Source organism: Mannheimia sp. USDA-ARS-USMARC-1261, from assembly GCF_000521605.1.
GTDB classification, from domain to species: domain Bacteria; phylum Pseudomonadota; class Gammaproteobacteria; order Enterobacterales; family Pasteurellaceae; genus Mannheimia; species Mannheimia indoligenes.
In genome coordinates, this window is sequence record NZ_CP006942.1 from 865,072 (window position 1) to 922,045 (window position 56,974).

The following is a 56,974-nucleotide window of genomic DNA, read 5'->3' on the forward strand; positions in this document are numbered from 1 at the left end:
CACAACCAACCGAAGCTGCCTTTTCTGCCGCTGTTTGTCTTGGCATAGATAATTCGCCAGTAAATACGATGACTTCTCCATATAGCGGGCCGTCTGGATTACCCTGACGTTTAATTTTAGGCAAAATATTTCCATTTTCATCATATTCTAGATGAAGTGGCTTTTTAATCCGATCTAACCAATAATCTAAATCTTCATTACTTTCAGATAAGGCTCTATTTAGAATATGACCAGCCACAATAGCATCATCTAAGGCATTATGATGATGTTTTTGCTCTATTTTCAAGAAATTTGATACGTTTGCCAATCCATAACCTTTTTCGGCAAATTTATCACTCCAACATCTCCTAGCTACTCGCATTATATCTAACCATTGATTAGGTAAGGTTGGTAAAATACGCATCATTGCAGCTTTATCAAAAGCCCCATAAGAGCAAATAGTATTATTACTGAAAAATTCCTTGATGATAGGAATCACCTCACTAAGAAGTGGGGCATCTTCAACATCTTGTGGTGTGATACCGTGAACACAAACATTTATTGGATCAAAATAATCTTGTGGGTTTACCAAAGTTTCCCATTTTGTCACTATCCGTCCATTCTCAAAGAAAACAATACCTACCTGACAAATTGACAATAGATCAGGATTAGCGGTTTCAATGTCTATAACAATAAACTTATTCATACCCAACCCCATTATTGGCAAGATTTTATATAGCTATCAGCCTCTTGTTCAGATAACGCAGGAAATACGCCATCGTAATGTGAGAGCTTAATTTCTTTGCTAGAAATATCAAACAAGTAGAAATTTCTAAACTTACCAGCCTGAGTCGCCCCGATAAAAATTTCGGTACGCTCGCCTAATTCGTTGATCAACATTCGGTCTGGTCTGAAATCATTCAACTTATCAAGCAAGCATTGCTTGGATTGTTGTGCGTTCCCGAGAATTGGATAGCTTTTTGATTCCAGGGAACGCATTTCAGTCGTGCTGGCACCACAACCTACAACGCTAAGAGTAATAATCGAAGAAAAGATAATTTTTTTCATACAATCCACCTACTGATTTTGGGAAATTTGTTCCGTTATATCTCAAAGCTCTCTTCTTGTGCAACTTTATTTAGCACAAAAAACAATCAATTAAATTTCCTTTCAAATATACATTATTTTAATAATCAAGTGTTTACAAGTGGTAAGTAAATTTCACTTTAAATTAATTTAAAGTTATACTTGTAATATTAAAGCAAATCTTGTATTATGCCTGCATCAACTAAGAACCTTTATCTAAGAAAGGTAACGCTCTTTAACAATTTAGTGCTTGCGCGGACGATATTAACAACCTCGAGCAGTGATTAAATTTCATTTAATAACTCGGCAAGGTTGGTTAGACCCTGACATACAAATTTGAACGACTTGCCAAAAAGAGGTGGCAAGGTTTAGGCAACACACTCGCAAGGTGTGGAGAGCTGAAAAGGCAACACTGGTATCAGTCCTAAGCAATCACGCTTATCTCAAGTTTGAGTAAGTACGGATACAAGCAGCACCCGACGGAATGGCGAAAGCCGGGCGGGCGACGGCGTGGGCAGACACGCATTTATTCCAAAGTGCATTTGAGAAAGTGTGTTTTGGAATACCCACAACTAGACGCAAGTCGCTCCATTTGCCCACCGTAAAACGTGGGCTTTTTTCAACAAAAGGACAATCCTATGAACAAAATTAAACAACTTGCCCCAATCGCCTTGATAATTTTGGTATTAGGCATTATCGGGCAAATGGACTATGACGACCACATACAAATGGAACGTTACAAATGTGAGCGTAATCAAGGAATTTGGATAACCGAAAATAGCGGTAAAACTCAATATTGCAAGTGATGATATATGAGAAAACGAAAACGCTTTTTATCTCCTTGGCAATGTGAAAGTGCCGACGACTATTACGAGCAATTTGAAGATGTTGGGTGTAATAGTGAAGATGATTTTGAAGAACCTGATGATTTTGACGAAAGCGAAGATCAGGATTGTGAATATTGGCAGAATGTAATGAGGAACCATTAATTATGTTAGAACTTATCTTAAAAACCGAAAGTAAGGTGCTTACTACTAACCTAAAAAACTTTGAGGAACAAGCTAATCAATATCTTGCAACGCTCACATCAACCTTTGAAACCGATGACGATTTCGCAAAAGCAAAGGAAGAAGTCAAAGAATTAAAGGAAATTGAGGACAAAATCCGAAATGCCATTAAGCAAACGCAAAACGGCGAAATTGCGGAATTAATAGCAACTGCTGAAAGCATTGCAGAGCGTTTCCGCCAAGAGAGATTAGAGCGAGATAAACTGGTAAAAGCGAAAGAAACGGAAATCAAAAAACAGATTGCGGATAAAGCGATTGAGAAAATTGCAGAAACTCGCAACAAGCTTGTGAAATTAAGCGATATTTCTCTCGCTCTCGAAATAACAATGCCAAAACACAGCATTGCTAAACGTATTGAAGAAGCTCAAAAGAACAAGCGAACTATTGACAGTTTAACCAAAGCAGTAAATGCAGAGGAAGCATCAATTATTAGCGAAATGTCTGCGGAAATTGGACGTTTAACAGAGCGATTGGATCAGATCAACGCAAAATCAGCCTATCTTTTCCCCGATGCCGTGAAGTTAATTGCTGCACAAGATGACCTTGCACCAATTATCCAGCAGCGTATTGCGGAAGAAGAACAGCGAGAGGCAGAAATCAAAGCCAAGGCAGAACAAGAGGCAAAAGCAAAAGCCGAAGCTGAGAAAATTCAAGCAGAATCAAAAGCTATTGCAGATGAAATGGACACCAAACAAGCGGTCGAAAATTCACAAAATTTTGCAAAAACGGAAACAACAGAACCGCTAGAAGATTTTGTGATAACCGTTCGACTAAATCAAAGCACCCAAAGTAATGCAGTTATTATCGCTCGTGAACTGAAAGCGAAACTTGGGGATTGTGTATCACTTAACAAAGCCAAATAAGGAAACATTATGACTACCGCACTACAAACATTGACTAATAAACTTGCTGAACGCTTTGAAATGGGCGATGGTTCAGGATTAGTGGAGACACTTAAATCTTCTGCTTTTGCAGGGGCAACCGTAAGCGATGCCCAAATGGTCGCATTATTGGTTATTGCCAATCAATACCAGTTAAATCCTTGGACAAAAGAAATTTATGCATTCCCGGGTGGAAATGGAGGATTAACACCTATTGTCGGCGTTGATGGTTGGGTTCGTATCATTAACCGTGAGCCTCAATATGATGGTATGGAATTTCATTTTACCGATGACTATTCCGCCTGTACTTGTACTATCTACCGTAAAGATAGAAGTAAACCGATTGTGGTAACGGAATTTATGGGGGAATGTAAAAAGAACTCTCCAGCTTGGAACTCTCACCCAAAAAGAATGTTACGCCATAAAGCAATGATCCAATGTGCGAGATTAGCATTTGGCTTTACGGGCATTTACGACCAAGATGAAGCAGAACGAATTGTAGAAAATGAAAAACAACCAATCAATGTAACACCTAAAAATACGATTGATACTACAGCTGTAGAACTTGCCACCGATGAACAAATCCAGCGTATTACCGAATTAGCAGAAATTACGAATACACCAATCGAAAAAATCTTGGCCATCACTGGTAAACAAAGCCTAAATGAAATCCCTAAATCAGGGGTGGAAAAAGTCTTGAATAAGCTGAATGTTACGCTTAATAAGCAAGAGGCAGAGCGAGAGCAATCTCAGCAAAGTGAGAGCTTAGGTCAGGAAATCCCACTATGATAGATGGCCTAATTACACTTGATTGTGAACAAGGCACGGAGGAATGGCTAACTGCACGGCTAGGCATTCCGACTGCTACGGGCATTTCGAGTATCGTTACACCTAATGGAAAAAAATCATCAGCTTACAATGCTTACTTAGCAGAGCTTGTCGCAGAAAGCATTGAGGGGTTAGGCGAAACATTCAAATCGGACAGTATGGAGCGAGGAAATCGACTCGAGTCACAAGCAAGAATGGCTTATGAGTTTGAAACTAGCAATGATGTTATTCAAGTTGGTGGAGTTTATCTCAACTCAGATAAAGATTTAATGATAAGCCCAGACGGATTAATGCCGAAATTGAAAAAAGGCTTAGAAATTAAATGCCCGAAGATGAAAACCCATATTAAATACTTGCTAGAAGGCGGCGTACCGACGGAATATATTATTCAAGTTCAAGCCGCTTTATGGGTAACAGGTTACGAAACGTGGGATTTTGTCAGCTACTGTCCCGAATATGAAAAGCAAACTTTGTATATCTACACAGCAAAACGAGATCCCGTACTGATGAAAGCTTTTGATACTTATATCCCACAGTTTATTAAAACGCTGAAAGCGTTAAAGAATTAACCACCGCCCCGAAAGGGGCTTTTTAATAGGTAAAAAATATGAGAAAAATTATTCAAATTTCCGAAAGCTTTGTTGATGGCTATTCCATTGGAGATTATTTCAACATTTCAGCGTTGTGTGATGACGGTTCGCTTTGGTATTTAAACGATTTTAAAAATGGATGGCAGCGTTATCCTGATATACCTCAAGACGACGTTATCCCAGCGCTAAAACCATCGCACACGCATACAGAAGGAATTTAACTATGACAACCCAAAAGAAATACGAACTCCTCCAAGACGACACAATCAACCACTACGGCAGAACACTTTACCGCATCAAAGCCCTAATCTCCTTTGGCTTGGTAGTAGCAGGTGAACTCGGCGGGTACATCGAAAAAGAGAGCAACTTAGATCAGTCCGACAATGCTTGGGTGTACGGCAATGCTCGGGTGTCCGGCGATGCTCGGGTGTCCGGCGATGCTCGGGTGTCCGGCGATGCTCGGGTGTCCGGCGATGCTCGGGTGTCCGGCGATGCCCAGGTGTACGACAATGCTTGGGTGTACGGCGATGCTCGGGTGTACGGCGATGCTCAGGTGTACGGCGATGCTCAGGTGTACGGCGATGCTCAGGTGTCCGACAATGCTCAGGTGTACGGCGATGCTCAGGTGTACGGCGATGCTCAGGTGTACGACAATGCTTGGGTGTACGACAATGCTTGGGTGTACGACAATGCTTGGGTGTACGGCAATGCTCGGGTGTCCGGCGATGCTCAGGTGTACGGCGATGCTCAGGTGTACGGCGATGCTCGGGTGTCCGGCGATGCTCAGGTGTACGGCGATGCTCAGGTGTACGGCGATGCTCAGGTGTCCGGCGATGCCCAGGTGTACGGCGATGCTCGGGTGCGATCTTGTGGTGTAATTTCCAGGCGCAAAATGATTTTCTGGGCGAGCAATGTTGGCACAGAGAACGGTACATTAACCGTTTACAATGGAAAAGACGGGCTGATTGTCACTCGAGGCTGTTTTACTGGCACGGTTGATGGGTTTTTAGCGAAATCTGCCGAAGTTCACGACGAGAAAACCAAGCGGGAATATCAACTGCTAATTGAAGTAGCGAAAAGCAGAATTTTAGGCACAGCGACTGAATAGGTCGCTTTTTTATTGGAGAATAACAATGAGGTTAAACCCATTTTACTACTTACGCCGTTATAAAGAGTTGGAAGCAAAATTAAAGGCATATAATATTTTTAACGAAAGCCTACTCGAACGCAATCGAGAGTTAGATCAAGATTTATCTAGCACTAGGACTGAATTAGATAAGGCTAGAGCAAAAATCAGCTACCTTACTGCCGAATTTGAAGAACTTCAGGCTGATTTCTTGATTTTGACGAACACTAAAAAGCTCTCTAGAAAAGAGGGTATAGAGTTGAGAAATCATAAACATCATAGTCATAAGTAAAGGTAGAAGGGGAAATGAAATCATTTAATTTAGAAAAGCATTAGCTGGAGAACCAGTAGTAACACGGAAAGGTGAAAAAGTATTTATTTTGAGTAATTTAAATAACTTAGAGGATAAAGGATTTAATCCAGATTATCCCTTAGTTGGAATTATTCAGAATAGATTAGATGTATTTTGTTGGACTTTAGAAGGACGTATTTCATTACAAAATGATGAAGCTTTGGGAGATATTGTTGGAATGTGGGAAGAACCACGCCCAAGAGTGCAATTAGATTTACCTTGCCCGCTAAAAAAATGGAGGCGTAATTGCTATACCATCACTAATGATTTATCTATAGAAAAAACAGTACATACTGAAAGACCTTTTGATGAAGATTTGCATTTTTATTTTGCAACTGAAAAAGATGCTCAAGAATGGCTAAATGCAATGCGAAATAGCAGGAGATAGTATGTTTGGAAAAATACGTCGTTCCCCTGCTTTATGGCTTGGAATGGTTGGTTTGAACGCTTGCTCATATATCAAAAACACAGATAGTGTGCTTATTATGCTCTCAACAATTGTTATTTTGGAGAAAGAAAATGAATGAAGGCAAATATTTTTCGGTTGATGTATCAAATGATATACATATCCTAAATCTGCACGAAACCTTAGAGCAAGCAAAACAAAGCTGTTTAAATGGTGCTACTGAAGCCTATGAGTTTGCGGATGATATGGATGATCACGAAAGCTATGAAGCCTATGATTTACCCTATGCAGTTTATGGTGTTGTTTTAGGTAGAGCAAAATCAGATATCCGTCCACTAACCGACGAAGAAAGAGAATCAGAGTTATTTGGGGAAGTTGAACAAGTTATTGAACCACCAACACTTGTAGAAAATAACGGCTGGATTTCGGTTAAAGAACAAATGCCAAAAGAGTTTGATACTGTTTTAGTTTTTAACGGCAGCGTATTTATTGCTGAATTAAACGGCAACGGATTTATTACCGAATATGGAACTATTGATTTTGATGATGTTCGATATGTCACCCACTGGCAACCACTCCCCGAACCACCAAAGGAGTAATTAAATGACCGACACCGAACGCTTAAATTTTATCGCCGAACGAAAACTAGATGTCCGCTATTCTGATTTGGTGGACGGATTTATTATTGCTAGCTATACCAAACCGCACGAGCAGTATTTTCATTGGGCGAGAAATGCAAGAAATGAGGGGATTTAATAATGATTGAAAGATGCCTCCCTGAGGAAATGAGAAAAAATCTTGAAATGGTTCATCAATTTGAAAGAATCGGACTTGATTTTGTACCTATCCCTGTGAAATCAACAGAACATAAACAAGAGCTTATGAAGTTATTTAGGTTAAATCTAGACGAGATAATGGAGATTGCCAATGCAACAACTAATTAAAAACATCGAACAATGGGCAGAAAACCGCAATTTAATCAACGGCTCAACCCCACAAAAGCAAATGCTGAAACTAATGGAAGAGTTCGGCGAACTCTGCGGTGGTATTGCCCGCAATAACCCCGAAATGATTAAAGATGCGATTGGGGATTGTTTTGTGGTGTTGGTGATTTTACGCAAGCAATGCAAACTAGACGAGGAGCTTGTTTATGATATTCATTGTGATAATTTCCAAGATTACATCACTTCTGTGATTTCCTCATTAGCTCAAATCAATGAGTCTCTTGGCTGGGATAATATTACAGTCGAATGCGAAATATCTGCTGTTGTTGGATGGTTGGATTATATTGCAGAATATTACAACTTAAATTTCCAAGACTGCATCGCCCACGCCTACGACCAAATCAAAGACCGCAAAGGCAAAATGATTGATGGCGTATTTGTGAAAGAGGAAGATTTATAGAACCTACGCAACAAAAACCGAAACATTTTGTAGAAAAGCACCAAGCCACTCTATAAGCGTTTCGGTTTCTTCTTCGTTGGCGTTGATTATGTTCAGGTTTTCATCAACCTTAGACAAAATACAGTCAATGCCACAGCCGCTAATAAATGATGAGTTTTGACTGATCAGCCATTGTTTGAAAAGCTCTTTCATAGTTCCCTCCGTTTTCTTATGAGGTTACTACGAAAGCGTCTTGCTGTCAGATTGGATAGTTATTTTTTCGATGCAGATCGCAAAAATAGATATTGGTATTTAACAAGCTTACTCAATTTTAAGGTGGCTAAATTTATACAACCAACCGCTTGTTCCGCAAGCGGTTATCTTTTGGAGAGAAAAATGATAGTTTGGGCTTTGTTCGATAGCGGTAATGGGTGCTACACTCAAGCTGCAATGCAATGCAATGCAATGCAATGCAATGCAATGTAATGTAATAGAAATATACCCAATAGGCATAGATATTGAATCGAAAAATGACCACTTTATTAGCTTAAATTTGGCTGATTATAGCAGAATGTTTGGTGATACCACTCTATTTGATACTCTCGACAAATTACCTAAGCCAGACTTAATTATTGCTAGTCCACCGTGCGAAAGTTGGTCTGTAGCTAGTGCAATGTGGGGTGGTAATGCGAGTTGGAAACAAGAAACAGGAGCTATAAATCGGTCATTGTCTAAATTTACGATTCGTGGCCGAGCTGATTATGATTTGCCTCACGTACAGTTTAAGTATGATCGTTCGTTTTTAAATAGGATAAACGGCGAATTATGTATTTATAACACAATCGAAATTATCAAGCGTTATCAGCCAAGGGTATTTGTGATTGAAAATCCAGCAAGTAGTAAAATTTGGCATTATATAAGCGACATCCTGAATTTTACCATCCAATATGATAACCTCACTTATTACAGTAATTATGGTTATCCAATCCAGAAACCAACAAGATTTAAAAGCAATATTAATCTTAACTTAAGGGTAGAAAGGAAGAAGGCTGATAAACAATGGGGAGATTTCGCCAAGAATTATAATGAGCGGTCAAACATACCTATAGACTTGATTTTAAATATCTACCAAAGTGTAGAAAAGGCAATTAAAGAAAAACATACAATCCCTCTAAATGAGGGATTTTTTATTGGAGAATAATGTGGAAACATTAAGCATAAAACAGGTAGCAAATATCCTTAATGTATCCTATTGGACTGTTTTTAACAATCGCCATAGATGGGGATTTTACCAAATGGATGGCTCCCGATTATGGCGAGTTGATAAATCAAATCTTGATTTGTTGAAAAAACGATCTAATAATGACCGTGGGCTTGCTCTATCGGTCGGAGAGGAAAAATTATGCCGATCAGAAAAAGAGGTGACGTCTATTACATTGACCTCTACACCCCTAGTGGAGAAAGAATTAGACGCACTATTAAAACAACTGTAAAAAAAGAAGCTCAGCAATACCACGATAAATTAAAAGCTCAGTTGTGGCAAATTGATAAGCTAGATCAAAAACCTGATTATCTCTTTGAAAACGCATTGGTGTTATTTCTAAAAGATGCGGAAGGAAAAGAGGATACAGCAACCAAAAAACGGCACGCAATTTATTATCGAAATATTTTTGCTGGTCGAATATTAAGTTCTTTAACAAGCGATGAAATACTGGGGGCGATTCCAGAAAAGCATATGTTAAAAGACACGCCATTGACAAATTCTACTAAGAATAAATATAGAACGTCTATAATGCGAATTTTAAAATTAGCTTATCAGGCGGGATATATTGATAAAATGCCGTTTATCCCCAAAAAGAAAGAGCCACCGATTCGGGTTCGTTGGATTACCAAAGAACAAGCCAAGCAGTTTATTGATAATATTAGTACTGATTGGATGAAAACTATCTGCTCTTTTGCTTTATTAACAGGAGCAAGGCGAACAGAAATACTTTCTATGACTTGGGATAAAATAGATTTTATCCGTAAAGTAGCGATTGTTTCAAATGATATTGCCAAATCGGAAAAAGCGAGATCGCTTTTACTTAATGATGATGCACTTGAATTACTACAAAAGCAGAGAGGGAAAAATCCTAAATATGTGTTTGTAGGAAGTAAAGGGCAGGCATTACAAGATATCAACCGCAAAATATTTAACAAAGCGACTGAAAAATGTTTATTGGTTGATTTCCATTTCCATGATTTAAGGCATACTTGGGCCAGTTGGCACGTTCAGGCCGGCACACCATTATTTACCTTAAAAGAATTGGGTGGCTGGGAAACATTAGAGATGGTAAAGAGATATGCCCATCTTAATGCAGACCATTTACTCAACCACGCTAACTCAGTTAAATTCTAGTCACAAATTAGTCACAAAGCATTTTTGACATAGAAAATTAATAACTGATATTTAAATGTAACTATTTGAAATATAAGGATAAATAATGGCACGCCCTAAAGGATTCGAACCTTTGACCCACGCCTTAGAAGGGCGTTGCTCTATCCAGCTGAGCTAAGGGCGCAGAGATTTATAAGAAAGAAGTGGTCGGCGAGATAGGATTTGAACCTACGACCCACTGGTCCCAAACCAGTTGCGCTACCAAGCTGCGCTACTCGCCGACAAATGATGGAATGATTATAAGATTCTTTATTTAACAGTCAATCTTTTTTTGTTAAAGTTTGTTTAAGTGATTGAACTTTATCCGCTATTTAAAATTAGCTTATCAAAAAGTAAATTTTTTGAGAGAATAGCAAACGTTTTCGCCAATTAATGTTTCGGGAGATAAAAATGACTGCACAGATTATTTCGGGGAGTGAAATTGCCTCAAAAATTAAAAAAGGAATTCGTGAAAAAATCGCTCAATATGTTCAGCAAGGTAAACGTAAACCGGGGCTTGCAGTCATTTTAGTCGGGGCTGATCCTGCCTCGCAAGTTTATGTCGGGAGCAAGCGTAAAAGTTGTGGGGAAATTGGAATTGAATCGAAATCTTACGATTTATCAGCAGAAACAACAGAAGCAGAATTACTTTCACTTATCGAAGAGCTTAATCAAGATGAGTGCGTGGACGGCATTTTGGTTCAATTACCTTTGCCAAAGCAGATTGATTCAACCAAAGTCATTGAAGCAATCGCACCGCATAAAGATGTAGACGGCTTCCACCCTTATAATGTAGGGCGTTTAGCTCAGCGTATTCCGACCTTACGTTCTTGCACCCCTTACGGCGTGATGAAATTACTTGAAACTACGGGCGTGGATTTACACGGTCAGCACGCTGTGATTGTTGGGGCATCAAATATTGTAGGTCGCCCAATGGCACTAGAATTGTTGCTTGCCGGTTGTACAGTTACAGTTACGCATCGCTTTACTAAAGATTTAGAAAGCCACGTTCGCCAAGCTGATATTCTCGTTGTTGCGGTAGGTAAGCCTGAATTTATTTCAGGTGATTGGATTAAAGAAGGGGCGGTTGTGATTGATGTGGGCATTAATCGTGTGGCAGACGGCAAATTAAAAGGTGATGTGGAATATAGCATTGCCTCGCAAAAAGCGAGCTTTGTTACTCCAGTACCGGGCGGCGTTGGTCCAATGACAGTGGCGATGCTAATGCAAAATACTCTACAGGCTTACGAAAACCATTTACAAGCGGTCTAAAAACCGACATTTTTTGCAAATCCTCAATCTTCTTTCGGATTGGGGATTTTTCTTTGTGAATTTCTAGGCTTTTGAGCCAGAAAAGGCTAAAATAGCCCACATTTTTGAATAGCAGACTGATTTTTATATGAAATTTATTATCAAACTTTTCCCTGAAATTATGATTAAAAGCGATTCGGTGCGTAAACGCTTTATCAAAATTTTAACTTCTAATATCCGCAATGTGCTATTAAAGGAAACGGAAAATGTATCCGTAGTGCGTAATTGGGATTTTATTGAAGTACGAGCCAAAGTGGCGGAAGAAGCCCCTATCGTCTTAGATTTATTAAAACGCACGCCCGGCATTCACCATATTTTAGAGGTAGAAGAAAGCCCTTTCACCGATATGCACGATATTTTTGAGCAAACTTATACGGCAGTAAAAGATGAGTTAGAAGGCAAAACCTTCAGCGTGCGTGTTCGCCGTAAAGGCAAGCACGATTTCCGCTCGCTGGATGTGGAACGCTATGTTGGCGGTGGTTTAAATCAACGCATTGAAAGTGCCAAAGTGAAATTAAAAGATCCAGATGTAACGGTGCGGATTGATATTGAATACGATAAAATGTTGTTGATCAAAGCTCGCCACGAGGGTTTGGGCGGCTATCCAATCGGCACTCAAGAAGATGTACTTTCGTTAATCTCTGGCGGTTTTGATTCGGGCGTATCGAGCTATATGTTAATTCGTCGTGGTTCTCGAGTGCATTACTGTTTCTTCAATTTAGGTGGTGCGGCACACGAAATCGGTGTAAAACAGATGGCTTACCACATTTGGAGTCGTTACAGCACTTCTCACAAAGTTCGCTTTGTGGCGATTAACTTTGAAAATGTGGTTGGCGAGATTTTAGAAAAAATCGATAACGGTCAAATGGGCGTGGTGTTAAAGCGTATGATGGTTCGAGCGGCAAGCAAAATTGCCGAGCGTTTCGATATTCAAGCGATTGTAACCGGCGAGGCGCTGGGACAGGTTTCGAGCCAAACTCTTACGAATTTACGTTTGATTGATAAAGCGTCTGATACTTTAGTTTTACGTCCGCTTATCACACACGACAAAGAACAGATCATTGCAATGGCGAAAGAGATCGGGACGGACGACATCGCTAAATCAATGCCGGAATTTTGTGGTGTGATTTCTAAAAATCCAACGGTAAAAGCGATTGAAAGCAAAATCATCGAGGAAGAAGGTAACTTCAACTTTGAGATCCTTGAGCAAGCGGTGCAAAATGCGAGCTATTTAGATATCCGAGATATTGCCGAGCAAACTGAGAAAGAAGTAGTATCGGTAGAAACAACCACAGAATTAAGCGAAAATGATGTGATTTTAGATATCCGTAGCCCTGAAGAAGTGGATGAAAAACCGTTTAGCCTAGAAGGGGTGGAAGTCAAAGAACTCCCGTTCTACAAACTCTCTAGCCAATTTGCGAGCCTCGACCAAAGCAAAAATTACCTACTTTACTGCCAGCGTGGTGTGATGAGTAAACTGCAAGCACTTTACTTAAAAGAAAACGGCTATAACAACGTTAAAGTCTTTCGTGTGAAATAACATAAGCGGTCAGATTTATCTGATTTTTTGCAAAAAATGAGAGAAATTGAACCGCTTGTAAAAAGTAAAAAATAGGGCTAAATGATTTTTCATTTAGCCCTTAAAATATCAAGAAAAATTAATGTTCGTGTTTTTCTTTCAGTTTAATTAATTGTCCTTCTAATTTTTTCTTCACATCGAAAATAGCATTATATAAATCTTCGTGTTCTGATTTTGCAACCAAGTCGCCTAAAGGTGTACCGATTGTAGCTTCTACTTGGAAGGTATTCGGCTGCTTGATCAACATAAAATGTGGATTTATCAGCTGGGTATGATATTTTTCTAACTTAGCTAAACGCTCCTGAATATGAGTACGGATTGCAGGGGTAATGTCCATTTGTTTGCTTGAAATATTTAGTGACATAACATTTTCCTCTTGTTTAGTTAAGGCTTTTTGCCGTTGATATCTTGTAATCAAAATATGCGGTTCACTCCAAAAATTCAAGTGAAAAATGGAATAAATTTCTAAAAATTTGATCTACTTAACATTTTTAACTATTTTTGGCTATAATATCTCTAATAAATAGACAACTGAGATTTGATGATGAGCGAGAAAAAACAGCTACCTCCGTTTCAAAAACAATTTTTACATCCAAAATATTGGGGATTATGGCTTGGATTAGGTATTTTTAAATTAATCCTCTGCTTGCCTTATCCTATTTTAGTTAAAATCGGTTTAGGTTTAGGGAATTTATTTACCAAGTTAGGCTTTGGAAAACGCCGTATGAGAATTGCCCGCCGTAATTTAGAACTCTGTTTCCCCCATTATTCTGCCGAGCAAGTTGAAGAATTAGTGCAAGAAAATATGAAGTCGGTGGGAATGGCGATTATCGAAACTGGTATGGCGTGGTTCTGGTCTGATGCTCGCATTCTGAAATGGTCAAAAGTGGAAGGAGGGGAATATTTAAAGCAACGTGCCGGTAACAATCAAGGTATATTGTTAGTTGGCGTACATTTCTTAACCTTAGAACTTGGTGCAAGGATTATTGGCTTGCATCATCAAGGTATTGGTGTTTATCGCCCAAATGATAATCCATTATTAGATTGGATACAGTTTCGAGGTAGAATCCGTTCTAATAAAGCAATGCTTGATCGCAAAGATGTTCGAGGGATGATTAGAGCATTGAAAAATGGCGAGATGATTTGGTATGCACCAGATCACGATTATGGTAGAAGAAATAGTGTTTTTGTGCCTTTTTTTGCAGTAGAAGATACTTGTACAACGGCAGGCAGCTATATGCTGATTCGTTCTGCACTTAATGCGGTGGTCATTCCGTTCAGTCCAATGCGTAATGAAGATTATTCGGGTTATACAATTAAAATTAGTCCTCCGGTTGATTTCAGCCAGAGTCAAAATGAAGTGGATACTGCCATCTTAATGAATAAAGTGGTAGAGCGTGAAATTATGAATGCACCAACGCAATATATGTGGTTACATCGCCGTTTTAAAACGCGACCAAATGAAGATGATAAGAGCCTTTATGATTAATTTTAAATAATTGAAAAAAGTGCTTGCATATTTAAGCTGAATTTTGCAATCTAGCAGAAGTATATTTATCATAATAAAAAATGCAGGAGATGATTATGGCAACCCCTTTATTTCACGGCAGCATTGTTGCTTTAGTAACCCCAATGACTCACGGTGAAGTGGATTTCCAAGATTTAAAAAAATTAGTGGAATATCACATTCAAGCCGGTTCTCACGGCATTGTTTCGGTGGGCACAACAGGTGAGTCTACAACTTTAAGCATTGATGAAAATGTCAAAGTAATTCAAAAGACCGTTGAATTTGCAGATGGTCGCATTCCTGTTATTGCAGGTACAGGCTCAAATGCTACCAGTGAAGCAATTACAATGACCAAACTATTAGCAAACAGCGGCGTAGCCGGTTGTTTGAGCGTTGTGCCTTATTACAATAAGCCAACCCAAGAAGGAATGTATTTACACTATAAAGCGATTGCTGAGAGTACAGATCTTCCACAAATCCTTTACAATGTGCCGGGTCGCACAGGGAGTGATTTAAAACCTGAAACCATCGGTCGCTTGGCAAAAATTGAAAACATCGTAGCCGTAAAAGAAGCCACCGGAGATTTAAGTCGTTTACCGTTAATCAAACAATTAGCCGGCGATGATTTTATTTTCTTAAGTGGTGATGATGCAACAGGCTTTGAATCAATGAAGCAAGGTGGTCAAGGTGTGATTTCCGTAACAAATAATGTTGCTGCGGCAGATATGGCAAAAATGTGTGAGTTAGCTTTAGCAGGTAAATTTGATGAAGCAGAAGAAATCAATAACCGCTTAATGGCTTTGCACCGTGATTTATTCGTAGAATCTAACCCGATTCCGGTAAAATGGGCTACTTATAAATTAGGTTTAATTAGCGAGCCAAACTTACGCTTACCATTAACTACCTTATCTGAATCAGCACAACCTACAGTATTAAAAGCGTTACAACAAGCGGGCTTAATTTAATTATTTTTTGCAAATATATTAAAACCAGTTAATTTGATTAACTGGTTTTTTTATTTTGATAAATAGTATATTCTAAAATATAAAAACACCAACTTCCTTGATTTAGATAAATTTTTATCCTGCTTGCTTAATTATTCTCCATATAAAAAACTATTTTTTCTGCTTTTGATAGTTATATCAAAAAATGAATAAAAAGCCATTGTTTTCCCTATTTATAGAGCTAGTATAGCCCTGTTTTTTAACTTTATAAAAGGAGATTATATTATGGCTACGCCATCTCAACGTTTTTCTCTCACTTGGGTACTTAATTTATTTGGTACTGCGGTGGGAGCAGGTGTTCTATTTTTGCCTATCAATGCAGGTATGGGAGGGTTTTACCCATTAGTTGTAATGACATTATTAGTTGGTCCTATGACTTATTTAGCACATCGTGGCTTAACTCGTTTTGTGCTTTCTTCAAAACATAAAGGAAGTGATATTACTGCCGTTGTGCGAGAGCATTTTGGTGAACAAGCAGGTAAATTGATTACACTGCTTTATTTTTTTGCTATTTTTCCAATTTTACTGATTTATGGTGTTGGAATTACAAATACCGTTAGTTCTTTTATGGAAAATCAGCTCCACATAATGCCACCGTCTAGAGCAGTATTATCCTTTATTTTAATTGCTGCTATGATTGGGGTTATGCTACTTAACGAAGAAGTAATGCTAAAAATTACAACTTGGTTAGTATATCCTTTAGTGCTAATTTTATTGGGTTTATCTATTTATCTTATTCCACAATGGAATACTGCGGCGTTACAACAAATGCCAACCACCAGCGAGTTCTTAACTACACTTTGGCTAACCATTCCGGTTTTAGTGTTTGCCTTCAACCATTCACCAGCGATTTCCTCATTTGCACTCTCTCAACAAAAACATTACCAAGATGAGCATAAAACAGAAACTGAAGCAGCTAAAGTGCTACGCTCTACAGCATTTATCTTAGTATTATTTGTAATGTTTTTTGTGTTTAGCTGTGTACTTACGCTAACACCAGCAGAATTAGCCGAAGCAAAAGTACAAAATATCTCGATTTTGTCTTACTTAGCAAATAAATTCGATAATCCGATTATTTCCTATTTCGGACCATTAGTGGCATTTTTAGCGATTGGTAGTTCATTCTTTGGGCATTATTTAGGAGCTCGCGAGGGATTAGAAGGTTTGGTGAATCAAATGCGTGAAGCACCGATTGAACCGAACAAATTCCGAAAAATTACTGCTGTTACGTTTTTAGTCATTTTATGGATTGTAGCAACTATTAACCCAAGTATCTTAGGTTTTATTGAGAGCTTAGGTGGTCCAATTATTGCGATGATTTTATTCATTATGCCGGTGTATGCAGTTTACAAAGTGCCAGCCCTTGCTCGCTTTAAAAATGAATTTGGACAAATTTTTGTATTTGTTATGGGCTGTATTGCAATTTCAGCTATTGTGTACGGATTACTCTAATCCGAGTAAAATACACTTTTGATTTTATTGTGGATGCGTATTTATGATTAGCGTATTTGATATGTTTAAAGTGGGAATTGGACCTTCCAGTTCCCACACTGTTGGACCAATGAAAGCGGCAAAAGAATTTGTTGATGAATTACAAAGTCGCAAATTTTTGGCAAAAATTGACCGCTTGAAGGTTGATGTTTATGGTTCGCTATCCTTAACAGGGCGTGGACATAATACCGATATCGCCATTATTATGGGGCTAATGGGTTATTTGCCACATAATGTGGATATTGAGCGTATTGATAACACCATTGAAAGTTTAAAACAAAATAAGCAACTGGTGGTTGCAGAAAGCAGTGATGAACCTAAGCAGATTCAATTTGATTTTTTTGAGGATATGCCATTTCATAATGATTTCTTACCGCTACACGAAAATGGCGTGAAGTTCACGGCTTTAAGTGGCGAAGAAATCTTATTTGAAAATACCTATTACTCAATTGGTGGCGGATTTATTGTTGATGAGGCAAATTTTGAAAAGGTCAAGGAGAGTGATGTCTCTGTGCCTTTTCCTTATCGTAATGCGGCTGATTTGCTACGTCATTGTAAAGAGAATGGATTACCTATTTCCTCACTTGTGTGGAAAAATGAGTTAGCATTACGCTCAAAAGAAGAAATTTCTGATTATCTCGCAATGATTTGGCAGACAATGGAAGCCTGTATTGAACGGGGTGTACATACAGAAGGATTGTTACCCGGTCCACTTAAAGTAGCTCGCCGAGCTTGTTCATTACGTAGGATGTTAGAGGCTAACAGTAAGTTTAATACAGATCCTATGCAAATTATCGACTGGGTCAATATGTTTGCCCTTGCCGTTAATGAGGAAAATGCAGCAGGCGGACGAGTGGTAACTGCCCCAACTAATGGTGCTTGTGGAATTGTGCCTGCTGTATTAGCTTATTATCAGAAATTTATCGCCCAACTTAACCAAGAAACAATTGAGCGTTATTTACTCACAACCAGTGTGATAGGTTCTCTTTACAAAATGAATGCATCGATTTCTGGGGCAGAAGTAGGTTGTCAAGGCGAGGTGGGGGTAGCTTGTTCAATGGCAGCAGCAGGGCTTACTGAAATTATGGGCGGTAGTGCAGAACAAGTTTGTATGGCGGCAGAAATTGCGATGGAACATAATCTCGGTTTAACTTGTGATCCTGTTGGTGGACAAGTACAAGTACCTTGTATTGAGCGAAATGCGATAGCTTCGGTCAAAGCGATTAATGCAAGTCGAATGGCATTACGCCGAACCTCTTCACCACAAGTGAGTTTAGATAAAGTGATCGAAACGATGTATGAAACAGGTCGGGATATGAACGCAAAATACCGTGAAACTTCAACGGGCGGTCTAGCGATTAAAGTCTTACCCTGTGATTAAATAAGCAAAGGCTATCTTTTAACAAGATAGCCTTTTAGTTTAACTAAATATTAATGACGGAAATGTCTCATTCCTGTTAATACCATCGCCATACCGTGTTCGTTTGCAGCATCAATCACCTCTTGATCACGCATTGAACCGCCCGGGTGGATTACACAAGTAATACCGACTTTTGCCGCTGCATCAATACCATCACGGAATGGGAAGAAAGCATCAGATGCCATCACGCAACCAGCCACTTGTAAGCCTTCATCTTCTGCTTTAATGCCCGCAATTTTCGCCGAATAGACACGGCTCATTTGCCCTGCACCGATGCCGATAGTCTGACCATCTTTCGCATACACAATCGCATTGGATTTCACATATTTCGCCACTTTCCAGCAGAACAGTAAATCTTTTAATTCTGCTTCTGTTGGTTTGCGTTCAGATACCACTTGTAAATCTTCGATTGAAACTGAACCTTGATCCGCATCTTGTACCAATAAGCCACCGTTCACACGTTTGTAATCTAAACGTTTTTCTGCTTGGCTGAATTCACCGCACTCTAACACACGCACATTTTTCTTCTTCGCCAACGCTTTTTTTGCCGCTTCGGAAATTATTGGGGCGATAATCACTTCCACAAATTGGCGATCTGCAATAGTTTGTGCTGTTTCACCGTCTAATTCACGGTTAAAGGCAATAATACCGCCGAAAGCAGAAGTTGGGTCGGTTTGGTAAGCACGGTTATAGGCTTCTAAAATATCTTTGCCTAACGCTACACCGCAAGGGTTGGCGTGTTTCACAATCACGCAAGCCGGTTCAGCAAATTCTTTTACGCACTCTAATGCTGCATCGGTATCGGCGATGTTGTTGTAAGAAAGGGCTTTGCCTTGTAACTGTTTAGCTGTGGACACGGAGGCTTCTTTCACTTCATTTTCTACGTAGAAAGCCGCATTTTGGTGCGCATTTTCACCGTAACGCATTGTTTGTTTACGCACAAAATTCAGGTTTAATGTGCGTGGGAATTGACCGCAAACTTGGGTTAAATCCTCTTCCTCAGCTCCTTGGTAAGGCGGTACTTTTTGCCCGAAGTAGTTGGCGATCATTGAATCGTATTGTGCAGTATGCTCAAAGGCTTTGATTGCTAAGTTGAAACGGGTTTCTAAGGTTAAACTGTTTTGGTTTTGATCCATTTCGGCAAGGATTGCATCAAAATCGTTATTATTCACCACGATCGCTACATCTTTATGGTTTTTCGCCGCAGAACGCACCATTGTTGGACCGCCGATGTCGATATTTTCCACCGCATCTTCCAAAGTACAATTCGGTTTTGCCACCGTTGCCGCAAACGGATACAGATTTACCACCACCATATCAATACGTTCAATGCCGTGTTGGTTCATAATTTCATTATCAGTACCACGGCGACCTAAAATCCCACCGTGTACTTTCGGGTGAAGGGTTTTTACACGACCGTCCATCATTTCAGGGAAGCCTGTGTAGTCAGATACTTCCGTTACAGCTAAGCCGGCTTCTGCTAATAATTTTGCCGTACCACCTGTAGAAAGTAATTTTACACCACGAGCGGCAAGCCCTTGTGCAAATTCGACAATGCCTTTTTTATCAGACACACTTAATAACGCTTGTTGAATCGCCATTTTTTCTAAGTTCCTTAAAATGAGTGTTAAAATGTGAAATAAACGGCGGATATTATAAAGCAATCGTTTGCTTTTTTCATCTGCAAGCGGTCGAATTTGCATAATTTTTGGGATAGTGGACAAAATTGAGTCTGATTTCCCAATGAACTAGCCATAGTGGACATTTTTGAGTCTGCTATGGCTTTATTTTCAACTCTTTTGGCAAACAAAATCCTTTATAAACATCATCTTATGTTCATCAGTTAGTCCTTGATGTGGCACTAATTTGACTTTCATTTGTCTAAAAAATGACTCCACCAAGTTGGTTGTATGTGCAATGTTTAACTCGGGATACGCTTGGTAGGTAAATAGATAGTTTATGATACGTTTTAAACTCCAATAAGCACTCCGTAATCGCTTATGTTTAAATCGTTTTGGGTTGGTTGCAGAACGTTCATTGAAATAACCTTTATGTTTATTTAACCATACAGATAGGGCTAGAGTAAGTGTTTCTTGTGTTTGAAATTTAAGTGAGTAATAAAGCGATAGTAGCTCTTTTCCTGCCTCTGATTTTGGTGATTTTGTTAAATAAAAAATACCTCGCCCGATTTGATGGAAGTGGCACATTTGGATAGGAATATTGGGGTAAGCATTTAATAATCCTCTTCTTCCATCACAGGTAATTGATTGAATGTTAATTCCTTTTTCAATTAACGCTGAGATAGCTTCAAAATAATATTGATTTTTCTCCGCAGAAATAAAGCGAAAATAAATCGGCTTTAAAGATAAGGAATCCATTAGGATAAGTACAGCAAAACGTTGTTTAAAGTGAGTGGTATCCATCACGATATTTACTGTTTGAGGAAGAGATTTTTGCTCGGCTTTTGTCGCTTTTTCGAGATGCCTTCTAATCGTCCGTTCAGAACATTGGTATTCAAAAGCAAGTTGTTGAATCGTTTGTTTTTGAGAACTGTACTTAAACCAAATTTCTTCGGAATTAAGTCGCTTAGATGCGACAAAGTTACGGTTACAATCAAGGCATTTATAGCGTTGGATACCGTTAATTTTACCGTATTTTTTGAGATTAAAAGATGAGCAGAAAATGCAATTTTTTAGGCATTTTTATAAAAAGTAGGTTAAAGCCTTATATTACAAGGTTTTAACCTAATTTACAGACTCAATTTTGTCCACTATACCTAATTTTTTGCAAAAACAACCGCTTGTATCCACAGTTAAACTGCGTAAAATAAAGCCTAAACAACAGGGGGATTTATGATTAAACACAATCTTGATAATTTTGAATTTGCGTATATTGATGAAAGCGGAGTAAAAGCCGGCACATTGCGTTACCGCTACATCAAAGAAAATGTGATTGATGCCTACACCACAAGGGTTGATGAAGTCTTTCAAGGCAAGGGAATTGCCGGTGAGCTTTATAATGCCTTAATAGCTTTTGCCCAAGAAAAAGCATTAAAAATCAAGCCAAGCTGCAGCTATATTGATGTCAAAATGCAACGAAGCCATCGAGATTTAATTTCTTAATGAAGATACAAGCGGTCGTAAAATATGAAAAATTTACGACCGCTTGTATTTACCCCCAATGGAAGGTGATCTTTAGCCCGATACTATCCGCAAAAGATTGAATTGATTTACGGCGTTGAGCCGTTGATGAATGTGTATAGAGATAAATACCGTCTTCAAGTTTTGTTGTATATGCCATACCATTTGGTCGGTAGCAAGGCTCTGAACCAACACAATGTGTTAAGGTCGGTTTTCCGTTTCTGATGTAGTTTTCGACCAGCTCTCGATAATGAGAATTTAATAGATGCTTGAAGAAGTTTTTTTGATTATCTCTAAAATTTCTCCCCGAAATTTTAGTACCATCGGTAAGTTCAATCCAACAATGTGGGGTTTCTTCTGATAATAGCTCCTCATTGTTCAATTCACTCTCAAAAATATTGATATGAGCTACTTCTTCCATAATCTCTTGTACAATATCAAATACATTTTTTGCTTTGATTTTACTGGTTTTGTCAATATAAGAGGTGTTGCCGATAGTGCCATTTTCAAGAATTAAATCGGTATTCTTAAATTCATTGATGAGTATTTTTTCAAGATAATCAGTTTGTGATTTATCTAAATGTCCATCTTCTCGACCAAAGAAAATAATTTTATTCCACCAAGTTTTGGTATCATCTTTAATATGCTTGGCGATACGATCATAAATCTTACCTGAAGCTTGTCCGATATATCGTTTATTTTCGCCCAATAAAATATAAATGCCTGCCTTATTTGCCTCTTCTAAATGCTTGAGAGCATTAAAATCTGTACGGTCTGCAATCACAAAGAATGCAGGTTCTTTCGTGTAAACCGTAATATTATCTCGCCCTCTATCGGTAACAATAACAGTATGAGTAACCATAAATATAGTCTTCCTTATTCATTAAACAACGCCATATAAAATTGATTTTCAAAGGTGTTCAGTGGAGCCCGTTTCGTTTTACTTTCCAGCTCGCCTGTGGAATAACCACTAATAAATTGCACGAAGGCAATTCGCTCACCGCGTGCATTTTTCATAAAGCCGGCAAGGTTATAAACACCCTTTAATGCTCCTGTTTTGGCAATCAGATTTTTCGCCAGCGGTTCGGTGGAAATTGAGCCTCTGCTGGAAATAGTACCGTCCACCCCTGCAATTGGGAAGGTTTCAAATAAATGTAATGTATCTTCATTTTGAGCGATATATTCAAGGGTTTCTAACATCGTTTGGCTACTTATTTGATTATGGCGGGAAAGCCCTGAACCATCGGCAACAACACTATTTTTAAAATCAATATTGGCTTTTGATTTTAACAGTTGGCGAATTACATAACTACCTAACTGAAAAGAAGCAGGACGGTTATGTTGTTTATTGGCAACGGTTCTAAACAAGGCATCAGCAATTTGGTTATCCGATTTTTTCATCATTTTTTTAAGTAATACAGGCAATGGCTCTGAATAGTGTTCGGCTAATACTGTGCCTGCTTGTGGCGTTAAAGGCTCTTTTAGCTGTCCGTTAAACTCAATGCCTAGACTTTTCAAATGTTTATTGATGATATTTGCCCCATAGTTGGTAGGATCTTGCACTGAGAAACTTAACCCAAACGGTTTGGATTGGCGAGCCGTACAGCCTTTAATTTGATAGCGATTGTTATCGTGAACCACCACATCAAGTTGGCAAAAAGGGGCTTCTTTGCTATCTACAACATACGCAGAACTAAACACCTGTACAGGATAGGCAGAAGGCACATCCACTTTGGCAAATTCGCCTATTGGCTGATCGGCATTTAAACTAACATAAAAGCAGTTTCTATCAATATTAATCGCCGCCGGTGGGGCGTTAAAGCACATTGTTAAATCATTCCAAATCCAGCCGGAAGCTTTGTCGTGGCTGGCAAAAACGGACGTATCTAAAATTAAATCCCCTTCAATTTTGTTGATACCTTGTTGCTTTAATTTGCTAATTAATTGATAAATTTGACCGCTTGTAAGCTCCGGATCACCGGTAAAACGGGCAATTAAGTTACCTTTTAACACGCCGTTTTCAACCGTGCTATTCGTTAAAAGAGCGGTTTGAAAGCGAAATTCATCACTTAAGGTTAATTTTGCTGCTAATGCCGTAAACACTTTCTGAGTGCTTGCCGGTAGCATAAAAACATCACTTTGATGCTGAGTGATAATCTGATTAGTGTCTAAGTTTTTAGCAATAAAACTCACTGAAGTGCCAGCTGGCAAGGTTTGAATGAGTTCTTTAGCATTAATTTCTGCTTGTACAAGGCTTGGAATAAGTAATGTGGATAAGATAAATTTCTGAAAAAAAGAGCGAGTGGCGTTTTTAAAAATCATAATAAAAGGGGAGTTGAAATTTTTAGTTAGAAATTGAATAATAGCCCTTTCAATTTAATTCGTAAACCGATAATTTTTAGTAAGGAAACAGACTTAATGAAACAAATTCCTATGACTGTGCGTGGTGCGGAGCAACTGCGTGAAGAATTGGATTTTTTGAAAAATGTGCGTCGCCCGCAGATTATTGATGCCATTGCCGAAGCCCGTGAACACGGCGATTTAAAAGAGAATGCGGAATATCACGCCGCCCGTGAGCAGCAAGGTTTCTGCGAAGGTCGTATTCAAGAAATTGAGGGTAAATTAGGTAACGCTCAAATTATTGATGTAACAAAAATGACCAATAATGGCAAAGTGATTTTTGGTGCAACAGTGCAATTAGTTAATGCAGAAACAGATGAAGAAGTTACCTACCGCATTGTAGGTGATGATGAAGCGAACATCAAAGAGGGCTTAATTTCTGTTAATTCGCCGATTGCTCGTGGCTTAGTTGGCAAAGAAGTTGATGATTCTGTGAGTATTACCACGCCTGGCGGTAAAGTGGAATTTGATATTGTCGGCGTAGAGTATATTTAATCTTGTAGGGGCTAATTGCAATTAGCCCCTACGTTTTACATTAGCCCTTAGTTAAATTACACAATCTCACTCGGCACGAAGAAATAAGCAATTTCACGTTTTGCCGATTCTTCCGAGTCAGAACCGTGAACCGAGTTTTCACGCATACTTAAGGCGTAAAGATCACGAATGGTACCTTTTTCACGATTATCCGGATTAGTTGCCCCCATTAAATCACGATAGTGCGAAATCGCATTTTCTCCCTCCAGCACTGACACCACAATAGGTGCAGAAGTCATAAATTCTACTAAAGGCTCAAAAAATTCTTTGCCTTTGTGTTCTGCGTAAAATCCTTCTGCTTGTTCACGGGTGAGGTGAAGGCGTTTAAGTGCTTTTACCGTTAAACCTGCAGATTCTAAATGTGCCAGAATTTTACCGATAAGATTGCGGCGAGTAGCATCCGGTTTAATGATAGAAAGGGTTTGTTGAATCATATTGTTCTCCTATTTTACCTGCATACCCGGTTGTACGCCGCTGTCTGCATCTAACAAGAATAAATTAGCACCGCCTGTGCCGGCTGATAAAATCATTCCCTCAGATAAGCCAAACGACATTTTGCGTGGAGCGAGGTTTGCAATCACGATCACAAAACGTCCGATTAACTCTTCCGGGGTTGGATAAGCCGCTTTAATGCCTGAGAATACTTGGCGTTTGTGGTCGCCTAAGTCTAGCTCAAAACGCAACATTTTGTCTGATTTTGGTACAGCTTCGCAGTGTAAGACTTTAGCCGCACGTAAATCTAATTTCGCAAAATCATCAATGGTGATTTCTGGAGCGATCGGCTCGATTGCAGAATTTTCTTGGTTTTCCACCGCTTGTTTTCCTTTTTCTCTTCTGATTTTTGCGTTTCTTTTTGAGCATCTGCAAATAACGCTTTGGTTTCGTCAATGACCGCATCAATCTGTTTTTTCTCAAGACGTGAGAAGAGTGATTTAAACGGTGCAACGGTATGCCCTAATAATGGGGTAGCGATGTTATCCCACGTTAATGTGGTTTGTAAAAACGCCTCTGAACGAGCTGCCAGTTGCGGTAGTACCGGTTTTAAGTAGCTCATTAAAATGCGGAATAATTCAATACCCATCGAGCAAACGGCTTGTAATTCCGCATCTTTGCCTTCTTCTTTGGCGATCACCCACGGGGCTTTGTCGTCAATATATTTATTCGCTTTGTCGGTTAATTCCATAATCACACGAATAGCCTTGTTAAATTCACGGCTTTCATAGTAATTGGCAATGGTCTCCGCCTGTGCGATGAAATCATTGAATAGGGCTTCATCGTCCAATTTATCCGCTAATTTGCCTTCAAAACGTTTAGCGATAAAACCGGCGTTACGAGAGGCAAGGTTCACTAATTTATTGACGATATCGCTATTTACACGTTGTACAAAATCATCAAGGCTGAAGTCTAAATCTTCAATGCGGTCGTTTAATTTAGCCGCATAGTAATAACGTAAACATTCAGGGTCGATATGTTTCAAATAGGTGCTGGCTTGAATGAATGTGCCACGAGATTTCGACATCTTCGCGCCATCCACCGTTACATAACCGTGAGCAAAAACGTTAGTCGGTTTACGATAGCCGCTGCCTTCTAACATTGCCGGCCAGAACAGGCTGTGGAAATAGACAATGTCTTTACCGATAAAGTGATACAGTTCGGTCTGCGAATCTTTTTGCCAAAACTCCTCAAAGTTAATGCCTTGACGGTCGCATAAATTTTTAAACGATGCCATATAGCCGATAGGGGCATCAAGCCATACATAGAAGAATTTGCCCGGTGCATCGGGAATTTCAAAGCCGAAATAAGGGGCATCACGGCTGATGTCCCATTGCTGTAAGCCGCTTTCAAACCACTCTTGCATTTTGTTTGCAATTTCAGATTGTAGCGAGCCGGAGCGTGTCCACTCTTTTAACATTCCTTCAAAACTTGGTAAATCAAAGAAGAAATGCTCGGACTCTTTTACCACCGGTGTTGAGCCGGACACTGCCGAGCGTGGATTAATCAAATCCATCGGGCTATAAGTGGAGGCACAAACTTCGCAGTTATCGCCATACTGATCTTCCGCTTTACATTTCGGGCAATTACCTTTGACGAAACGATCCGGCAGAAACATATTTTTTTCAGGGTCGAAAAGCTGAGAAATCACTTTGCTTTTGATAAAACCGTTCGCACGCAATTTTTTATAGATTTCACTGGTGATTTTACGGTTTTCTTCGCTGTGGGTTGAGTGATAATTATCAAAGCTGATATTAAAGCCTTCAAAATCGGCAATATGATCGGCTTTGGCTTTTTCGATAAGTTGCTCAGGGGTAATACCTAATTTATTAGCGTTAAGCATAATTGGCGTGCCGTGTGCATCATCGGCACACACAAAATGCACCTCGTTACCACGCATACGTTGAAAACGCACCCAAATATCCGCTTGAATATGCTCAAGCATATGACCTAAATGAATTGCACCATTAGCGTAAGGCAAGGCACAAGTAACAAGCATTTTTCGTTTTTGGTTAGACATTCTTTTTCTCGTTAATTTTCTGTAAAAATTTGTCGCATATTTTAGCCCAAAACCGTGAAATTTACTAGTTCGCTTGAATTTATTAGAGCTTTGAACCAACAAGCGGTAGAATAATCATTAAATTTTGCAAATGATTGGGGATAATCAATGCGACAAATTCAGCTTTATCGCTACCGCTTACCGATTCAAACAGGCGTGGTATTACGCAAACAGACTTTAACCGAGCGGGAAGGTTTAATCGTTAAACTCCAGCAAAATGAGCAAATCGGCTGGGGGGAAATTGCACCGCTCCCGACTTTTAGTGAAGAATCTCTCGAGCAAGCGGAACATCAAGCCAAAACGTGGCTGAAAGCGTGGCAAATCGGGAAAGAAACAGAATTGGATTCCCTTTTTCCCTCCATTGCCTTTGGGTTAAGCTGTGCGTTGGCGGAATTGAATGGTGAGTTGGGCGAGCAGGGCAATTATCAATCTGCCGTTTTATGCTATGGTGATTTGGCGAAATTTCAGCCTACGGTTAGGCTTGGTAAATTAAAAATCGGTGTAGATCCTGAAAGTGAGGGCGAACAGGCAAATCTATTGCTGAACACTTTCCCAAATTTACAACTCAGGCTTGACGCTAACCGCCTGTGGAGCTTAGAACAAGCGGTCAAATTTGCCGAAAAAATTGCAAATGCTAATAAGCCAAGAATCCAATTTATCGAAGAACCCTGCCAAACACCGGAACTCTCCCGACAATTTGCCGAGCAAACCCACATTGCGATTGCGTGGGATGAAACGGTGCGAGAGCCGAATTTCTTGGTAAAAAAAGAGAAAAATTTAACCGCTATTGTGTTAAAACCGACGCTTATCGGCTCAATCCAAAAATGCAAAACCTTGATTGAGCAAGCTCACCATTTAGGCTTGATGGCGGTTATCAGCTCAAGCCTTGAAAGCAGTTTAGGGCTTACTCAGCTTGCTCGGCTTGCTTTTCAATACACCCCAAACAGTACGCCGGGACTGGATACGTTGAATTTAATGCAGCATCAATTATTGCGAGAATGGCAGGGATCAGCCTTACCGCTTGTGGACGAACAGAGCCAATTCGTGTGGGAAGTTGTGGTATAATTGAGATTAATTTTTAAAAGAATATAGCTCCCCTCTTTGCTAAAGAGGGGAACGTGTCCAAATGTAAATTATAAATAAAAGAGAAACTATGCGTTTAGATAAATTCATTGCCGAAAACACCGGCTTAACCCGTTCCCAAGCAGCAAAAGTATTGAAAAGCGGCGAAGTGACCGTTAATGGCAAAATTGAAAAAAGCGGAGCGGCTAAAATTAGCCAAGATGATGAAATTTGCTACCAAGGAGAGCCACTTGAATGGGTAGAGGAGGGGCAATATTTTATGCTCTACAAGCCGCAAGGCTATATCTGCTCGAATGATGATGGTGAATATCCAACCGTGTTCCAATTTTTTGACTATCCGCTGATGACCAAGTTACATACCGCAGGGCGGTTAGATGTGGATACTACAGGATTAGTGTTATTAACCGATGACGGCAAATGGTCGCACCGCATTACTTCGCCAAAGCACCATTGCGAAAAAACTTATTTGGTAACGTTGGCAGATCCTGTCGAAGATTTTTATGCTGAAAAACTTGCGGAGGGTATTTTACTGCGTGGCGAAAAAGATCCGACTTTGCCAGCTCAACTGGAAATTTTAGACGATTACAATGTGAATTTGACAATTAGTGAAGGGCGTTATCACCAAGTCAAGCGAATGTTTGCCGCCTTAGGCAATAAAGTGGAAGCCTTGCACCGTTGGCGAATTGGCGATGTGGTGCTAGATGATGATTTAACTGAGGGGGAATTCCGCCCGCTCACACAAACTGAAATTGAGAGTTTCTAATGGAAAATAAAAGACCTGCCGCCAGTTTTTTTATCATTTTAGGAATGATGGCGATGATGCCACCTTTGGCGATTGATATGTACTTGCCATCGTTTTTGGATATCGCCAAAGATCTAGCCGTTTCGCAAGAAAAGGTGCAAACCACCTTAGCCTTGTTTACATTAGGTTTCGGTTGCGGGCAACTTTTCTGGGGGCCGATGGCAGATAGTTTTGGGCGAAAGGTCATTATTTTAATCGGGCTGATTGGTTCGGCAATCGCCGCTTATTTCCTCACGCAAGTGGAAAATATCAACACTTTCTATATATTGCGTTTAATTCAAGGCTTATGTGCCTCTGCCCCTGCGGTGGTGCTTGGGGCATTGGTGCGGGATCTGTTCGAGAAAAATCAATTTGCTCGCTTAATGTCGATCATTATGATTATTTCAATGCTCGCTCCGCTGCTTGCCCCAATTATCGGCGGTTATGTGGCGAAATATTTCCATTGGCATTCGATTTTTTATGTGCTGATGTCAATGGGATTGCTTTGCGTGGCGTTAATCAGCTGGAAAATCCCCGAAACCTTGCCAAAAGAGAAACGTTTACCGCTGAGTTTTGGCAAAAGCCTGAAAAACTTTTCCGAACTTTTATCGCATAAGCCCACTTTAGGATATGTGCTGATTGGCGGCTTAACCTTTGCCGGCATTTTCTGTTTTCTCACCTCAGGCTCGATTGTTTACATCGGTATTTACGGCATTTCGCAGGAATATTTTGGCTACTTCTTCGGCTTAAATATGGTGGTGATGGTAATAATGACCGCCATCAACAGCAAAATGGTGGTTAAAGTCGGCTCGGAAAGAATGCTGCAAATTGCCTTAGCCTTACAAGTGCTAGCCGGAATTTGGCTAGCCTTAACTGCGATGTTTGAACTTGGTTTCTGGGCGATGGCGTTAGGCGTGCCGTTTTATATTGGAATGCTTTCCACCATCGGCAGCAATGCCTCCGCCGCCATTTTAGACCGCTACCCACAAATGGCAGGCACAGCAAACGGCGTTGCCGGCACGGCTCGATTTGGCATTGCCTCGCTTGTGGGAGCTGGGCTTTCCCATATTGCGATTATCAGCGAAGCCCCAATGCTCTATGCAATGGCGTTGTGTACCATTACCGCAGGGGTGGTTTATTATTTTCTCTGTTATCAGAAACATTAGGTAGGGTGGGTTTTAACCCACCAACACGATCCCATAACAAGCGGTTATTTTTAAACGGAATTTTGCAAAAAGGAATTGGGCATTATTTCCTAAACAACGAAATCGACTCCAAATGCCCTGTATGAGGGAACATATCAATCATCGCCACTTTTTCTAGGCGATAGCCAAATTGCAATAGCTTTTCTGCATCACGCACGAGCGTTGCCGGGTTGCAAGAAACATAAACAATTCGCTCAGGGTTGAGAGCGGCAAGGTGATCTAAACAAAATAATGCCCCGTTGCGTGCCGGGTCGAGCAGGACTTTATCAAAAGGGACTTTCGCCCAAGGTTTATCGGCAAAAGGCTCATCTAAGTTGGTTTGGTAAAATTCCACGTTTTTTAGACCGCTTGCAGCCGCATTTAAGCGGGCTTGTTTCACCATTGGCTCAACGCCCTCAATGCCGACTACCGATTTAGCGGTTTTGGCAATCGGAAGAGTGAAATTCCCCATTCCACAAAACAGATCTAACACACGATCATCATTTGAGAGCTCAAGCCATTCAAGGGCTTTTTCTACCATTTTTTCATTTAACTTGCCGTTTACTTGAATAAAATCTCGAATAGAAAAATGCAGTTTCAAGCTTTGAATTTCATAATAAAGCAGTTCACCGCATAGGTATTCGAGTTGATTCTCTTCACACATCAGAAAAACAGAAAGGGCATTTTGTTCTGCAAAGTGCAGTAAATTTTCACGATCTTGTGCCGATAATTGCCCTAAATGGCGTAAAAATAGAGCAGTGGTGTTATCAGCTTGTACTAATTCGATATGTCCTAATTTTTTCTTGTTTTTCCACTGTGCCACAAGACTTTGCAGTTTAGGTAAGAGATGAGAAAGCGGCTCAACCAGCACTTCGCACTGTGCAAGCGGTATGATTTGGTTGGAATTTTGCAAGCGAAAGCCCATCACCAATTCATTGTTTTGAATGGCAATGCTGAGTTTGGCTCGGCGGCGGTAGGCTTTATCATTGCCGACAATCATCGGTTGGAAAGCAATTTCTTCACGTTGCAATTTTTGCAGACGTTGAAATAGGGCGTTTTGTTTCGCCTCACGTTGTAATTCAAGCGAAATATGTTGCATTTGGCAGCCACCGCATTTGCCGTAAAGCTCACAGCTCGGCATTGTACGATTTGCCGATTTTTTAAGAATTTTGACCGCTTGTCCGCGTCCGTATTGGCGTTTTTCTTCAATCACCTTAAATTCTACCTGCTCATCGGGCAAGGCATTTTCAATAAACCAGGTTTTACCGTTAATTTTAGCGATGCCTAAGCCTTGGTAATCCAAAGATTGAATTTGCACAATTTGACGAGCGGTCGGTTTTTGCGGTTTTTTTGCAGATTTTTCAGAGTAAAAAATAGCCATTAGTATAATATACAGAATAAAAAATGGGTGTATTATATAAGAAAAGCATTTTGTGGAAAATGGAGGCAATATGATTTCAGCGGTTTGGACTGAACGTTACTTGGTAGATAAAAAGAGAGAGCAAGATCATCGCTCACCCTTTCAGCGTGATAGAGCAAGACTTCTGCACTCCGAAGCCTTTCGCTGCTTACAAGCCAAAACGCAAATTCACGCTGTGGGGGAGGACGATTTTTACCGCACCCGCTTAACTCATTCGTTGGAAGTGGCACAAATCGGCAGTAGCTTGCGTGAAAAATTATTAGACGATAAAGCAGGCTTTCAAGCGGTCTGTTCTGATCCAAAACTTGCAAAAGATGAAGAAAATTTGACCGCTTTATTACCTTCTCGTAGTCTGATTGAATCGCTCTGCTTTGCTCACGATCTCGGGCATCCACCTTTTGGACACGGTGGCGAGATGGCATTAAATTATAAAATGCGTGAATTTGGCGGTTTTGAAGGGAATGCTCAATCTTTCCGCATTATGACCCAGCTCGAGCCTTACACTGAAAGGGCAGGTATGAATTTAACTCGTCGTACCTTGCTTGGTGTGATGAAATATCCATCATTATTATCCGTAAGTTTTCCTCTTGAACCAGCAGAAATGGAGAATACTCACCACATTAATCTGCACGATTTTCCTCAAAGTAAAGGCATTTTTGATGATGATGAGCACTTTTTCGATTGGGTTTTAGCTCCTTTAAGTGAAAAAGATAAGCAACAATTCTGCTCGGTTGAGCAAAACAAAGCTCCTAAAAAGCCGAACAAAACCCGCTATAAGTCTCTTGATTGTAGCATTATGGAACTGGCAGACGATATTGCCTACGGCGTACACGATTTGGAAGATGCGATTGTTGGCGGAATGGTTACGCCACAATCTTGGCAAAATGCGGAAAAATTACTGAAAGAAAGTGGATCAGATTGGATAAAAGAGCGTTTGTCTGAAATGAGTAAAAATTTATTTTCACAACATCGTTATGAACGTAAAGATGTGATTGGGGCTTTAGTCAATCACTTTATTACTAACGTGCGTTGGAAAGAACTCCCTGAATTTGATGAGCCGTTGCTACGTTACAACGCCTACTTGCCTGATAATGTTGCTTGCGTGCTGAAAATTCTGAAAGATTTTGTGTATCAATATGTGATTTGTGATGCTAAAACCCAGCGAGTAGAACGCAAAGGGCAACGCATTTTAATGGAGTTATTTGATATTTTAAGTAGCGATCCGATGCGATTATTACCGAATAATGTACGTGAACGTTGGAAAAATTCGGAAGAAGCTAAACGAGCAAGGGTAATTTGCGACTACTTAGCCGGTATGTCAGACGGGCAGGCATTCAAACTTTTTAAAAATTTTTAACATTTTTTTAAAATTAAATGAACTAACTGAAATTCGCTTAGTCATAAAATATAGTTGAGTAATTAACTCGACTTTTAACCAAAGAATAGGAGATTCTTATGAAAAACTTAAATAAAGCATTATTAATTCTTACAACATTTGCTTCTGCAACTGCATTTGCTCAAGCGGTAGCTGTACCTGAGGAAATTTATCAACCACAAGGCGAATTAATTAAATCAGAGCTTCAAGGTAAGAATGAATTTGAGGTTGAATACCACGTTAAAGGAACAGATGTGCGTGGTTTAGCAGAAAAAGCCATTGAACACGCTAAAAGCAAAGGTTTTGATTTAGTTAAATCAGAAATTAAAGATAAAGATGCCGATTTAAAATTCAAACGTAATCAGCAAGAATTGGATGTTGATATTGAATTGGAAGGCAAAGATCGCATCGAATATAAAGCAGAGTTAGATTTAGATAATAAATAATTTGTAAAATCTAAAATAAAAAAGACCGCTTGTGTGTTTTAACCGCACAAGCGGTCTTTTTGTTGAGCTTTTTTGCAAAAATAGTAAAGCATAGCAGGAGTAGAATTTGCTAAAATAGCTACCTAGAAAAATAAGTAAATCGTCTTTAGAGGAAAAGAATGTTTTTAGTCGGTCAGCGTTGGCTAAGTGAATCGGAAAATAATTTAGGTTTAGGTATTGTGAAAGCGGTGGATCATCGCACTGTTACCATTAATTTCCCCGCAGCGGAAGAAGAGCGAGTGTATGCTATTTCTGTTGCCCCTTTAACCCGTGTGCAGTTTCAAGCAGGCGATAGAATTAATAGCCTTGAAGGTTGGCAGCTTGATATTGTAGATGTAGTTGAAAATCAAGGTGTTGCGATTTATTTGGGGAAAAGGGTCGATAATGGAGAAGAGGCTGTTTTGCCTGAAATGCAACTCGATCACAAAATTAGCTTTAGCAAGCCACAGGATAGACTTTTCTCGGCACAAATTGATCGTAGCGATCGATTTGCGTTACGTTTTCGTGCGTTAGAGCATCAACAAGCTCAGTATCAATCGCCTTTGAGAGGCTTGCGTGGTATTCGAGCCAGCCTAATTCCCCATCAATTACACATTGCTAAAGAAGTTGGGCAGCGTTTATCGCCGCGTGTTTTACTTGCTGATGAAGTGGGTTTAGGAAAAACCATTGAAGCGGGAATGATTTTACAACAGCAGCTTTTTAGTGGCAGAGTAGAGCGTGTGCTGGTGCTCGTGCCGGAAAGCCTGCAACACCAATGGCTGGTGGAAATGCTCCGCCGTTTTAATCTGAAATTTTCGCTATTTGATGAAGATCGTTGTAGTGATTTTGATAAGGAATATGAAAACGGTGAGAACGCCAGCGAGAATCCATTTGAAAGTGAATCTTTAGTGATTACTTCACTGAACTGGTTGGAAACCGCACCACAGCGAGCAAAACAGGTGCTTGATGCCGGGTGGGATTTGATGATTGTTGATGAAGCTCATCATTTAGAATGGTCGGAAGAACAACCTTCGGTGGGTTATCAATTTGTCGAAAATTTAGCGAAAAGTATTCCTTCGGTCTTACTTTTAACCGCAACGCCTGAGCAACTAGGGCAAGAGAGCCATTTTGCTCGCCTAGCTCTGCTCGATTCCGATCGTTTTTATGATTACAACAGCTTTGTGGCGGAGCAAACGCAATATCAGCCCGTTGCGGATGCGGTGGCGACATTATTAAATGATAAGCCTCTCACAAATGACGAGCAGAATACTATTGCAGAATTGCTAAGCGAGCAGGATACCGAGCCGATGTTCCGAGCGATCAATAGCAAAAAATCGGACGAAAATGACCGCTTGCAAGCCAGACAAGAGTTGATTAGTGAGCTGATTGACCGACACGGAACAAGCCGCGTATTGTTTAGAAATACCCGTCAAGGCGTGAAAGGTTTCCCTCATCGTGAATATCACCAAATCAGCTTGGAAATGCCGAAACAATACCAAAATGCGTTAAAAGTGATGGCTATGATGGGGAGTGTGAGCCAAACGGATTTACTTTATCCGGAATACTTGTTCCAGCGAATGAACCCAAATGCTAAATGGGCGGATTTTGACCCTCGTATTGAGTGGCTAATTACCTTCTTGAAAAATCATCGTGAAGAAAAAGTTTTGGTTATCTGTAAACAAGCGGATACGGCGATTGCGTTAGAGCAAGTTCTGCGTGAGCGTGAGGCGATCCGCTCGGCAGTATTCCACGAGAAAATGTCGATTGTTGAGCGTGATAAAGCAGCGGCTTATTTTGCTCAACAAGAAGAAGGTGCTCAAGTACTGATTAGCTCAAGCATTGGTTCAGAAGGGCGTAACTTCCAATTTGCTAAAGATTTGGTACTGTTTAGCCTGCCGGATAATCCTGATTTACTCGAACAAAGTATTGGGCGTTTAGATCGTATCGGGCAGAAAAACGATATCCAAATTTATGTGCCGTGCTTTAATTTGTCAGCTCAGCAAATGTTGGCACAGTGGTATCACAAAGGCTTAAATGCGTTTGAAGAAACCTGTCCGATGGGAACGGCAATTTTCCGTGAATTTAATGAAGAATTACAAGTTTTCTTGAAAAAACCTGAATTTTCAGAGCAATTTGATGACTTTTTAGCGAAAACACATAAACGCCGGCAACAATTGAAAACAGAATTAGAAAAAGGGCGAGATAGATTATTAGAACTCAATTCTAATGGTGGAGAAATCGCTCAACAGCTTGCAGCAGATATCGCTAAAGAAGATAATAATCCGCACCTCGTAAATTTTGCCCTGAATTTATTTGATGTGATTGGCGTGGAGCAAGAAGATTTAGGCGAGCAGAGCATTGTGATTAGCCCAACAGGGCATATGTTAGTACCGGATTTTCCGGGGGTGTCGGAAGAGGGGACAACCATTACCTTTGATCGTGAATTAGCTCTAATGCGTGAAGATGTGGAGTTTCTCACTTGGGATCACCCGATGATCCGCAACGGCATTGATTTAATTACCTCTGGCGATATGGGGAAATCAGCAGTTTCATTGTTGGTGAATAATAAATTACCTGCCGGTACATTATTACTTGAAGCCATTTATATTGTGGAAACACAAGCTCCAAAAGGCTTGAATTTAACGCGTTTCTTGCCACCAACACCAATTCGCATTTTAGTGGATAACAAAGGTAATAACATTGCTCCACAGGTTTCCTTTGCAGGGCTTGAACGCCATTTAAAACCTGTGAATAAGCAGATGGCAAATAAAATTGCGAAAATGGCACGGGCAGATATTGAGAAGTTGATTAAAGCAAGTGAAAAAGCCGTGCTACCTCAAGTGCAAGAAGTAATTGAAACCGCCACATTTGAGGCAAATAGTAAATTAAAAGCAGAATTACACCGCTTGGAATCCCTCAAAATGGTAAATAAAAATATTCGAGCTGATGAAGTTGAGGCATTAGAGCAACAGCTCAACGAAACATTAGCACAAATCGCCCTTGCAAATTACCGTTTGGATTGCTTGCGTGTGATTGTGAGTAATAAAGAGTAGCTTAAAAATATGGCATTAATTGAATATAACCCACCGCTCGAGCCTTTTTTGAACGAGGTTTATCGGGATAATCATATTTTAGTTTTAAACAAACCAAGTGGTTTGCTTTCTGTACCGGGTAGCCAACCTGAATATTATGATAGTGCGATGACCCGAGTGCAGAAAAAATATGGTTTTACCGAACCGGCTCATCGCCTTGATATGGCAACAAGCGGTATTATTTTGTTTGCTCTGAGCAAAGCAGCGGAAAAGGAATTGAAACGTCAATTTCGTGATCGTGAGCCGAAAAAGCACTATATTGCGTTACTTTGGGGAAAATTAGGCGAGAAAGTGGGTGATAAAGGCGAAATGAATTTTCCGTTAATTTGTGATTGGGAAAATCGTCCCCGTCAAAAAATTTGTTATGAGCGAGGTAAAAAAGCGATTACCCATTATGAAATTTTGGCTCATAACGCCAATAATACCACTCGTGTAAAACTCACGCCGATTACAGGGCGTTCGCACCAATTGCGGGTGCATAGTTTGGCACTGGGGCATCCGATTATCGGCGATAAGTTTTATGCTAATCCACTAGCGAAAAGCCTATCGCCTCGCTTATGTTTACACGCAGAATCGCTTACTATTACTCACCCGATTACGGGCGAGTTAATGACGTTTACTGCAGAGCCAGAGTTCTAAGCTATCTCAACAGGCTTCTGTAATATTCCCAATCAAAATATTGCCCCGGGTCGATTTTTCGTTCCGGGGCAATATTGCTATGCCCTGTGATTCTCTCATCGGTAATTTGTGGGTAGCTTTTCTGAATCACTTGCGTGAGTTTCGCCAACGATTGATATTGTGCTTTGGTAAAGGGTTGATTATTACTCCCTTCTAGTTCAATACCAATCGAGTATTCATTACATTTTTCCCGCCCCTCAAAGCAAGACACTCCGGCGTGCCATGCCATATCATTAAAATTGACATATTGAGTAATTTCGCCTTTACGATTAATTAAACAATGGGCAGACACTCGAAGATCTTGGATTTCTTCAAAATAAGGGTGAAGAGTTGGGTCAAGTTTGCCTTGAAAAAAAAGATCGATAAAATTCCCACCAAATTCTTCGGGGGGAAGGCTAATATAGTGAATAACCAATAATGAAATATCATTTTCACTTGGGCGTTGGCTAAAATGGGGAGAGGGGACTTGTTTTTGATGAACTAAACAGCCGTTCTGAATTTTCAATTTTTGCATAGTTTAAATAGGGTAAATACGGTAAAATCACGTCTAACTATATTTTACAAGAAAAGAGAAAATTATGCTCAGTTATCGCCACAGTTTCCACGCAGGCAACCACGCAGATGTGTTAAAACATATCGTTCAACTTTTGATTTTACGTTCATTAAAAGAGAAAGAGAAAGGCTTTCTTTATCTTGATACTCACTCGGGTGTTGGGCGTTACAGTTTGCTGAGCTTTGAATCCGAAAAAACAGGGGAATATTTAGAAGGTGTTGCCCGCCTGTGGGAACGTAATGATTTGCCTGAAGAAATCGCTTTATACATTGATGAACTGAAGAAAATTAATCGTGGCGGAAAACTCAAATATTACGCAGGTTCGCCGCTATTAGCGGTTCAGCAGCTGCGTGAGCAAGACCGAGCGATTTTGACCGAACTTCACCCTAACGATTTCCCATTATTACGCCAAGAATTTGCCAAAGCCAAAAACGTGCAAACTAAGCGTGAAAACGGTTTTCATCAGCTAAAATCGGCTTTACCGCCAAAAGAACGCCGAGGCTTTGTGCTAATCGATCCACCTTATGAACTAAAAGAGGATTATGAATTGGTGGTGCAAGCGATTGAAGAAGGTTATAAACGTTTTGCGACAGGCGTGTATGCGATTTGGTATCCGGTGGTGTTACGCCAACACACTAAACGCATTGTGCGTGGTTTGCAGGAAACCGGAATCCGTAAAATTTTGCAAATTGAACTTGCGGTTCGTCCTGACAGTGATCAACGAGGTATGACCGCAAGTGGAATGATTGTAATCAACCCACCTTGGCAGCTTGAACAACAGATGAAAAATATTCTGCCTTATTTAACCGAAGTGCTTGTGCCGGAAGGAACAGGCTCTTGGACGGTAGAATGGATTACGCCTGAGTAATTTATACAAAGTAAAATTTTTGAGAAAAATAACCGCTTGTCAGAACAGGAAAAAACGATGCAACAATATAAACACGACTTTATCGAATTTGCCCTCAGCCGCAATGTTTTAAAATTTGGCGAATTTACCCTAAAATCAGGCAGAATCAGCCCTTATTTCTTCAATGCAGGGCTTTTCAACACTGGGCGTGATTTAGCCAAATTAGGGGAATATTACGCACAAGCAATTCAAGCCTCAAATATTGAGTATGATGTGCTATTTGGTCCTGCCTACAAAGGCATTCCGATTGCAACTACTGTGGCAGTTGCCCTTGCTAATCAATTCGATGTGGATAAGCCTTGCTGCTTTAACCGCAAAGAGGTGAAAGATCACGGTGAAGGTGGTAACTTAATCGGTTCACCGCTGAAAGGTAAAATTTTATTGGTGGATGATGTGATTACCGCAGGCACAGCAATTCGCGAATCAATGGAAATTATCAACGCCAACAATGCCGAATTAGCCGGTGTGTTAATTGCATTAAACCGTAAAGAAAAAGGTAAAGGTGAGCTTTCAGCGATTCAAGAAGTTGAACGTGATTATGGCTGCCAAGTGTTCTCGATTGTGGATTTTGATGATTTGGTTTCCTTTATTGAAAAATCGCCACAATATGCCCCTTATTTGCCGAAGATGTGTGAATATCGTGAAAAATATGGTGTGTAAATTTTTGCGAAAATAAGACCGCTTGTATCATTATATTATGAATAATTTTCATATTTAGCTGAGATTTTTTCAGCGAAAAAATGGATAAATTCATTGTGAGTAGATCACAATTGGCTTAGGATATTACTCAATATTAATGAGTTTGGAGAAACACAATGACGGACAAAAAATTACCTTTTCACGCAGATACTGTGGGTTCATATTTACGTTCAGAGGCTTGGAAAAAAGCTCACGCAGACTATAAAGAAGGCAAAATTTCACTTGAAGAGCGTGATGAAATTGTAGACGTAGAAGTAAAAAAATTAGTGCAAGCTCAGTTAGATGCAGGCATTCAAGTGGTTACAGATGGTGAGTATCATCGTTCTTGGTGGCATATCGACTTCTTGGAAAATCTAAATGGTATTGAGGGCTATGTGCCGGAAAAAGCCTATGCGTTTAAAGGCGTTGAAGTTCGTCCTTACAATACTCGTTGTTGTGGCAAAGTGTCGTGGAATCCAAACCACCCATTTATTGAACATTTCAAAAAATTTAATGCCATTGTAGATGGGCGTGCGGTAGCGAAATTTACTATTCCAAGCCCGAACCAGTTGATGTATCCGGTTCAATGGGATCACGGTATTTACCCAAATCGTGAAGCATTTGCGAAAGATGTGCAACAAGCCTATAAAGAAGCGATTAAAGCTTTTTATGATGCGGGTTGTCGCTATTTACAAATTGATGATGTGTATTGGGGATCGCTGTGTAACAACTTTGAGCAACCTACTTTTGAAGCGGATAAAGCTCAAGCGGTTGCCAATATTCAAGCGATTTTAGCCGATAAACCAGAGGATATGACTATCACCACACACGTTTGTCGTGGTAACTATAAATCATCTTATTTATTAACCGGGGCTTATGATCCAATCGCTGATGGTTTATTTGCTCAAACCAACTATGATGGTTATTTCTTAGAATATGATGATGAGCGTTCAGGCGGTTTTGAGCCGTTAAAACATTTCGCTAACAATAAAGGGCGTGTGGTGTTAGGCTTAATCAGCTCGAAATTCCCTGAATTAGAAGATAAAGAAGCTATCAAAGCTCGCATTGCCGAAGCTGCACAATATGTGCCGTTAGAGCAACTTTGCCTAAGTCCACAATGTGGTTTTGCTTCGACAGAGGAAGGCAATATTATGTCTGAAGCTCAGCAATGGGCAAAAGTTCGCTTTGTGGAGGAAATCGCCAAAGAAGTTTGGGGAGAGGATTAATCTCCCCAATATATAAAATTACCTGCTTGCTATTTTATTGGGTGAGCGGGTAATTTTTCGGCAATCCACATCTTAATTAATGCTTGTCTAGGTACACCTAAATGACGAGCTTGTTTATCTAATGCTTCAACCATCCAATGAGGAAAATCTACATTCACTCGTTTTATCATTCCCGGTCGTTGGGCGGTGGAAAGATCAAAATATTGAAGAACGTCCTCTTTTCCTTCATCAAAAATACGTTCTAGTTCTTCTGCACTAATGGTGTTTTTCATAGCAAGATATTTCCTTTTTGCGTGAGCGTCTAACAGAAATTAGACGAATAGTGTCATTTCTCATAGTGAAAAATGCACTCCAATGTTTACCATTTAATTTTCCGATAGTTAAGTAGCGAAGTTCTATATCTGAACGAGATGCAAGAGTTACTCTTTGATCATCTTCCCAAAGTAACTTAGCTTGCTCAAAATCAATACCGTGTTTGTTAAGATTGCTAATACTTTTATTGGGGTCATACTCAAATAAAAGTGGCTCTGTATATTTTAATTCGATATACATAGTATTCCTTTTTTATACCTTTTACAATATGGAGTACTAGCATAAATAAAATGGAGATGCGGTTCAAAATGGAAAAGTGATTTTTTCGACAGAGATCGAGAAAATCACTTTTAATCATTGACATAGTCTAATTGGAGGAGTAGCTACTTAATACGCTCAAAACCTTGTTCAAGATCGGCAATTAAATCTTCTACGGATTCTAAACCAACGTGAATACGAATTAATGTGCCAGTTAGTTTCCGCTCAATAGCTGGACGAATTCGAGCGATTTCTTCAGGCTGGTTGGCAAGAATGAGGGATTCAAACCCACCCCAAGAGTAAGCCATCGAAAATAATTCAAAATGTTCTAAGAAATTGGCTAATTTTTCTTGTGAGAGCTTTTCGCAAAGTTCAAATGAAAATAGACCGCTTGCTCCTAAAAAATCTCGTTTGAAAAACTCGTTACCCGGACAACTTTCAAGAGCAGGGTGGTAAACCGCTTTCACTTCAGGGCGTTGTGCTAACCAATTTGCAATTTCAATACTGCTTTTCTCGTGCTGGCTCAAGCGAATGCCTAAGGTACGTAAGCCGCGAGCGGTGGTGTAGGCAGAATCGGCATCAACCATTTGTCCCATTAAGTAAGAACCTTCACGTAATTGATCCCAGCAGCGAGCGTTAGAAACCGCTGTACCGATCATCACATCAGAGTGTCCGACTAAATATTTCGTACCGGCTTGAATAGAAATATCAATGCCGTGTTCAAGTGCAGGGAAAAGTACACCGGCAGACCAAGTGTTATCAATCATAATCACGATTTCAGGGTTCACTTCACGAGCAGCTTTGACTAAAGCTGGAATATCAGGCACTTCCATTGTAAGCGAACTTGGCGACTCTAAAAAAAGCACTTTAGTGTTAGGTTGAACAAGGGCTTTCAAGCCTTCTCCAATCATAGGGTCGTAATAGGTAGTTGAAATTCCCATTCGTTTTAACAGCACATCGCAGAATTCTTGAGTTGGCTCATAAGCTGCTCCGGTCATTAAAACGTGATCGCCTTGTTCCACAAAGGCTAAGATGGAATTTGTTACCGCTGCGGCTCCGCAAGGGTAGAGGTAGCAACCCGCCCCACCTTCTAATTCACACATTGCTTCCTGGAGTGAAAAATGGGTCAGTGTGCCACGTCGTCCATAAAATAAAGCTCCTTTATAACGGTTTTGGGTAGCATATTTTTTTTCTTCCAATGACTCAAAAACTAAGGACGAAGCACGTTGGATAATAGGATTAACCGCCCCTTGTGTATAGCGTTTTTTACGCCCTGTATGAACAAGTTTAGTGGATAGATTTTTATAGTTAGACATTCTTTTCTCCTAATAAATAAACAAGCGGTAAGATTTTACAAATTTTTTGCAAAATCTTACCGCTTGTAATCCGTATTAACGGAAAATAAAACTGTTTTTTTGTCGGCTGCGTTTAAATTGACTGATTAACACAATCACAGCAAAAATCAGATAAACTGCAAAGGTGAAGATTAACCATTGTGCCATAGAAAAACCAAACATTTCCCATTGGCTTTGACTACAATTTACGGGACCGGGTGCGAAAACGTCCGGTAACCATTTATCAAGCGGCAATGTTTGCGGAAAATCGACCTTAAACTCGCATTGATTCCAAGGCGACGGATTAACTTGATAATCGTGATGTTTAAGTGCCAGCGTTAAGCCTTTAAAGGCACTCCCCAGCCATATTAGAATCGCTAACCATCGTAGAACGGTGTATCGATTACCAAGAAAACCTAATACACCTGCAAATAAAATACCAAATAAAGCGACACGTTCATAAATGCACATTACGCAAGGCACTAAGCCCATTCCGTATTGAAAGTATAGAGCGATACCTTCTAGCACAATACAACTTAATACCAGAAAAAACCACGCACCACGAGAGAGTGATAGATTTTTAAAATAATGGAGCATAATGATTCCTCATATTTATGAAACGCGTCCATTCTACCTTATTTGGTATAGCTTATCTATATTAGATTAACGTGTAATAATCCAGCCCCAATTCAACATCACTTCAGTCATTGATGGCAGTAAAAATTCCAATGCCAAGAAGCCAACAATTGAAAGTACAATGGTATAAGGCAGAGCCATATATACCATTCTGCCGTAAGAGAGTTTGATTAACGGAGCAAACGAAGAAGTTAATAAGAATAAGAACGCTGCTTGCCCGTTTGGCGTTGCTACAGACGGTAAATTTGTCCCGGTGTTGATAGCAACTGAAATTAAGTCAAACTGTTCACGATTAATCACACCGGAGGTGAGTGCCGCTTTTGCTTCATTAATATATACTGTACCGACAAACACGTTATCTGAAATCATTGATAATAAACCGTTGAAGATGTAGAACAACGCAAGTTGTGAGTGCTCTTCAGCTGATAAAACGAAGCTGATAATCGGCTCGAACAATTTTAAGTCGATAATCACTGCTACAACGGAGAAAAATACAATTAACAATGCAGTAAACGGCATTGATTCTTGGAATGCTTTACCTAAAGCGTGTTCGTCGGTAATGCCACAGAATGCCGTACAAATAATGATAATAGTTAAACCGATGATGCCTACATCAGCAAGGTGTAATGCTAAACCAATAATCAACCAAACACCGGCAATGGCTTGTACGATCATTTTTAGCTTATCTTGCTTAGTCATTTTTTGCTCTTTTAATTGATTATAACGAGCAAGCACAACCCAAACACGGCGAGGTAATCTATCTCCATAACCAAATAATTTGTACTTTTCAACAATAAAACACGTTGCAACACCGCAAATTAACACAGGTAAGCTAACAGGTAGAACACGTAATAAAAACTCAATAAATCCCCATTCAGCTTGTGAAGCAATAATTAAGTTTTGCGGCTCGCCCACCATTGTCATCACACCACCTAGAGCAGAACCGACACCGGCGTGCATTAATAAACTTCTTAAAAAACTACGAAATTGTTCTAAAATTTCTTTACGAGTGAGAATTTTCTCATCATTGGTAATATCGGTTGAGTCTTCAAAACTATTGCCCGATGCAACTTTATGGTATACCCCATAGAAACCTGTTCCTACGCTGATAATCACTGCGATTACGGTTAGAGCATCAAGGAAGGCAGATAAGAAAGCAGCACTTAAACAGAAAGCTAGAGAGAGAATTTTTTTTGAGTGGATAGCAATAAGCAATTTGGTAAAAATATACAGCAGAAGTTGCTTCATAAAATAGATACCCGCTACCATAAACATCAGAAGTAAAATAACATCAAAATTTGCCATAATTTCGTGTTTAATGTGGTGAGGGCTAGTCATACCGATAACTACAGCCTCAATGGCAAGTAATCCGCCTGGTTGCAAAGGGTAACATTTTAACGCCATTGCCAAGGTAAAAATAAATTCTGCAACCAGACACCAACCTGCCACGAAAGGACTAATGAAGAAATAAATGAGAGGGTTAATAATTAGAAATGCTAAAATACAGAGTTTGTACCACTCAGGGCTTTTCCCTAAGAAACTCTTAAAAAGAGCGTCAATGTTACTCATAAGAACCTCCAAAAGTGAAATAATATTGCAATTGTAATATAGTTTAGATTAAAGGATAATAGGATAACTCATTTTTTATTTACAATAATTGATCATAAATAAAAACAGTGTATTTAAACATAATATTTTGGGGGAGCTAATGGAAAACACTAGCATTTTGAAAGCACAGAGCCCGGCAGCATTAGCGGAAGAATATATTGTAAAAAGTATTTGGAATAATCATTTTCCTCCGGGATCTGACCTTCCTGCTGAACGTGAATTGGCTGAACGTATTGGGGTAACAAGAACTACACTAAGAGAAGTATTACAACGCTTAGCTCGTGAAGGCTGGTTGAGCATTCAGCACGGCAAACCCACCAGAGTAAATTATATCTGGGAAACCGCAGGTCCGAATATTATTGGCACTATTATTAAGTTAGATAAAAACTATCTGCCTGTCGTGATTTCAAATGTCGTTTCATTACGAACCCGTATGGCAGAAGCCTATATTCCCGAAGCGGTTAAACTTGCGCCCGAAGAAAGTGCAAAACTCTTTGATGGCTTAGATAATTTGGAAAATACTGCGGTAGCTTATGCAGAATTTGATTATAAATTGTTCAGACAGTTTACCTTTTTAGCGAATAAACCTGTTTATGCCTTGATTTTAAACAGTTTCAAATCTATGTATCATCAAGTGGCGAAAATATTTTTTAATGACCCGAACAACCGTCAATTAACCTTAAATTTTTACCGCTCGCTACTGGCAGCCTGTATTGCAAAAGATAGCGAAAAAGCGACCGCTTGTATGGCGAAAAGCCGCCAATCAAGCGGTGAAATTTGGAAGAAATTATCCGCAAATATTCCCGAAAATTTCGGCGAACTGTAACAAAAGGCAACGCTTTGAACGAAATTATTTTTAGTTTAGAACCTCAAGAAAACGCACGTCTGCAATCACTTTGCGGTGCGTTTGACGAGCACTTAGCTCTTATCGAAAAAAGTTTCAACTTAGTTATTTCCCGTCAAGGGTTTAACTTTACCATTCAATCCGCAGACGAAAACCATTACTCTGCCGGTCTTATTCAAAATAGTGTAAAGCTAATCAAGCAGCTCTATAACGAAACTGCACCGATTAAAGGCAAAATCAAAGAGTTGGGTTTAGAAGACGTACATCTAGCCATTCAAGAAAGCCGAATGCTACTGCAAAACCAATGGCAAGCAAGTACGCAAGGCGATATCGCAATCAAAACCAAACGGGGGGTAATTAAGCCTCGAGGAGAGCATCAACAAGCTTACCTTCGCAATATTTTAAGCCACGATATCAGTTTTGGTATTGGACCGGCAGGTACAGGAAAAACCTTTTTAGCGGTAGCAGCTGCGGTGGAATCTTTAGAACGCCAAGAAATCCGCCGTATTTTGCTGACTCGCCCAGCGGTGGAAGCAGGGGAGAAGCTAGGTTTCTTACCCGGTGATTTAGGACAGAAAATTGAACCTTATTTACGCCCATTATATGACGCTCTTTTTGAAATGCTTGGTTTTGAAAAAGCTCAAAAATTGATGGAAAGAGGTGTGATTGAAATTGCTCCGCTTGCTTATATGCGTGGGCGAACGCTAAACGATGCCTTTATCATTTTAGATGAAAGCCAAAACACCACCACCGAACAGATGAAAATGTTCTTAACCCGTATTGGCTTTAATTCTAAAGCAGTAATTACGGGTGATGTTACCCAAGTGGATTTGCCCCGTAGCCAAAAATCAGGCTTAAAGCACGCAATGGAAGTGCTAAAAGATGTACCCGATCTCAGCTTTAACTTTTTTGACAGCAAAGATATTGTCCGCCATCCGGTGGTTGCAAAAATTGTTCAAGCCTATGACGCTTGGGAAGCTATTGATGAAGAAAGACGAGAACAGAAAAAATTGGAAAAACTAGCTCTAGAGCAAGAAAAAATTCTGGCACAAGCGGAATTATTATAATGAAAGCGGTCAAATTTGTGATATTTTTTGCAAATTTGACCGCTTGTATTTTGTGCTATTCCTATATCGGAACTGAAGTGGAATTACCAGCTCCCACCGGCACCACCACCGCCTGATGAGCCACCACCGAAGCTATCACCACTGCCGAAACTACCGCCAAAGCCGCCGGAGTCTCTGCCAAATCCACCACCTAGACCGCCGCCGAAGCCACCACCAAATCCACCTGAGTGTCTGCCGAAACCGCCACTTCTGCGTTGGCTTTCCCTTAGCACTTTCCCTAATTGATCCATTGAGCTTGGGCTAATGTAAGTATTATCGCATGGGCGGAATATGAGGAAGATCACCATTCCTGCAAAGAGAAAAAAGAGTAATCCGTCAATATCATCAAATGCTTCTTGAGCTTCTTCGCCATAACTTGCATAAGGGGCATATTCGCCGTTAATGGCTGCCATAATAGCTGATAATCCACGAGCAATCCCTGCTGCATATTGATCTTGTTTGAAGAATGGGGTGATGTCATTTCGAATGATGCTTGATGCAATGGCATCCGGCAATGCTCCTTCTAACCCTCGCCCAGTTGCAATAAAGAGTTTGCGATCATTTTTGGCGATCAGTAATAAAACCCCGTTGTTTTCGTTGTTTTTGCTACGCCCAATACCCCATTTGTTAAATAGGGTGTGAGCATAGGTAGAAATCGCTTCGCCTTCCGTACTAGGTACAATTACGACGGCAATTTGCGAGCTTGTTTTAGCACGGTTAGCAATTAACGCATCTTCTAAGGTTCGCCATTCTTGCTGGCTTAGCGTGTTTTTAGTGTAGTCCGTGATGTAATAAAACGGCTTTGGCGGCTCGGGATAAGTTACCGCCACTGCATTTACGCTAAATACTGCAAGTAGAACGAATAACAAGCGGTCAAAAAAGTGAGAAATTTTGCAAATAGATTTCATCATTTTATTACCACCTCATTAGACAACTCGTTTTGATCATTTTCTTGATAAGGGAAATAGTGGGCTAATGGCTCTTCCACAATTTTAATGGCATCACAAATTGCTTGAGTATAATTACCGTTTTGGCAATCAATACACATTGTTTGATAGATTTTTTGCCAAAAATCATCGCCTACTTTTTGATGAATACCTTCATCGCCAATTACAGCAACATAGTGAGGTTTAAATGAGAGATAAATCAACACGCCGTTACGTTGTGCGGTTTCTCGCATTTTGAGTTCATCAAATAGTTGATTTGCACGCACCATAGCCGCATTTTGCATTTCCTCGATCTTAGCTTTTCGCTCTACTACCACACGCAATTCCGCAGAAGTATGCTGCTCTAAATGATAGATTGCTTGTTCGATAAGTTTAGTATCAATAGGTAATTGATTAGAAAGAAAAGAAAATAATCCCATTTGATCCCCTTAAAAATAAAGCAATAAGCACCGAATTTGAAAGAGCTTATTGCTTTAAAATATAGATAATTTAATACAACTTAGTTAAAGTTTACTTGTGGTGCTTTATCCGAGCCTGCTTCAGATTTGAACTGTGGTTTTGCTTTAAAGCCCATAATCATTGCTGCTAATTTAGTTGGGAATTCACGCACTTGCTTGTTGTATTCTTTCACTTTTTCGTTGAAGTTATTGCGTTCAACGTTAATACGGTTTTCTGTACCTTCTAACTGTGCTTGTAAGTTTAAAAACGCATCGTGTGCTTTTAACTCAGGGTATTTCTCAACTGAAACCAATAAGCGTGAAAGGGCAGAGTTTACACCTTGTTGGGCTTCTTGGAATTTCGCCATTTGCTCTTCGGTTGCATTGCTTGGGTCAATGGTTACCGCAGTTGCTTTCGCACGGGCTTCAATCACAGAGGTTAAGGTTTCTTTCTCAAAGTTAGCTTGACCTTTTACGGTGTTTACTAGGTTTGGAATTAAATCCGCACGGCGTTGATACGCAGATTCTACATTACCCCACACGGAATTGATGTCTTCTTCCGCACGCATTAAATCGTTATATTTTGTTAATGAATAACCGCCAACAGCAAGAACAGCGATCAATAAAATCCAAAAAATCTTTTTCATTATTAGGTCCTATAAATAAAAGAGAGTGAAAAATTATGTTCATTGTATAGGTAAAATGCCGATATAGCTAGATTACTTACAAATTTTTGCATACCATATTAAAAGACAGAGAATTATTTACAAATTTTAATGGTAAAGCCAAATGCTTAAAGGAATTTTAGCCTCACTTTCGGCAAATTTATTGTTTGGAATCGTTTATTATTTTGCGGTTTTACTTCGCCCGTTAGATGGCGAGGCGATGTTTGGCTTTCGGATAGTTGTTGTTATTCCATTTATCCTTTTTGCCATTATATTGTTTAAGCAACATAAGCATTTTTATGGGCTTTTGCAAAAAATTCGTGAAAATCCACCGCTTGTAGCGATTATTTTACTGCTTGCGTTTAATACAGGTGTACAACTTTGGTTATTTTTATGGGCTCCTAATCACGGGCAGGCGTTGCAAGTTTCGATTGGTTATCTTTTGTTACCGATTGTGGCAGTCGCACTCGGTAAAATTGTGTTTAAGGAGCAGTTCACTCCGTTAAAATGGTTTTCGCTGGGTTTTGCAATGATTGGCGTTGGTAGCAGTTTGATTGCTTCAGGCTCAATTTCTTGGGCAACTTGGGTAGCTGGGTTGGGCTATCCGCTTTATATTACCCTTCGCCGCTATTTTCAAATTAATAACTTAGCCACATTTTTTGTGGAATTATTGCTGGTGCTTCCTTTCGCTTTGTATTATCTCAGTCAAGTAGAAATGAGCCAAGTTGTTGTTGAAAACCCAAATATCTATTTCTACCTCGCATTACTCGGTTTAGTGAGCGGTAGTGCTTTTATTCTTTACATTGCCTCCAGTAATTTACTGCCAATTAATGTATTGGGATTACTAGGCTATGTTGAACCGCTGGTAATGTTACTGATTTCATTTGCTATCGGCGAAACGCTGGATTCCAGCTCCTATATTTTAATGGTCTGCTTGCTGGTTTCGATTGGGTTATTGAGTTGGGATAGTTTTCGTGAAAGAAAGTGAATTTCTATTACATAAAAATAAAAACGGAGCATTAGCTCCGTTTTTTGTTCGTAAATTATTCCGCTTTTTGTTTGATTGTAGCGTAAACCACACCTGTTACTACTGAACCGATTGCGATTGCAGCTAAATACATTAATGGTCGTGATACAAATGGAATGACGAATAAACCACCGTGAGGGGCTTGTAAGGTAATGCCTAAAGCCATTGAAATTGCACCTGCGGTTGCACCACCTAAGATTGAGCTTAGGATTACACGAATAGGATCTGCTGCCACGAAAGGTAATGCTCCTTCTGAAATAAAGCATAAACCTAGCACAAATGAGGCTTTACCCGCATCACGTTGGTTGGTGTTGAACTTGTTGCGAGCAATTAAGGTAGCAATAGCCATACCAATTGGTGGCACCATACCTGCTGCCATTACCGCTGCCATTGGCATATATTGTTGTGAAGCAATTAAGCCCACGCCGAAGGTATAAGCCGCTTTATTCACCGGACCACCCATATCGGTACACATCATAGTGCCTAGTACAATACCTAAAATGATTGCATTGGTTTGCCCCATTGTGTTTAACCATTCTACTAATGCGTCCATTAAGGCTTTCACCGGTGGATTAATGAAGTAAATCATTAATAATCCAACAATGGCTGAACCTAATAGCGGTAAAATTAAAATTGGTTTAAGTGAAGTTAAACTTGGTGGAAGTTGGATTGCACTGTTTAAGAATTTCACTGTATAACCGGCAAGGAAACCTGCTACGATACCGCCTAAAATCCCAGCTCCGGCTGTGGTTGCCAGCATACCGCCAATTAAACCTACCGCTAAACCCGGGCGGTCAGCAATAGAGAAGGCTACATAGCCTGCGAATACGGCAATCATTAAGTGGAATGCTGCACCGCCACCGATGTCCATTAATGCTTTCGGTAATCCGCCTGCGATGGTTTCATCTTTAAATGCTTCAATACCAAACATAAATGAGATAGCAATTAACAAACCACCTGCAACAACAAGCGGTAACATATGCGAAACGCCTGTCATTAAGTGTTTGTACAAGCCTTTTTTCTCGCCTGTTGTAGCTTCTGCATTATCGGCTTTTGTTACACCACCTTCGTAAACTTTAGCTTGTGCAAAGGCTTTTTCAAACTCTTGGGCGGTTTTCTTTAAAGCTAAACCTGTTGATGTGCGATACATCGGTTTGCCTTTGAATTTCTCTAAATCCACATCAATATCAGCGGCAACGAAAACCAAGTCAGCAGCGGCAATTTCTTCAGCAGAAATCGGGTTGCCTGCACCCACTTGTCCACGAGTTTCAACTTTCACATTCCAGCCTTGAGCTTTCGCATAGTTTTCAATCGCTTCGGCAGACATAAAGGTATGAGCCACACCTGTTGGGCAAGCAGTAACGGCAACGATGTTCTTCACGCCTGAAGTAGAAATTGTCGGTGTAGCAGTGGCATTTGCAAAAATTTGTGCATTTTCGACCGCTTGTTTAATACTAGCTTCAGGTTGAGTAAAGGCTTGTTCTAAATCTAAAATTGCCCCTTTCTTACCGGCAGCTTCTGCGGTGATATTGTTATCAAATAACACGACAAAATCAGCTTGGTTGGCAGGTACAACATTGTAGCCTTGCTGTTTAGCGGCTGTGCTTAATACTTCATTCACTAAGAAACGGCGAGCGTTACCAAGTGTTTGAGGGAAGACAAAAGAAATATTCATTTGGAGTTCCTATGTGTAAATAAAATTCATTGTAGGACACACGCAGTGTATCTCTACATTTTATAATTCAGTAATTTTTACCTGTTCTGCAAGTTCATCAATCATTTTGCGATCTTCTACTCCCACATTGCTTTGAGCAACTGCATTTGCAGAAGTTGCTGAAGCAAATTTGAGGATTTGGTTTTTATTCCAATCTTGAGAAAAACCGTAAATCAAACCAGCTACCATTGAATCGCCTGCACCTACGGTACTCACCACATTTTCACAACGAGGAGGTTGAGCTTGTAACACGCCTTCATTATTGAGCCAGAGCGAACCTTTTTCACCCATTGAAATAATGACATTTTCAATACCTTGACTGCGTAACTGTTGGGCTGCTTCAATAATCTCTTCGGTTGAATTTAATGAGCGACCCACTAATACTTCAAGCTCTCGGCGGTTTGGTTTGATTAGCCAAGGGTGAGCGGTTAAACCAGAGGTTAGAGCCGCATTACTTGTATCTAACACCACTTTTAACCCTTGCTGATGTAAAGATTCCAACCACTCGGCAAATTGCTCTGGGCTTACTCCACGAGGGAGAGAGCCACAAACTGCGATTAAGTCAAATTTATCTTTCCATTGGGAAGATTGTGCGACAAAGTTTTCCCAGTGTTGAGCTGAAATTTCAAAGCCTAAGAAGTTAAGATCGGTTACATCCGCTTCGGTTTCAGTAATTTTTACGTTGATGCGGGTTTTACCCTGAATACGATAAAATTCGTCATTTAAACCATTCTGTTTAAACGCATTAACGAAATCGCCTTGATTTTCTTCGCCTAAAAAACCTGTTACAGCAAGGTTTGTGCCTAAATCCGCAAGCACTTTTGCCACATTAATGCCTTTACCAGCAGGGTATAAGCCTAAAGTTTCAACGGTATTTACTTCGCCAATTTCAATGCGTTTTAGTCGTCCGACTAAGTCAAAGGCAGGGTTTAGAGTTACAGTTGCAATACGCATAATTTTTCCTTATTCGCCTAAACCTGCTTCAATTGCTGCACCGATGGCAGTAAGAGCTGCTTCAGCATCATCGCCTGTTGCCACAAAACGCAGCGTTGTGCCTTTGGTTACACCTAAGGCAACAATTTTCATTAGGCTTTTGGCACTAACAAGCGGTGAATTTTTATCAACATTTTGCACTTCAATTTTTGCATTGAATTTTTTCACTTCGTTTACTAATACGGCACTTGGACGAGCGTGTAAGCCGTGTTCGTTTTTAATCACGAATGTCGCTTCTTTTTGGTTTTCTACAGGGTCAGCTACAGTAGCTACTTCAGCTTGAACCGGTGTAGAAACAGAAGCACTTTCAATCGTATCTTCAATTTCAGGCACAAAGGAAACACTTTCGCCTAAACCTTCGGTAATTGCTTTTTGTAATGCTTCAATCGCTTGTTGTGCATCATCACCTTCAGCTACAAAACGTAAACGGTGTCCTTTACTTGCTCCTAAAGCAACCACTTTCATCGCACTTTTTGCACTTGCTGGCGGTGTGCTACGGTCTAAGTTTTCAACCGTGATTTTTGATGTGAATGGTTTAACCGTTTGCACTAGAAGTGCTGCCGGGCGAGCGTGTAAGCCGTTGTCGTTACGAATAGTAAATGTACCAATAACTTGGTTACTTGCAGAAGCTTGAACTGCTGGTGCGTTCAATTCTACTGTTTCGCCTTTTAATAAAGCGATAATTTGAGCGGCATTCGCATTAGCAAATTGAGTACGAACGTCTGCTTTTAATAATTGAGCTAATAGAGATTGTAAGCTGCTATCTGTTTGAGCAACGGTAACTAGCGTTTGACCTTGTGTATTACGAGCAATGGCTAAACCATTGGCTTGGTTGCCTTTGGCTGAATCTGTAATAAATAGATTGTTGCCTAAATTTAAAGCATTGTTTGAAATCACATCACTCATAAATGCTTGGGAAACATAGCCTTTTTCTTGTAGTTTTGCTGCGTTAATTGCAGAAAGAGTAATGAGGCTTGAAGATTCAACGTTTAAGGAGACAAGCTCTTCACAAAGAGTAGGGAGATTTTTCTTACCGCTTAAAACCGCAATAAATTCATCAAGATTTTGTGTTTTTGCAAGTTGGTTTGCGGCGTCTTCATCACTTAAAACGGTAGTAAGTTGGCGAAGTAAGGTTAGATGCTCATCTGATTTTGCTGCAATACCGATAACGACATAAGCCTTATTGCCTTCCCCCCATTCAACACCTTCTGGTAATTGGATAATTTGCACGCCTGTTTCTTTTACTAAATCACGGGTATCTAATGTACCGTGTGGAATGGCAATGCCATTACCTAAAAAAGTTGAGGTTTGGGTTTCACGGGCAAGCATTCCGCTTTCATAGCCTTCAGCGACATTGCCATTTGCGACTAATTCAGCTGCAACAAGGCGGATAACCTCTTCTTTGCTATTTGCCGAGCCATTTAAACGGATGTTTTTTGCCGATAAATTAAGCATTTTAACTCCTTATTTTAAGGTTGATTTTTAAACTATAAATTTGTGCGTTAGTTTACTCTATTTTTGCTAAACCGTTATAGCTAAATAAAATTAAAATTTATGAAAATGTGATCTAGCTCACAAATTTGGTGGTTAATTCTTTATTCACGAACTAAATCGATTTAGTCATAAAAATTATTTTGTGATTTGCATCAAAAAACAGAATAAATCTACTTCTTTTATTTTTATTTAGTGGTAGAGTAGAACTACTAAAATATGAGTATTAAACGTTTAAGCAAGGAGTGCCTATGCAAGATTATACTTACTCCGACAGAGATTTAACATTTATCGATCAACTATCTCTCGGTTATTGTAAAGATCCTTTTTCCTATTTAGGCATTCATTCTATTGATAACGGTATTGTCATCAGAGCTTTCCTCCCTTCCGCTACTTCTTGTCGAGTTATTGATTTAAAAGGAAAACCTGTATCGTCAATGTTAAAAATTGATGATAGAGGTTTTTTTATTGCCGAAATCATTGGTAAAAAAATTGATTTTTCTTATCGCTTGTTAGTGGAATATGAGGGAGAAACTTTAGATATTGAAGATCCTTACCGTTTCAAAACTCACATTCAAGAGCTGGATAATTGGTTATTTGCCGAAGGTAAACAGCTTCGTCCTTATGAAAAATTAGGGGCTCATTTAGTTACTCAAAATGAAGTTGGTGGCGTGCATTTTAGTGTTTGGGCACCTAATGCTTTGCGTGTTTCGGTAGTGGGCGATTTTAATCATTGGAATGGACTAGTCCATTCAATGCGTTTTCACCCGGATTCAGGAATATGGGATATTTTTTTGCCGAACGTTAAAAAGGGAGCGTGCTATAAATTTGAAGTGTTGGATAGCAACGGCGTGTTACGTTTAAAATCTGACCCTTACGCTTTTGCCTCTCAGTTCCGTCCGGATACGGCATCAATTGTGTCGGGGTTACCAAGCACCGTGCCGTTAGAGAAAACGTGCCGTGCGGCGAATGCTGAAAACAAACCGATTTCTATTTATGAAGTGCATTTAGGTTCTTGGCGACGAAATGTGGAAAATAACTATTGGCTAAGCTACGAAGAGTTAGCCGATGAACTTATTCCTTATGTTAAAGATATGGGCTTTACACATATTGAACTCCTTCCGATTTCCGAATTCCCATTTGATGGCTCTTGGGGTTATCAAACTACCGGTATTTATTCCCCAACCAGCCGTTTTGGCACGCCCGAAGGCTTGCGTTATTTTATCCAAAAAGCACACGATAAAGGCATTGGCGTGATTTTAGACTGGGTCGTGGGGCATTTCCCTGTTGATGAACACGGTTTGGTCTATTTTGATGGCACACATCTTTATGAACACGCTGATCCGAAAGAGGGCTACCACAAAGATTGGAATACTTTAATTTTTAATTACGGCAGAAATGAAGTGAATAATTATCTGTCGGGTAATGCGTTGTATTGGATCGAACGTTTCGGCATTGATGCGTTGCGGGTGGATGCCGTAGCTTCAATGATTTACCGTGATTATTCCCGCTCAGACGGCGAGTGGATTCCAAACAAATATGGCGGACGTGAAAATTTAGAGGCGATCGATTTCTTACGCCACACCAACAATATTTTACGCGATGAAAGTCAAGGTGGTGCGGCGATTGCCGAAGAATCAACCTCATTTGCAGGGGTTTCGCATTCGACTGATAATGGTGGCTTAGGCTTTAACTACAAATGGAATATGGGTTGGATGAACGACACTTTACGCTATATGCAAAAAGATCCAATTTATCGCCGTTATCATCACAATTTAATGACTTTCGGAATGACTTACCAATATAGCGAGAAGTTTGTGTTGCCGCTTTCTCACGATGAAGTGGTGCACGGCAAAGGCTCATTACTGAACAAAATGCCGGGAGATTGCTGGCAAAAATTTGCGAATTTGCGGGCTTATTACGGCTATATGTGGGGCTATCCGGGCAAGAAATTACTCTTTATGGGAAATGAATTTGCACAAGGTAAAGAGTGGAATTTTGAAGAGAGTTTGGATTGGTATCTGCTCGGCGAAGAAGGCGGTGAATGGCATAAAGGCGTGTTAGGTTGGGTGAAAGCCTTGAACCGTTTATACACCGAAACGCCAGCACTTTTTGAGCAAGATTACGATCCGGCAGGCTTTGAATGGCTTGTGGTGGACGATCACGATAATTCTGTATTTGCCTTTGAGCGTAAAGCAAAAAATGGTGAGAGCGTGATTGTGGTAAGTAATTTCACTCCTGTAGTGCGTAAAGATTACCGCATCGGTGTGAACGAAGCCGGCGAATATCAAGAAATATTAAACTCTGATTTAGCTTGCTATTGTGGAAGTAATGTAAGTAATGAGGATAAATTTGCGACTGAAGAAGTGGAATCACACGGCAGAAGTCATTCTATTAATATTACATTACCACCGTTATCAACTATTTTTATTACAAAAACGAAAAAGCAAAAAGCTGTGCAGAAAAAAGTAACTAAAAAAGCAAAGTAGTAAATATAAATGAAGTATTTTAGAGGTAAACCATTCCCTCTTGGCAGTTCGCTCTGCATACAAGCGGGCAAATTTGGTACAAATTTTGCAATTTTTTCACAAAATGCGACCGCTATTGAATTGTGCCTTTTTGATGAAAGTAATCAAGAAACCTGCATTCCAATGAGTGTAAGTGAACAGACTTGGTATATTTTTGTTGAAAGTGTGGGGACTGGCACGAAATATGGCTATCGAGTTAAAGGAGAACAAAACGAGCAAGCAAGCTTGCTGTTTAATGCAAATAAGTTGTTGATCGACCCTTATGCCAAAGCCATTGAGGGAATGCCTGATCTGAGTAGTGAAGAGGCTGTAAAGTGGTATGCTTGGAATGATGAGCGAGATAATGGACAGATTGCCCCAAAATCGGTGGTGGTTGATGAAACATTTGATTGGGAAAATGATACGCCACTTTTCCATACCTGGGCAGAAACCATTATTTATGAAGTGCACGTTAAAGGGTTCAGTCAGTTAAATCCTGCTATACCACAAGAAATTAGAGGAACTTTTGCAGGATTAGCTCATAAAAATTCCATTGAGTATTTGAAAAAACTGGGTATCACAGCGGTAGAATTATTACCAATT

61 protein-coding genes, 2 tRNA genes and 1 pseudogene (2 of these 64 running past the window's edge) are annotated in these 56,974 nt (G+C 39.9%); 39 read left to right on the forward strand and 25 right to left on the reverse strand.

What is annotated here, in order from left to right; all coding sequences use genetic code 11:
- Both X781_RS04160 and X781_RS04165 read right to left on the reverse strand, forming a co-directional pair.
- Positions 1-685, reverse strand: the 5' portion of a protein-coding gene (locus X781_RS04160) for an exonuclease domain-containing protein (protein ID WP_025235711.1). 182 nt of this gene lie to the left of the window's left edge; 685 of the gene's 867 nt are visible here — the first part of the coding sequence; it begins with the start codon at positions 683-685; the stop codon falls past the left edge of the window.
- Positions 686-696: 11 nt separating this feature from the next.
- Positions 697-1,047 (reverse strand): hypothetical protein, encoded by a 351-nt coding sequence (locus X781_RS04165; protein WP_025235712.1) that lies wholly within the window; start codon positions 1,045-1,047, stop codon positions 697-699.
- A gap of 656 nt (positions 1,048-1,703) precedes the next feature.
- On the opposite strand from X781_RS04165, the gene X781_RS12365 reads away from it, so the two are divergent.
- The 14 genes from X781_RS12365 (at position 1,704) to X781_RS04220 (ending at position 7,719) form a co-directional block, all read left to right on the forward strand.
- Positions 1,704-1,871: a hypothetical protein gene (locus X781_RS12365; RefSeq protein WP_200865319.1), complete on the forward strand. Its 168-nt coding sequence runs from the start codon at positions 1,704-1,706 to the stop codon at positions 1,869-1,871.
- Between the two features lie 6 nt (positions 1,872-1,877).
- On the forward strand, positions 1,878-2,054 hold the full coding sequence (locus X781_RS12370; protein ID WP_200865320.1) for a hypothetical protein: 177 nt from the start codon (positions 1,878-1,880) through the stop codon (positions 2,052-2,054).
- Between the two features lie 2 nt (positions 2,055-2,056).
- On the forward strand, positions 2,057-2,995 hold the full coding sequence (locus X781_RS04170; RefSeq protein WP_025235713.1) for a hypothetical protein: 939 nt from the start codon (positions 2,057-2,059) through the stop codon (positions 2,993-2,995).
- Between the two features lie 9 nt (positions 2,996-3,004).
- A complete protein-coding gene (gene bet / locus X781_RS04175) occupies positions 3,005-3,802 on the forward strand; it encodes a phage recombination protein Bet (protein ID WP_025235714.1) in 798 nt (265 codons plus the stop codon).
- Positions 3,799-4,410 (forward strand): YqaJ viral recombinase family protein, encoded by a 612-nt coding sequence (locus X781_RS04180; protein ID WP_025235715.1) that lies wholly within the window; start codon positions 3,799-3,801, stop codon positions 4,408-4,410. The genes bet and X781_RS04180 overlap by 4 nt, the downstream gene beginning before the upstream one ends.
- A gap of 38 nt (positions 4,411-4,448) precedes the next feature.
- On the forward strand, positions 4,449-4,652 hold the full coding sequence (locus X781_RS04185) for a hypothetical protein (protein ID WP_025235716.1): 204 nt from the start codon (positions 4,449-4,451) through the stop codon (positions 4,650-4,652).
- Positions 4,653-4,654: 2 nt separating this feature from the next.
- Positions 4,655-5,539 (forward strand): polymer-forming cytoskeletal protein, encoded by an 885-nt coding sequence (locus tag X781_RS04190; RefSeq protein WP_025235717.1) that lies wholly within the window; start codon positions 4,655-4,657, stop codon positions 5,537-5,539.
- A gap of 25 nt (positions 5,540-5,564) precedes the next feature.
- Positions 5,565-5,849 carry a hypothetical protein gene (locus tag X781_RS04195; protein WP_025235718.1) on the forward strand — a complete coding sequence of 95 codons (285 nt, stop codon included), beginning with the start codon at positions 5,565-5,567 and terminating at the stop codon, positions 5,847-5,849.
- Between the two features lie 88 nt (positions 5,850-5,937).
- Positions 5,938-6,297, forward strand: a complete 360-nt coding sequence (locus X781_RS12500) for a hypothetical protein (RefSeq protein ID WP_025235719.1) — start codon at positions 5,938-5,940, stop codon at positions 6,295-6,297.
- Between the two features lies 1 nt (position 6,298).
- Positions 6,299-6,436 (forward strand): hypothetical protein, encoded by a 138-nt coding sequence (locus tag X781_RS12300; protein WP_158497209.1) that lies wholly within the window; start codon positions 6,299-6,301, stop codon positions 6,434-6,436.
- Complete coding sequence (locus X781_RS04210) at positions 6,429-6,914, forward strand: DUF551 domain-containing protein (RefSeq protein ID WP_025235720.1); 486 nt, start codon at positions 6,429-6,431, stop codon at positions 6,912-6,914. The genes X781_RS12300 and X781_RS04210 overlap by 8 nt, the downstream gene beginning before the upstream one ends.
- 4 nt (positions 6,915-6,918) lie before the next feature.
- Positions 6,919-7,071 carry a hypothetical protein gene (locus tag X781_RS12375; protein ID WP_200865321.1) on the forward strand — a complete coding sequence of 51 codons (153 nt, stop codon included), beginning with the start codon at positions 6,919-6,921 and terminating at the stop codon, positions 7,069-7,071.
- Positions 7,072-7,073: 2 nt separating this feature from the next.
- The gene (locus X781_RS04215) at positions 7,074-7,259 is read left to right on the forward strand and encodes a DUF1382 family protein (protein WP_025235721.1); all 186 of its coding nucleotides are present in this window, start codon (positions 7,074-7,076) and stop codon (positions 7,257-7,259) included.
- Positions 7,243-7,719, forward strand: coding sequence for a MazG-like family protein (locus X781_RS04220; protein WP_025235722.1), 477 nt, complete (start codon positions 7,243-7,245; stop codon positions 7,717-7,719). The genes X781_RS04215 and X781_RS04220 overlap by 17 nt, the downstream gene beginning before the upstream one ends.
- 3 nt (positions 7,720-7,722) lie before the next feature.
- On the opposite strand, the gene X781_RS04225 is transcribed toward X781_RS04220, so the two are convergent.
- Entirely contained in the window at positions 7,723-7,911 is a 189-nt protein-coding gene (locus X781_RS04225) for a hypothetical protein (protein ID WP_025235723.1), read from the reverse strand.
- Between the two features lie 358 nt (positions 7,912-8,269).
- On the opposite strand from X781_RS04225, the gene X781_RS04230 reads away from it, so the two are divergent.
- On the forward strand, positions 8,270-8,899 hold the full coding sequence (locus X781_RS04230; protein ID WP_235068791.1) for a DNA methyltransferase: 630 nt from the start codon (positions 8,270-8,272) through the stop codon (positions 8,897-8,899).
- Between the two features lie 201 nt (positions 8,900-9,100).
- Entirely contained in the window at positions 9,101-10,096 is a 996-nt protein-coding gene (locus X781_RS04235) for a tyrosine-type recombinase/integrase (RefSeq protein ID WP_025235724.1), read from the forward strand.
- A gap of 86 nt (positions 10,097-10,182) precedes the next feature.
- Here X781_RS04235 and X781_RS04240 read toward each other — a convergent pair.
- Both X781_RS04240 and X781_RS04245 read right to left on the reverse strand, forming a co-directional pair.
- Positions 10,183-10,259, reverse strand: a tRNA-Arg gene (locus X781_RS04240).
- 20 nt (positions 10,260-10,279) lie between these two features.
- Positions 10,280-10,356 (reverse strand) — tRNA-Pro (locus X781_RS04245).
- A 169-nt stretch (positions 10,357-10,525) separates the two neighbouring features.
- Between X781_RS04245 and folD the strand changes: the two genes are divergently transcribed.
- Together folD and thiI are read left to right on the forward strand one after the other, a co-directional pair.
- Complete coding sequence (gene folD, locus X781_RS04250) at positions 10,526-11,386, forward strand: bifunctional methylenetetrahydrofolate dehydrogenase/methenyltetrahydrofolate cyclohydrolase FolD (protein ID WP_025235725.1); 861 nt, start codon at positions 10,526-10,528, stop codon at positions 11,384-11,386.
- A 127-nt stretch (positions 11,387-11,513) separates the two neighbouring features.
- Positions 11,514-12,965, forward strand: a complete 1,452-nt coding sequence (thiI, locus tag X781_RS04255) for a tRNA uracil 4-sulfurtransferase ThiI (RefSeq protein ID WP_025235726.1) — start codon at positions 11,514-11,516, stop codon at positions 12,963-12,965.
- Positions 12,966-13,083: 118 nt separating this feature from the next.
- Here the strand turns inward: thiI and hpf are convergent, their stop codons facing one another.
- Positions 13,084-13,368, reverse strand: coding sequence for a ribosome hibernation-promoting factor, HPF/YfiA family (gene hpf / locus X781_RS04260; RefSeq protein WP_025235727.1), 285 nt, complete (start codon positions 13,366-13,368; stop codon positions 13,084-13,086).
- A 180-nt stretch (positions 13,369-13,548) separates the two neighbouring features.
- Here hpf and X781_RS04265 point away from each other — a divergent pair, with 180 nt between their 5' ends.
- From X781_RS04265 to X781_RS04280, 4 genes are all read left to right on the forward strand, one after another.
- A complete protein-coding gene (locus tag X781_RS04265; RefSeq protein WP_025235728.1) occupies positions 13,549-14,493 on the forward strand; it encodes a Kdo(2)-lipid IV(A) acyltransferase in 945 nt (314 codons plus the stop codon).
- Positions 14,494-14,582: 89 nt separating this feature from the next.
- Positions 14,583-15,476, forward strand: a complete 894-nt coding sequence (dapA, locus tag X781_RS04270) for a 4-hydroxy-tetrahydrodipicolinate synthase (protein WP_025235729.1) — start codon at positions 14,583-14,585, stop codon at positions 15,474-15,476.
- A 264-nt stretch (positions 15,477-15,740) separates the two neighbouring features.
- Positions 15,741-16,967 (forward strand): serine/threonine transporter, encoded by a 1,227-nt coding sequence (locus X781_RS04275; RefSeq protein ID WP_025235730.1) that lies wholly within the window; start codon positions 15,741-15,743, stop codon positions 16,965-16,967.
- Positions 16,968-17,010: 43 nt separating this feature from the next.
- Positions 17,011-18,387 carry an L-serine ammonia-lyase gene (locus X781_RS04280; RefSeq protein WP_025235731.1) on the forward strand — a complete coding sequence of 459 codons (1,377 nt, stop codon included), beginning with the start codon at positions 17,011-17,013 and terminating at the stop codon, positions 18,385-18,387.
- 50 nt (positions 18,388-18,437) lie between these two features.
- Here X781_RS04280 and purH read toward each other — a convergent pair whose 3' ends face one another.
- Complete coding sequence (gene purH / locus X781_RS04285; RefSeq protein ID WP_025235732.1) at positions 18,438-20,027, reverse strand: bifunctional phosphoribosylaminoimidazolecarboxamide formyltransferase/IMP cyclohydrolase; 1,590 nt, start codon at positions 20,025-20,027, stop codon at positions 18,438-18,440.
- Between the two features lie 189 nt (positions 20,028-20,216).
- Positions 20,217-21,110 (reverse strand): IS256 family transposase, variant Zn-binding type, encoded by an 894-nt coding sequence (locus X781_RS04290; protein WP_442914788.1) that lies wholly within the window; start codon positions 21,108-21,110, stop codon positions 20,217-20,219.
- Between the two features lie 168 nt (positions 21,111-21,278).
- Between X781_RS04290 and X781_RS04295 the strand changes: the two genes are divergently transcribed.
- Positions 21,279-21,548 carry a GNAT family N-acetyltransferase gene (locus tag X781_RS04295; RefSeq protein ID WP_025235734.1) on the forward strand — a complete coding sequence of 90 codons (270 nt, stop codon included), beginning with the start codon at positions 21,279-21,281 and terminating at the stop codon, positions 21,546-21,548.
- A 49-nt stretch (positions 21,549-21,597) separates the two neighbouring features.
- Here X781_RS04295 and X781_RS04300 read toward each other — a convergent pair whose 3' ends face one another.
- Together X781_RS04300 and dacB are read right to left on the reverse strand one after the other, a co-directional pair.
- Entirely contained in the window at positions 21,598-22,428 is an 831-nt protein-coding gene (locus X781_RS04300) for a GIY-YIG nuclease family protein (RefSeq protein WP_025235735.1), read from the reverse strand.
- 14 nt (positions 22,429-22,442) lie between these two features.
- Positions 22,443-23,888, reverse strand: coding sequence for a serine-type D-Ala-D-Ala carboxypeptidase (gene dacB / locus X781_RS04305; RefSeq protein ID WP_025235736.1), 1,446 nt, complete (start codon positions 23,886-23,888; stop codon positions 22,443-22,445).
- A gap of 96 nt (positions 23,889-23,984) precedes the next feature.
- Between dacB and greA the strand changes: the two genes are divergently transcribed.
- Positions 23,985-24,461, forward strand: a complete 477-nt coding sequence (greA, locus tag X781_RS04310) for a transcription elongation factor GreA (RefSeq protein ID WP_025217005.1) — start codon at positions 23,985-23,987, stop codon at positions 24,459-24,461.
- 56 nt (positions 24,462-24,517) lie between these two features.
- Here greA and ndk read toward each other — a convergent pair whose 3' ends face one another.
- Together ndk and metG are read right to left on the reverse strand one after the other, a co-directional pair.
- Positions 24,518-24,934, reverse strand: coding sequence for a nucleoside-diphosphate kinase (ndk, locus tag X781_RS04315; RefSeq protein ID WP_025235737.1), 417 nt, complete (start codon positions 24,932-24,934; stop codon positions 24,518-24,520).
- 9 nt (positions 24,935-24,943) lie between these two features.
- A pseudogene (metG, locus tag X781_RS04320) lies at positions 24,944-27,012 on the reverse strand (methionine--tRNA ligase).
- A gap of 147 nt (positions 27,013-27,159) precedes the next feature.
- On the opposite strand from metG, the gene menC reads away from it, so the two are divergent.
- From menC to X781_RS04335, 3 genes are all read left to right on the forward strand, one after another.
- Complete coding sequence (gene menC / locus X781_RS04325; RefSeq protein ID WP_025235738.1) at positions 27,160-28,116, forward strand: o-succinylbenzoate synthase; 957 nt, start codon at positions 27,160-27,162, stop codon at positions 28,114-28,116.
- 88 nt (positions 28,117-28,204) lie between these two features.
- Complete coding sequence (gene rsuA, locus X781_RS04330; RefSeq protein ID WP_025235739.1) at positions 28,205-28,897, forward strand: 16S rRNA pseudouridine(516) synthase RsuA; 693 nt, start codon at positions 28,205-28,207, stop codon at positions 28,895-28,897.
- Positions 28,897-30,081 carry a Bcr/CflA family multidrug efflux MFS transporter gene (locus X781_RS04335; protein ID WP_025235740.1) on the forward strand — a complete coding sequence of 395 codons (1,185 nt, stop codon included), beginning with the start codon at positions 28,897-28,899 and terminating at the stop codon, positions 30,079-30,081. The genes rsuA and X781_RS04335 overlap by 1 nt, the downstream gene beginning before the upstream one ends.
- 82 nt (positions 30,082-30,163) lie before the next feature.
- Here X781_RS04335 and rlmD read toward each other — a convergent pair whose 3' ends face one another.
- Positions 30,164-31,480, reverse strand: a complete 1,317-nt coding sequence (gene rlmD / locus X781_RS04340; protein ID WP_025235741.1) for a 23S rRNA (uracil(1939)-C(5))-methyltransferase RlmD — start codon at positions 31,478-31,480, stop codon at positions 30,164-30,166.
- 70 nt (positions 31,481-31,550) lie between these two features.
- Here rlmD and X781_RS04345 point away from each other — a divergent pair, with 70 nt between their 5' ends.
- From X781_RS04345 to rluA, 4 genes are all read left to right on the forward strand, one after another.
- Positions 31,551-32,876, forward strand: a complete 1,326-nt coding sequence (locus X781_RS04345; protein ID WP_025235742.1) for an anti-phage deoxyguanosine triphosphatase — start codon at positions 31,551-31,553, stop codon at positions 32,874-32,876.
- Positions 32,877-32,974: 98 nt separating this feature from the next.
- Positions 32,975-33,340: a hypothetical protein gene (locus X781_RS04350; protein ID WP_025235743.1), complete on the forward strand. Its 366-nt coding sequence runs from the start codon at positions 32,975-32,977 to the stop codon at positions 33,338-33,340.
- Positions 33,341-33,498: 158 nt separating this feature from the next.
- Positions 33,499-36,411 carry an RNA polymerase-associated protein RapA gene (rapA, locus tag X781_RS04355; protein WP_025235744.1) on the forward strand — a complete coding sequence of 971 codons (2,913 nt, stop codon included), beginning with the start codon at positions 33,499-33,501 and terminating at the stop codon, positions 36,409-36,411.
- Between the two features lie 9 nt (positions 36,412-36,420).
- Entirely contained in the window at positions 36,421-37,089 is a 669-nt protein-coding gene (gene rluA / locus X781_RS04360; protein ID WP_025235745.1) for a bifunctional tRNA pseudouridine(32) synthase/23S rRNA pseudouridine(746) synthase RluA, read from the forward strand.
- A gap of 1 nt (position 37,090) precedes the next feature.
- Here the strand turns inward: rluA and ampD are convergent, their stop codons facing one another.
- Complete coding sequence (gene ampD, locus X781_RS04365) at positions 37,091-37,642, reverse strand: 1,6-anhydro-N-acetylmuramyl-L-alanine amidase AmpD (protein WP_038643911.1); 552 nt, start codon at positions 37,640-37,642, stop codon at positions 37,091-37,093.
- A 64-nt stretch (positions 37,643-37,706) separates the two neighbouring features.
- Here ampD and X781_RS04370 point away from each other — a divergent pair, with 64 nt between their 5' ends.
- The 3 genes from X781_RS04370 (at position 37,707) to X781_RS04380 (ending at position 40,492) form a co-directional block, all read left to right on the forward strand.
- Positions 37,707-38,549, forward strand: coding sequence for a 23S rRNA (adenine(2030)-N(6))-methyltransferase RlmJ (locus X781_RS04370; RefSeq protein WP_025235746.1), 843 nt, complete (start codon positions 37,707-37,709; stop codon positions 38,547-38,549).
- Positions 38,550-38,606: 57 nt separating this feature from the next.
- Positions 38,607-39,248 (forward strand): orotate phosphoribosyltransferase, encoded by a 642-nt coding sequence (gene pyrE, locus X781_RS04375; protein WP_025235747.1) that lies wholly within the window; start codon positions 38,607-38,609, stop codon positions 39,246-39,248.
- A 155-nt stretch (positions 39,249-39,403) separates the two neighbouring features.
- Positions 39,404-40,492, forward strand: a complete 1,089-nt coding sequence (locus tag X781_RS04380; RefSeq protein WP_025235748.1) for a 5-methyltetrahydropteroyltriglutamate--homocysteine S-methyltransferase — start codon at positions 39,404-39,406, stop codon at positions 40,490-40,492.
- Between the two features lie 29 nt (positions 40,493-40,521).
- On the opposite strand, the gene brnA is transcribed toward X781_RS04380, so the two are convergent.
- From brnA to nhaB, 5 genes are all read right to left on the reverse strand, one after another.
- Entirely contained in the window at positions 40,522-40,764 is a 243-nt protein-coding gene (brnA, locus tag X781_RS04385; protein WP_025235749.1) for a type II toxin-antitoxin system BrnA family antitoxin, read from the reverse strand.
- A complete protein-coding gene (locus X781_RS04390; protein WP_025235750.1) occupies positions 40,748-41,044 on the reverse strand; it encodes a BrnT family toxin in 297 nt (98 codons plus the stop codon). The genes brnA and X781_RS04390 overlap by 17 nt, the downstream gene beginning before the upstream one ends.
- 143 nt (positions 41,045-41,187) lie before the next feature.
- The gene (metC, locus tag X781_RS04395) at positions 41,188-42,378 is read right to left on the reverse strand and encodes a cystathionine beta-lyase (protein WP_025235751.1); all 1,191 of its coding nucleotides are present in this window, start codon (positions 42,376-42,378) and stop codon (positions 41,188-41,190) included.
- Between the two features lie 75 nt (positions 42,379-42,453).
- The gene (gene dsbB, locus X781_RS04400; protein ID WP_025235752.1) at positions 42,454-42,993 is read right to left on the reverse strand and encodes a disulfide bond formation protein DsbB; all 540 of its coding nucleotides are present in this window, start codon (positions 42,991-42,993) and stop codon (positions 42,454-42,456) included.
- A gap of 66 nt (positions 42,994-43,059) precedes the next feature.
- A complete protein-coding gene (nhaB, locus tag X781_RS04405) occupies positions 43,060-44,601 on the reverse strand; it encodes a sodium/proton antiporter NhaB (protein WP_025235753.1) in 1,542 nt (513 codons plus the stop codon).
- Between the two features lie 139 nt (positions 44,602-44,740).
- On the opposite strand from nhaB, the gene fadR reads away from it, so the two are divergent.
- A complete protein-coding gene (fadR, locus tag X781_RS04410; RefSeq protein WP_025235754.1) occupies positions 44,741-45,466 on the forward strand; it encodes a fatty acid metabolism transcriptional regulator FadR in 726 nt (241 codons plus the stop codon).
- A gap of 14 nt (positions 45,467-45,480) precedes the next feature.
- Positions 45,481-46,551 carry a PhoH family protein gene (locus X781_RS04415; protein WP_025235755.1) on the forward strand — a complete coding sequence of 357 codons (1,071 nt, stop codon included), beginning with the start codon at positions 45,481-45,483 and terminating at the stop codon, positions 46,549-46,551.
- An 83-nt stretch (positions 46,552-46,634) separates the two neighbouring features.
- Here the strand turns inward: X781_RS04415 and X781_RS04420 are convergent, their stop codons facing one another.
- The 3 genes from X781_RS04420 to X781_RS04430 all read right to left on the reverse strand — a co-directional run bounded on the left by X781_RS04420 (position 46,635) and on the right by X781_RS04430 (position 48,621).
- Complete coding sequence (locus X781_RS04420) at positions 46,635-47,501, reverse strand: TPM domain-containing protein (protein WP_038643918.1); 867 nt, start codon at positions 47,499-47,501, stop codon at positions 46,635-46,637.
- Positions 47,498-47,956, reverse strand: coding sequence for a TPM domain-containing protein (locus X781_RS04425; protein WP_025235757.1), 459 nt, complete (start codon positions 47,954-47,956; stop codon positions 47,498-47,500). Before X781_RS04425 ends, X781_RS04420 begins: the two co-directional genes overlap by 4 nt.
- Positions 47,957-48,036: 80 nt before the next feature.
- Complete coding sequence (locus X781_RS04430) at positions 48,037-48,621, reverse strand: LemA family protein (RefSeq protein WP_025217026.1); 585 nt, start codon at positions 48,619-48,621, stop codon at positions 48,037-48,039.
- Between the two features lie 142 nt (positions 48,622-48,763).
- Here X781_RS04430 and rarD point away from each other — a divergent pair, with 142 nt between their 5' ends.
- Positions 48,764-49,627, forward strand: coding sequence for an EamA family transporter RarD (gene rarD / locus X781_RS04435; RefSeq protein ID WP_025235758.1), 864 nt, complete (start codon positions 48,764-48,766; stop codon positions 49,625-49,627).
- Positions 49,628-49,682: 55 nt separating this feature from the next.
- Here the strand turns inward: rarD and X781_RS04440 are convergent, their stop codons facing one another.
- The 3 genes from X781_RS04440 to fruB are packed head-to-tail and all read right to left on the reverse strand — an operon-like array spanning position 49,683 to position 53,828.
- Positions 49,683-51,341 (reverse strand): fructose-specific PTS transporter subunit EIIC, encoded by a 1,659-nt coding sequence (locus X781_RS04440; protein WP_025235759.1) that lies wholly within the window; start codon positions 51,339-51,341, stop codon positions 49,683-49,685.
- 60 nt (positions 51,342-51,401) lie between these two features.
- The gene (fruK, locus tag X781_RS04445; RefSeq protein WP_025235760.1) at positions 51,402-52,334 is read right to left on the reverse strand and encodes a 1-phosphofructokinase; all 933 of its coding nucleotides are present in this window, start codon (positions 52,332-52,334) and stop codon (positions 51,402-51,404) included.
- A 9-nt stretch (positions 52,335-52,343) separates the two neighbouring features.
- Positions 52,344-53,828 (reverse strand): fused PTS fructose transporter subunit IIA/HPr protein, encoded by a 1,485-nt coding sequence (gene fruB, locus X781_RS04450; RefSeq protein WP_025235761.1) that lies wholly within the window; start codon positions 53,826-53,828, stop codon positions 52,344-52,346.
- Positions 53,829-54,115: 287 nt separating this feature from the next.
- Here fruB and glgB point away from each other — a divergent pair, with 287 nt between their 5' ends.
- A complete protein-coding gene (gene glgB / locus X781_RS04455; RefSeq protein WP_025235762.1) occupies positions 54,116-56,353 on the forward strand; it encodes a 1,4-alpha-glucan branching protein GlgB in 2,238 nt (745 codons plus the stop codon).
- A 9-nt stretch (positions 56,354-56,362) separates the two neighbouring features.
- Positions 56,363-56,974 carry the beginning of a glycogen debranching protein GlgX gene (glgX, locus tag X781_RS04460; protein ID WP_025235763.1) on the forward strand. Its footprint extends 1,404 nt past the window's final position, so only the first 612 of its 2,016 coding nucleotides appear in the window; its start codon is at positions 56,363-56,365; its stop codon lies beyond the right edge, outside the window.

Bases quoted from the DNA above. Each gene is read 5' to 3' on its own strand.
- X781_RS04300 (WP_025235735.1), bottom strand. From the start codon at position 22,428: ATGGTTACTCATACTGTTATTGTTACCGATAGAGGGCGAGATAATATT.
- X781_RS04430 (WP_025217026.1), bottom strand. From the start codon at position 48,621: ATGAAAAAGATTTTTTGGATTTTATTGATCGCTGTTCTTGCTGTTGGC.
- purH (WP_025235732.1), bottom strand. From the start codon at position 20,027: ATGGCGATTCAACAAGCGTTATTAAGTGTGTCTGATAAAAAAGGCATT.
- pyrE (WP_025235747.1), top strand. From the start codon at position 38,607: ATGCAACAATATAAACACGACTTTATCGAATTTGCCCTCAGCCGCAAT.
- fadR (WP_025235754.1), top strand. From the start codon at position 44,741: ATGGAAAACACTAGCATTTTGAAAGCACAGAGCCCGGCAGCATTAGCG.
- X781_RS04180 (WP_025235715.1), top strand. From the start codon at position 3,799: ATGATAGATGGCCTAATTACACTTGATTGTGAACAAGGCACGGAGGAA.
- X781_RS04165 (WP_025235712.1), bottom strand. From the start codon at position 1,047: ATGAAAAAAATTATCTTTTCTTCGATTATTACTCTTAGCGTTGTAGGT.
- dsbB (WP_025235752.1), bottom strand. From the start codon at position 42,993: ATGCTCCATTATTTTAAAAATCTATCACTCTCTCGTGGTGCGTGGTTT.
- X781_RS04420 (WP_038643918.1), bottom strand. From the start codon at position 47,501: ATGATGAAATCTATTTGCAAAATTTCTCACTTTTTTGACCGCTTGTTA.
- brnA (WP_025235749.1), bottom strand. From the start codon at position 40,764: ATGAAAAACACCATTAGTGCAGAAGAACTAGAACGTATTTTTGATGAA.
- metC (WP_025235751.1), bottom strand. From the start codon at position 42,378: ATGTCTAACTATAAAAATCTATCCACTAAACTTGTTCATACAGGGCGT.
- X781_RS04280 (WP_025235731.1), top strand. From the start codon at position 17,011: ATGATTAGCGTATTTGATATGTTTAAAGTGGGAATTGGACCTTCCAGT.
- X781_RS04215 (WP_025235721.1), top strand. From the start codon at position 7,074: ATGATTGAAAGATGCCTCCCTGAGGAAATGAGAAAAAATCTTGAAATG.
- X781_RS04210 (WP_025235720.1), top strand. From the start codon at position 6,429: ATGAATGAAGGCAAATATTTTTCGGTTGATGTATCAAATGATATACAT.
- thiI (WP_025235726.1), top strand. From the start codon at position 11,514: ATGAAATTTATTATCAAACTTTTCCCTGAAATTATGATTAAAAGCGAT.
- X781_RS04235 (WP_025235724.1), top strand. From the start codon at position 9,101: ATGCCGATCAGAAAAAGAGGTGACGTCTATTACATTGACCTCTACACC.
- fruK (WP_025235760.1), bottom strand. From the start codon at position 52,334: ATGCGTATTGCAACTGTAACTCTAAACCCTGCCTTTGACTTAGTCGGA.
- X781_RS04345 (WP_025235742.1), top strand. From the start codon at position 31,551: ATGATTTCAGCGGTTTGGACTGAACGTTACTTGGTAGATAAAAAGAGA.
- ndk (WP_025235737.1), bottom strand. From the start codon at position 24,934: ATGATTCAACAAACCCTTTCTATCATTAAACCGGATGCTACTCGCCGC.
- X781_RS04335 (WP_025235740.1), top strand. From the start codon at position 28,897: ATGGAAAATAAAAGACCTGCCGCCAGTTTTTTTATCATTTTAGGAATG.
- X781_RS04350 (WP_025235743.1), top strand. From the start codon at position 32,975: ATGAAAAACTTAAATAAAGCATTATTAATTCTTACAACATTTGCTTCT.
- hpf (WP_025235727.1), bottom strand. From the start codon at position 13,368: ATGTCACTAAATATTTCAAGCAAACAAATGGACATTACCCCTGCAATC.
- X781_RS04170 (WP_025235713.1), top strand. From the start codon at position 2,057: ATGTTAGAACTTATCTTAAAAACCGAAAGTAAGGTGCTTACTACTAAC.
- X781_RS04370 (WP_025235746.1), top strand. From the start codon at position 37,707: ATGCTCAGTTATCGCCACAGTTTCCACGCAGGCAACCACGCAGATGTG.
- dapA (WP_025235729.1), top strand. From the start codon at position 14,583: ATGATTATGGCAACCCCTTTATTTCACGGCAGCATTGTTGCTTTAGTA.
- X781_RS04230 (WP_235068791.1), top strand. From the start codon at position 8,270: ATGTTTGGTGATACCACTCTATTTGATACTCTCGACAAATTACCTAAG.
- folD (WP_025235725.1), top strand. From the start codon at position 10,526: ATGACTGCACAGATTATTTCGGGGAGTGAAATTGCCTCAAAAATTAAA.
- rarD (WP_025235758.1), top strand. From the start codon at position 48,764: ATGCTTAAAGGAATTTTAGCCTCACTTTCGGCAAATTTATTGTTTGGA.
- dacB (WP_025235736.1), bottom strand. From the start codon at position 23,888: ATGATTTTTAAAAACGCCACTCGCTCTTTTTTTCAGAAATTTATCTTA.
- X781_RS04295 (WP_025235734.1), top strand. From the start codon at position 21,279: ATGATTAAACACAATCTTGATAATTTTGAATTTGCGTATATTGATGAA.
- X781_RS12300 (WP_158497209.1), top strand. From the start codon at position 6,299: ATGTTTGGAAAAATACGTCGTTCCCCTGCTTTATGGCTTGGAATGGTT.
- X781_RS04275 (WP_025235730.1), top strand. From the start codon at position 15,741: ATGGCTACGCCATCTCAACGTTTTTCTCTCACTTGGGTACTTAATTTA.
- X781_RS04185 (WP_025235716.1), top strand. From the start codon at position 4,449: ATGAGAAAAATTATTCAAATTTCCGAAAGCTTTGTTGATGGCTATTCC.
- X781_RS04220 (WP_025235722.1), top strand. From the start codon at position 7,243: ATGCAACAACTAATTAAAAACATCGAACAATGGGCAGAAAACCGCAAT.
- nhaB (WP_025235753.1), bottom strand. From the start codon at position 44,601: ATGAGTAACATTGACGCTCTTTTTAAGAGTTTCTTAGGGAAAAGCCCT.
- X781_RS04390 (WP_025235750.1), bottom strand. From the start codon at position 41,044: ATGTATATCGAATTAAAATATACAGAGCCACTTTTATTTGAGTATGAC.
- menC (WP_025235738.1), top strand. From the start codon at position 27,160: ATGCGACAAATTCAGCTTTATCGCTACCGCTTACCGATTCAAACAGGC.
- rlmD (WP_025235741.1), bottom strand. From the start codon at position 31,480: ATGGCTATTTTTTACTCTGAAAAATCTGCAAAAAAACCGCAAAAACCG.
- ampD (WP_038643911.1), bottom strand. From the start codon at position 37,642: ATGCAAAAATTGAAAATTCAGAACGGCTGTTTAGTTCATCAAAAACAA.
- glgB (WP_025235762.1), top strand. From the start codon at position 54,116: ATGCAAGATTATACTTACTCCGACAGAGATTTAACATTTATCGATCAA.
- X781_RS12365 (WP_200865319.1), top strand. From the start codon at position 1,704: ATGAACAAAATTAAACAACTTGCCCCAATCGCCTTGATAATTTTGGTA.
- X781_RS04225 (WP_025235723.1), bottom strand. From the start codon at position 7,911: ATGAAAGAGCTTTTCAAACAATGGCTGATCAGTCAAAACTCATCATTT.
- X781_RS04380 (WP_025235748.1), top strand. From the start codon at position 39,404: ATGACGGACAAAAAATTACCTTTTCACGCAGATACTGTGGGTTCATAT.
- X781_RS04425 (WP_025235757.1), bottom strand. From the start codon at position 47,956: ATGGGATTATTTTCTTTTCTTTCTAATCAATTACCTATTGATACTAAA.
- X781_RS12375 (WP_200865321.1), top strand. From the start codon at position 6,919: ATGACCGACACCGAACGCTTAAATTTTATCGCCGAACGAAAACTAGAT.
- fruB (WP_025235761.1), bottom strand. From the start codon at position 53,828: ATGCTTAATTTATCGGCAAAAAACATCCGTTTAAATGGCTCGGCAAAT.
- bet (WP_025235714.1), top strand. From the start codon at position 3,005: ATGACTACCGCACTACAAACATTGACTAATAAACTTGCTGAACGCTTT.
- X781_RS04190 (WP_025235717.1), top strand. From the start codon at position 4,655: ATGACAACCCAAAAGAAATACGAACTCCTCCAAGACGACACAATCAAC.
- rluA (WP_025235745.1), top strand. From the start codon at position 36,421: ATGGCATTAATTGAATATAACCCACCGCTCGAGCCTTTTTTGAACGAG.
- X781_RS04265 (WP_025235728.1), top strand. From the start codon at position 13,549: ATGAGCGAGAAAAAACAGCTACCTCCGTTTCAAAAACAATTTTTACAT.
- X781_RS04440 (WP_025235759.1), bottom strand. From the start codon at position 51,341: ATGAATATTTCTTTTGTCTTCCCTCAAACACTTGGTAACGCTCGCCGT.
- rsuA (WP_025235739.1), top strand. From the start codon at position 28,205: ATGCGTTTAGATAAATTCATTGCCGAAAACACCGGCTTAACCCGTTCC.
- rapA (WP_025235744.1), top strand. From the start codon at position 33,499: ATGTTTTTAGTCGGTCAGCGTTGGCTAAGTGAATCGGAAAATAATTTA.
- X781_RS04195 (WP_025235718.1), top strand. From the start codon at position 5,565: ATGAGGTTAAACCCATTTTACTACTTACGCCGTTATAAAGAGTTGGAA.
- X781_RS12370 (WP_200865320.1), top strand. From the start codon at position 1,878: ATGAGAAAACGAAAACGCTTTTTATCTCCTTGGCAATGTGAAAGTGCC.
- greA (WP_025217005.1), top strand. From the start codon at position 23,985: ATGAAACAAATTCCTATGACTGTGCGTGGTGCGGAGCAACTGCGTGAA.